48 protein-coding genes are annotated in these 52,993 nt (G+C 63.0%); 20 read left to right on the top strand and 28 right to left on the bottom strand.

The features are described from left to right. Positions 1-72 precede the first annotated feature (72 nt). The 5 genes from FJ938_RS24710 to FJ938_RS24690 form a co-directional block, all read right to left on the bottom strand. Positions 73-2,532, bottom strand: a complete 2,460-nt coding sequence (locus FJ938_RS24710) for an FAD-dependent oxidoreductase (protein ID WP_140698380.1) — start codon at positions 2,530-2,532, stop codon at positions 73-75. After that, positions 2,529-3,710 carry a pyridoxal phosphate-dependent aminotransferase gene (locus FJ938_RS24705; RefSeq protein WP_140698377.1) on the bottom strand — a complete coding sequence of 394 codons (1,182 nt, stop codon included), beginning with the start codon at positions 3,708-3,710 and terminating at the stop codon, positions 2,529-2,531. Before FJ938_RS24705 ends, FJ938_RS24710 begins: the two co-directional genes overlap by 4 nt. Beyond that, a complete protein-coding gene (locus FJ938_RS24700) occupies positions 3,703-4,608 on the bottom strand; it encodes a homocysteine S-methyltransferase family protein (RefSeq protein WP_140698374.1) in 906 nt (301 codons plus the stop codon). The genes FJ938_RS24705 and FJ938_RS24700 overlap by 8 nt, the downstream gene beginning before the upstream one ends. Beyond that, a complete protein-coding gene (locus FJ938_RS24695) occupies positions 4,605-7,058 on the bottom strand; it encodes an FAD-dependent oxidoreductase (RefSeq protein ID WP_140698371.1) in 2,454 nt (817 codons plus the stop codon). The genes FJ938_RS24700 and FJ938_RS24695 overlap by 4 nt, the downstream gene beginning before the upstream one ends. A gap of 96 nt (positions 7,059-7,154) precedes the next feature. Further along, positions 7,155-7,697: an XRE family transcriptional regulator gene (locus FJ938_RS24690; RefSeq protein ID WP_181169175.1), complete on the bottom strand. Its 543-nt coding sequence runs from the start codon at positions 7,695-7,697 to the stop codon at positions 7,155-7,157. Positions 7,698-7,925: 228 nt separating this feature from the next. Here FJ938_RS24690 and FJ938_RS24685 point away from each other — a divergent pair, with 228 nt between their 5' ends. Then, positions 7,926-8,630 carry a nitroreductase gene (locus FJ938_RS24685; RefSeq protein WP_181169174.1) on the top strand — a complete coding sequence of 235 codons (705 nt, stop codon included), beginning with the start codon at positions 7,926-7,928 and terminating at the stop codon, positions 8,628-8,630. A 10-nt stretch (positions 8,631-8,640) separates the two neighbouring features. On the opposite strand, the gene FJ938_RS24680 is transcribed toward FJ938_RS24685, so the two are convergent. From FJ938_RS24680 to FJ938_RS24660, 5 genes are all read right to left on the bottom strand, one after another. Continuing rightward, complete coding sequence (locus tag FJ938_RS24680) at positions 8,641-10,038, bottom strand: MFS transporter (protein ID WP_246673499.1); 1,398 nt, start codon at positions 10,036-10,038, stop codon at positions 8,641-8,643. A gap of 218 nt (positions 10,039-10,256) precedes the next feature. Next, positions 10,257-10,844, bottom strand: a complete 588-nt coding sequence (locus tag FJ938_RS24675) for a sarcosine oxidase subunit gamma (protein ID WP_140698362.1) — start codon at positions 10,842-10,844, stop codon at positions 10,257-10,259. Beyond that, positions 10,837-13,860 carry a sarcosine oxidase subunit alpha gene (locus tag FJ938_RS24670; RefSeq protein WP_140698359.1) on the bottom strand — a complete coding sequence of 1,008 codons (3,024 nt, stop codon included), beginning with the start codon at positions 13,858-13,860 and terminating at the stop codon, positions 10,837-10,839. The genes FJ938_RS24675 and FJ938_RS24670 overlap by 8 nt, the downstream gene beginning before the upstream one ends. After that, positions 13,857-14,153 (bottom strand): sarcosine oxidase subunit delta, encoded by a 297-nt coding sequence (locus FJ938_RS24665; protein WP_140612346.1) that lies wholly within the window; start codon positions 14,151-14,153, stop codon positions 13,857-13,859. The genes FJ938_RS24670 and FJ938_RS24665 overlap by 4 nt, the downstream gene beginning before the upstream one ends. 24 nt (positions 14,154-14,177) lie before the next feature. Next, complete coding sequence (locus tag FJ938_RS24660) at positions 14,178-15,437, bottom strand: sarcosine oxidase subunit beta (RefSeq protein ID WP_140698356.1); 1,260 nt, start codon at positions 15,435-15,437, stop codon at positions 14,178-14,180. Positions 15,438-15,650: 213 nt separating this feature from the next. Here FJ938_RS24660 and FJ938_RS24655 point away from each other — a divergent pair, with 213 nt between their 5' ends. The 8 genes from FJ938_RS24655 (at position 15,651) to FJ938_RS24620 (ending at position 25,794) form a co-directional block, all read left to right on the top strand. Then, complete coding sequence (locus FJ938_RS24655; RefSeq protein WP_140698353.1) at positions 15,651-18,215, top strand: mechanosensitive ion channel family protein; 2,565 nt, start codon at positions 15,651-15,653, stop codon at positions 18,213-18,215. 236 nt (positions 18,216-18,451) lie between these two features. Further along, positions 18,452-18,715: a hypothetical protein gene (locus tag FJ938_RS24650; RefSeq protein WP_027145877.1), complete on the top strand. Its 264-nt coding sequence runs from the start codon at positions 18,452-18,454 to the stop codon at positions 18,713-18,715. A 294-nt stretch (positions 18,716-19,009) separates the two neighbouring features. Continuing rightward, a complete protein-coding gene (locus FJ938_RS24645) occupies positions 19,010-21,571 on the top strand; it encodes an FAD-dependent oxidoreductase (RefSeq protein WP_140698350.1) in 2,562 nt (853 codons plus the stop codon). A 92-nt stretch (positions 21,572-21,663) separates the two neighbouring features. After that, positions 21,664-22,512 carry a DUF1194 domain-containing protein gene (locus tag FJ938_RS24640; protein WP_140698347.1) on the top strand — a complete coding sequence of 283 codons (849 nt, stop codon included), beginning with the start codon at positions 21,664-21,666 and terminating at the stop codon, positions 22,510-22,512. A gap of 202 nt (positions 22,513-22,714) precedes the next feature. After that, positions 22,715-23,056 (top strand): peptidase inhibitor family I36 protein, encoded by a 342-nt coding sequence (locus tag FJ938_RS24635; RefSeq protein ID WP_140698344.1) that lies wholly within the window; start codon positions 22,715-22,717, stop codon positions 23,054-23,056. A gap of 152 nt (positions 23,057-23,208) precedes the next feature. After that, positions 23,209-24,159, top strand: coding sequence for an ABC transporter substrate-binding protein (locus FJ938_RS24630; RefSeq protein ID WP_140698341.1), 951 nt, complete (start codon positions 23,209-23,211; stop codon positions 24,157-24,159). A 67-nt stretch (positions 24,160-24,226) separates the two neighbouring features. Further along, positions 24,227-25,000, top strand: coding sequence for an ABC transporter permease (locus FJ938_RS24625; RefSeq protein WP_140698392.1), 774 nt, complete (start codon positions 24,227-24,229; stop codon positions 24,998-25,000). Then, on the top strand, positions 24,997-25,794 hold the full coding sequence (locus FJ938_RS24620) for an ABC transporter ATP-binding protein (RefSeq protein WP_140698339.1): 798 nt from the start codon (positions 24,997-24,999) through the stop codon (positions 25,792-25,794). The genes FJ938_RS24625 and FJ938_RS24620 overlap by 4 nt, the downstream gene beginning before the upstream one ends. 15 nt (positions 25,795-25,809) lie before the next feature. On the opposite strand, the gene FJ938_RS24615 is transcribed toward FJ938_RS24620, so the two are convergent. From FJ938_RS24615 to FJ938_RS24605, 3 genes are all read right to left on the bottom strand, one after another. Beyond that, positions 25,810-26,811, bottom strand: a complete 1,002-nt coding sequence (locus tag FJ938_RS24615) for a GlxA family transcriptional regulator (protein WP_140612323.1) — start codon at positions 26,809-26,811, stop codon at positions 25,810-25,812. 268 nt (positions 26,812-27,079) lie between these two features. Further along, positions 27,080-27,214: a hypothetical protein gene (locus tag FJ938_RS30335; RefSeq protein WP_081295128.1), complete on the bottom strand. Its 135-nt coding sequence runs from the start codon at positions 27,212-27,214 to the stop codon at positions 27,080-27,082. Positions 27,215-27,573: 359 nt separating this feature from the next. Next, a complete protein-coding gene (locus FJ938_RS24605; RefSeq protein ID WP_140612321.1) occupies positions 27,574-27,759 on the bottom strand; it encodes a hypothetical protein in 186 nt (61 codons plus the stop codon). A 224-nt stretch (positions 27,760-27,983) separates the two neighbouring features. On the opposite strand from FJ938_RS24605, the gene FJ938_RS24600 reads away from it, so the two are divergent. Then, the gene (locus FJ938_RS24600) at positions 27,984-28,883 is read left to right on the top strand and encodes a LysR substrate-binding domain-containing protein (RefSeq protein ID WP_006335555.1); all 900 of its coding nucleotides are present in this window, start codon (positions 27,984-27,986) and stop codon (positions 28,881-28,883) included. Between the two features lie 11 nt (positions 28,884-28,894). Further along, positions 28,895-29,233: a hypothetical protein gene (locus tag FJ938_RS24595; RefSeq protein ID WP_140612319.1), complete on the top strand. Its 339-nt coding sequence runs from the start codon at positions 28,895-28,897 to the stop codon at positions 29,231-29,233. Here the strand turns inward: FJ938_RS24595 and FJ938_RS24590 are convergent. The 9 genes from FJ938_RS24590 to FJ938_RS24545 form a co-directional block, all read right to left on the bottom strand. Further along, complete coding sequence (locus tag FJ938_RS24590; protein WP_140612317.1) at positions 29,152-30,132, bottom strand: alpha/beta hydrolase; 981 nt, start codon at positions 30,130-30,132, stop codon at positions 29,152-29,154. The genes FJ938_RS24595 and FJ938_RS24590 overlap by 82 nt on opposite strands. 231 nt (positions 30,133-30,363) lie before the next feature. Beyond that, the gene (locus tag FJ938_RS24585; RefSeq protein ID WP_140612315.1) at positions 30,364-30,549 is read right to left on the bottom strand and encodes a hypothetical protein; all 186 of its coding nucleotides are present in this window, start codon (positions 30,547-30,549) and stop codon (positions 30,364-30,366) included. A gap of 257 nt (positions 30,550-30,806) precedes the next feature. Further along, complete coding sequence (locus tag FJ938_RS24580; protein ID WP_140612313.1) at positions 30,807-32,936, bottom strand: ASKHA domain-containing protein; 2,130 nt, start codon at positions 32,934-32,936, stop codon at positions 30,807-30,809. Then, a complete protein-coding gene (locus FJ938_RS24575; protein ID WP_140698337.1) occupies positions 32,887-33,861 on the bottom strand; it encodes a methyltetrahydrofolate cobalamin methyltransferase in 975 nt (324 codons plus the stop codon). Before FJ938_RS24575 ends, FJ938_RS24580 begins: the two co-directional genes overlap by 50 nt. 81 nt (positions 33,862-33,942) lie before the next feature. Next, a complete protein-coding gene (locus tag FJ938_RS24570; protein ID WP_140698334.1) occupies positions 33,943-35,034 on the bottom strand; it encodes a methylenetetrahydrofolate reductase in 1,092 nt (363 codons plus the stop codon). Then, positions 35,031-35,654: a methylenetetrahydrofolate reductase C-terminal domain-containing protein gene (locus FJ938_RS24565; RefSeq protein WP_140698331.1), complete on the bottom strand. Its 624-nt coding sequence runs from the start codon at positions 35,652-35,654 to the stop codon at positions 35,031-35,033. Before FJ938_RS24565 ends, FJ938_RS24570 begins: the two co-directional genes overlap by 4 nt. Continuing rightward, positions 35,647-35,949 (bottom strand): virulence factor, encoded by a 303-nt coding sequence (locus FJ938_RS24560; protein WP_137933169.1) that lies wholly within the window; start codon positions 35,947-35,949, stop codon positions 35,647-35,649. The genes FJ938_RS24565 and FJ938_RS24560 overlap by 8 nt, the downstream gene beginning before the upstream one ends. Before the next feature lie 202 nt (positions 35,950-36,151). Further along, entirely contained in the window at positions 36,152-36,925 is a 774-nt protein-coding gene (locus FJ938_RS24555) for a formyl transferase (RefSeq protein ID WP_140698328.1), read from the bottom strand. A gap of 225 nt (positions 36,926-37,150) precedes the next feature. After that, positions 37,151-37,780, bottom strand: coding sequence for a DUF1638 domain-containing protein (locus tag FJ938_RS24545; RefSeq protein WP_140698389.1), 630 nt, complete (start codon positions 37,778-37,780; stop codon positions 37,151-37,153). 67 nt (positions 37,781-37,847) lie between these two features. Between FJ938_RS24545 and FJ938_RS24540 the strand changes: the two genes are divergently transcribed. Further along, positions 37,848-37,988, top strand: coding sequence for an entericidin A/B family lipoprotein (locus tag FJ938_RS24540; RefSeq protein ID WP_140698325.1), 141 nt, complete (start codon positions 37,848-37,850; stop codon positions 37,986-37,988). An 87-nt stretch (positions 37,989-38,075) separates the two neighbouring features. Here FJ938_RS24540 and FJ938_RS24535 read toward each other — a convergent pair whose 3' ends face one another. Next, on the bottom strand, positions 38,076-38,774 hold the full coding sequence (locus tag FJ938_RS24535) for a B12-binding domain-containing protein (RefSeq protein ID WP_140698323.1): 699 nt from the start codon (positions 38,772-38,774) through the stop codon (positions 38,076-38,078). 305 nt (positions 38,775-39,079) lie between these two features. On the opposite strand from FJ938_RS24535, the gene FJ938_RS24530 reads away from it, so the two are divergent. The 5 genes from FJ938_RS24530 (at position 39,080) to FJ938_RS24510 (ending at position 45,217) form a co-directional block, all read left to right on the top strand. Further along, positions 39,080-40,654, top strand: a complete 1,575-nt coding sequence (locus FJ938_RS24530) for a trimethylamine methyltransferase family protein (RefSeq protein ID WP_140698320.1) — start codon at positions 39,080-39,082, stop codon at positions 40,652-40,654. Positions 40,655-40,751: 97 nt separating this feature from the next. Next, positions 40,752-41,429, top strand: coding sequence for a hypothetical protein (locus tag FJ938_RS24525; protein WP_181169173.1), 678 nt, complete (start codon positions 40,752-40,754; stop codon positions 41,427-41,429). A 192-nt stretch (positions 41,430-41,621) separates the two neighbouring features. Beyond that, positions 41,622-42,359: a dienelactone hydrolase family protein gene (locus FJ938_RS24520; RefSeq protein WP_140698318.1), complete on the top strand. Its 738-nt coding sequence runs from the start codon at positions 41,622-41,624 to the stop codon at positions 42,357-42,359. A gap of 174 nt (positions 42,360-42,533) precedes the next feature. After that, positions 42,534-43,094 (top strand): RNA polymerase sigma factor, encoded by a 561-nt coding sequence (locus FJ938_RS24515; protein ID WP_140698315.1) that lies wholly within the window; start codon positions 42,534-42,536, stop codon positions 43,092-43,094. A 2-nt stretch (positions 43,095-43,096) separates the two neighbouring features. Further along, on the top strand, positions 43,097-45,217 hold the full coding sequence (locus FJ938_RS24510; protein ID WP_140698312.1) for a VWA domain-containing protein: 2,121 nt from the start codon (positions 43,097-43,099) through the stop codon (positions 45,215-45,217). Between the two features lie 18 nt (positions 45,218-45,235). On the opposite strand, the gene FJ938_RS30120 is transcribed toward FJ938_RS24510, so the two are convergent. Further along, positions 45,236-45,568 carry a hypothetical protein gene (locus FJ938_RS30120; protein ID WP_140698310.1) on the bottom strand — a complete coding sequence of 111 codons (333 nt, stop codon included), beginning with the start codon at positions 45,566-45,568 and terminating at the stop codon, positions 45,236-45,238. Between FJ938_RS30120 and FJ938_RS30115 the strand changes: the two genes are divergently transcribed. After that, positions 45,552-45,698 (top strand): hypothetical protein, encoded by a 147-nt coding sequence (locus tag FJ938_RS30115; protein WP_140612287.1) that lies wholly within the window; start codon positions 45,552-45,554, stop codon positions 45,696-45,698. The genes FJ938_RS30120 and FJ938_RS30115 overlap by 17 nt on opposite strands. A gap of 11 nt (positions 45,699-45,709) precedes the next feature. On the opposite strand, the gene bmt is transcribed toward FJ938_RS30115, so the two are convergent. Beyond that, complete coding sequence (bmt, locus tag FJ938_RS24495) at positions 45,710-46,732, bottom strand: betaine--homocysteine S-methyltransferase (RefSeq protein ID WP_140698307.1); 1,023 nt, start codon at positions 46,730-46,732, stop codon at positions 45,710-45,712. A gap of 112 nt (positions 46,733-46,844) precedes the next feature. After that, positions 46,845-47,702 (bottom strand): helix-turn-helix transcriptional regulator, encoded by an 858-nt coding sequence (locus FJ938_RS24490; RefSeq protein ID WP_140612283.1) that lies wholly within the window; start codon positions 47,700-47,702, stop codon positions 46,845-46,847. 229 nt (positions 47,703-47,931) lie between these two features. Between FJ938_RS24490 and FJ938_RS24485 the strand changes: the two genes are divergently transcribed. Together FJ938_RS24485 and FJ938_RS24480 are read left to right on the top strand one after the other, a co-directional pair. Next, positions 47,932-48,942 (top strand): fatty acid desaturase, encoded by a 1,011-nt coding sequence (locus FJ938_RS24485; RefSeq protein WP_181169172.1) that lies wholly within the window; start codon positions 47,932-47,934, stop codon positions 48,940-48,942. A 92-nt stretch (positions 48,943-49,034) separates the two neighbouring features. After that, positions 49,035-49,862, top strand: a complete 828-nt coding sequence (locus FJ938_RS24480) for a PhnD/SsuA/transferrin family substrate-binding protein (protein WP_140698305.1) — start codon at positions 49,035-49,037, stop codon at positions 49,860-49,862. On the opposite strand, the gene FJ938_RS24475 is transcribed toward FJ938_RS24480, so the two are convergent. Together FJ938_RS24475 and FJ938_RS24470 are read right to left on the bottom strand one after the other, a co-directional pair. Further along, positions 49,827-51,182, bottom strand: coding sequence for a Xaa-Pro peptidase family protein (locus tag FJ938_RS24475; protein ID WP_140698302.1), 1,356 nt, complete (start codon positions 51,180-51,182; stop codon positions 49,827-49,829). The two genes, FJ938_RS24480 and FJ938_RS24475, sit on opposite strands and share 36 nt — an antisense overlap. Before the next feature lie 8 nt (positions 51,183-51,190). Further along, on the bottom strand, positions 51,191-52,993 hold a 1,803-nt coding region (locus FJ938_RS24470), incomplete at its 5' end, for an FAD-dependent oxidoreductase (RefSeq protein WP_140698299.1).

Here is a 52,993-nt window from a genome sequence, read left to right as displayed (position 1 = left end):
CCCCGCTTCGCAAAAGCCGCCCGAGCGGCATTTGCTGCGCGACCCTCCCCACAAGGGGGAGGGTAGAAGGAGCTACATCTTCACCCGCTCCGCCTTCGGATCATACATCGGCTTCAGCGACGCTTCCGCCGCAAAACGTTCGCCGGCGATCTCGATCTCGTAGCTCGAGGCCAGTACATCCGCCTCGCTCTCGCCATGGCACGGCACATAACCCAGCCCGATCGCACCGCCGAGATGGTGGCCGTAATTGCCCGATGTGACCGGGCCGACGATCTTGCCGTCGCGCAGGATCGCCTCGTTGTGGAAGAGCAGCGGTTGCGGGTCTTTCAGGCGGAACTGCACCAGCCGGCGGGCCAATCCGGCTTCCTTTTTCTTCAGCACCGCATCGCGGCCGATGAAGTCGCCCTTACCCGTCTTCACCGCGAAGCCGAGGCCTGCTTCCAGCACATTGTCCTCGTCGGTGATGTCGTGGCCGAAATGGCGGAAGGCCTTTTCGATGCGGCAGGAATCCAGCGTGTGAAGGCCGCAGAGTTTCAGCCCGACATCGGCACCAGCCTGCTCGATCGCCTCGAAGACATGAGCCGCCTGGTCGGTCGAGACATAGAGTTCCCAGCCGAGCTCGCCGACATAGGTGACGCGGTGGGCGCGGGCCAGACCCATGCCGATCTCGATCTCCTGGAAGGTGCCGAACGGGTGGGCTTCGTTGGAGAAGTCGTTGGGGCTGACCTTCTGGATCAGGTTTCGCGCATCCGGGCCCATGACGCAGAGCACGCTTTCAGCAGCGGTTACATCGGTAATGACGACGAACGCCTCGCCGATATGCCGGCGCAGCCAGGCCAGATCGCGCTGCAGCGTGGCGCCGGGGACGACGAGGAAGTAGGCCGTATCCGACAGGCGCGACACGGTAAGGTCGCTCTCGATCCCGCCACGCTGGTTGAGCATCTGCGTGTAGACGATCTTGCCCGGCACGACGTCCATGTCGTTCGCGCATAGTTTCTGCAGGAAGGCACAGGCGTCGCGGCCCTCGAGGCGGATCTTGCCGAACGAGGTCATGTCGAACAGGCCGACCTTGTTGCGGACCGCCAAATGCTCCTCGCGCTGGTTGTCGAACCAGTTCTGCCGCTTCCAGGAATAGCGGTATTCGCGCTCCTGTCCCTCCCGGGCGAACCAGTTGGCGCGCTCCCAGCCGGCGACCTCGCCGAACACGGCGCCACGTGCCTTAAGATGCTCATGCAAGGGCGAGCGGCGCACACCGCGCGACGTCGCCATCTGGCGGTAGGGGAAATGGTCGGCGTAGAGCAGGCCGAGCGTTTCCGAGACGCGTTCCTTGAGATAGCGGCGGTTCTTCTGGAATGGCTGGGTGCGGCGGATATCGACTTCCCACAGGTCGAAGGGCGCCTCGCCATCGTTGATCCACTGCGCCAGCGCCATGCCGGCGCCGCCGGAAGACACGATGCCGATCGAATTGTAGCCGGTCGCCATCCAGTAGCCCCGCAGTTCCGGCGCTTCGCCGAGATAGTAGCGGTCGTCGGGCGTGAAACTTTCGGGGCCGTTGAAGAAGGTGTGGATGCCGGCGGTGGCGAGCATCGGCATGCGGTTGACGCCCATTTCGAGGATGGGTTCGAAATGATCCATGTCCTCGGGCAGTTGGTCGAAGCAGAAATCCTCACGGATGCCGTCCATGCCCCACGGCTTGGCCACCGGTTCGAAGGCGCCGAGCATCATCTTGCCGGCATCTTCCTTATAGTAGGCGCACTCGTCCGGCACGCGCAGGACCGGCAAGCGGCTCAACCCGGGGATCGGCTCGGTGACGAGATAAAAGTGCTCGCAGGCATGCAGCGGGATGTTCACGCCATTCCGCGCGCCAAGCTCGCGCGCCCACATGCCGGCGCAGTTGATGACGATCTCGGCCTCGATCGTGCCCTGGTCTTCACCACGTTCCCAGGATACGCCGGCAACGCGGCCCGCCTTCGTGTGGACCTTGGTGACCTTCACGTTCTCGACGATGGTGGCGCCGCGCTGACGCGCGCCCTTGGCCAGCGCCATGGCGATGTTGGCGGGGTCGCACTGACCATCGAGCGGCAGATGCACGGCGCCGACGACGTCGGAGACATTGAGATGCGGATACATCTCCTTCACTTCGCTGGGCGAGATCTCGCGTACATCGACATCGAAGGCGCGGGCAAGCGAGGCCTGCCGGTAGATTTCGTGCTTGCGCTCCTCGGTCAGCGCCACGGTGATCGAGCCGACCTGGCGCATGCCGGTGCCGACCTCGGTCTCGGCTTCCAGCTTGACGTAGAGGTCAGCGGAATATTTCGCCAGCCGCGTCATGTTCTGCGAACCGCGCAACTGGCCGATCAGGCCGGCGGCGTGCCATGTCGTGCCCGATGTCAGCTGCTTGCGCTCGAGCAACACGATATCGGTCCAGCCGAGCTTGGCCAGGTGGTAGGCGACCGAACAGCCGGACACGCCACCGCCGATGATGACCGCGCGTGCCTTGGCGGGGATGGATTTGGGGGAAGAGATGTTCATGCGGCCTCGCGGCGATAGGTGGACGCAAAACGGCGCAGCCGCAGTGCCGCTTCCCTGAGCACGGGCTCCGGCTGGCACAGGCTGATGCGGATATGGCCGGCGGCGGCCTCGCCGAAGCTGGAACCCGGCATCACGCCGACATTCTCCTTGTCGAGCAGGGCGAAGGCGAATTTCTCATCGTCGGGTTCAACATCGGATATGTCGAGCATGACATACATGCCGCCCTCGGAACCGCGTACGGTCACATCGTTCATGCCGCGCAAGGCGTCGAGCAAGACGGTGCGCCGCGCCGCATAGCGCTCGGCGATGTCCTTCACGCCATAACGGTTTTCCAGTGCCTCGGCGCAGGCGATCGAGATGAAGGCCGGCAGGCCGTAGGTGGTCACCAGATTGAGGTTGGTGAGCAGCGCGATCATCGCTTCCGGACCGGTCAGCCAGCCCATGCGCCAGCCGGTCATGCCGTGGCTCTTGGACATGGAATTGATGACCAGCGTGCGTTCGGCCATGCCGGGCAGCGAGCGCGGCGAGACATGCTCGCCGCCGCCCAGCGTCCAGTAGACTTCGTCGGAGAGAAGCCAGAGGTCATGCTCCCTGCAGATTTCGGCCAGTTGTTCCAGCCGTTCGCGCGAATAGACCGCACCTGTCGGGTTGTTCGGCGTGTTGATCAAGATGGCGCGGGTGTTCGGCCGCAATGCCGCGCGGATCATGTCGGCACGCGGCTGGAAACCGTCCTCGGCCGGTGTTTCGACGACGGTGAAACTGGCACCGGCGGCGCTGAACGTGTTGGGATAGGTGGCGTAGTAGGGCGCCACCACGATAGCGTGGTCGCCCTGGTCGAGCGCTGCCTGCACGGCCGCGTAAAGTGCCGCCTGGCCACCGGGCGTGGCGATGACCTGATCCGGCGTTGTTTCAATGCCGGTGCATGCGGTGGAGGCCGCGGCCATCGCCTTGCGCAGGCGGGGCAGACCGGGCAGCGGCGTGTAGTGATGGTTGCTGCCGCGAACCGCCGCCACGCAGGCTTCGATCGTCTGTGAAGGCGTGTCGAAATCATGGTCGCCGACCGACAGCATGATGATGTCTTCGCCGGCTTCCTTGCGGGCCCAGGCGGCGAAATGAACCTCCCAACCATCCTTGCCCGAAGGCACGATGCCGGAAATGCGCGAGGATGGTCTAGGCATTTGCTACTCCCGAAATCTCGTACCCTGTCTCTTCCAACCGGTCGCGTAGCGCGGCGATGTGGCTCGGCCCGACTTCGCAGCAGCCGCCGACGATCTGGGCGCCGACTTCGACCCAGTCCATCGCCTGATCGGCATAGGCCTCCGGATCGAGGTCGTGACGCGCGTGCAGCACGTCGACGGTGCCGCCATGTTGCAATGCCTCGATCGAGGTGAAGCCATTGGCATAGGCGCCAACCGGGCCGCCAAGTTCGATCAGCTCAGGCAGGGCCGCCGCGATTGCCTCCGGGCGGCAACAGTTCAGCAGCCGAGCGGCCACCGGCAAACCACCGAGGGCGTTTGCCGCGGCGGCAATCGTCTCGCCGCTGCGCAACCGGGGCTCACCGTGGTCGGCAAGCGTCCACGATACCCATACCGGCTTGCCGCTTTCCGACGCCGCAGTGACGGCCGCGCGCGCTTCCTCGGCGGACGCCATGGTTTCGCAAAGGAACAGATCGACGCCATTCGCCTGCTCGGCGACGATACGGCGGTAGATGTCAAGCGTGTCCTGGTAGGAAATGGTCAGTGCCGGCGCGTAGCTGCCAAAAAGCGGCGACAGGCAACCGGCGATCGCCGTGTCGCCGGCCTCGTCGCGCGCCTGCCTGGCCAGGTCGATGCCGCGCTTCTGCAACGGTTTGAACAGGTCCTCCGCGCCTTCGCGCGCCAGACGTTCGGGCGTCGCCGAATAGGTGTTTATGGTAATGACGCGGGCACCGGCGCGGATGAACTCGGCATGCAGGCCGCGCACCAGATCGGGTTCGTCGATAAGAACCCTGGCCGACCACAGCGGCGTCGGCTCCGACTTGCTGCGCCGCACCAGTTCCTGGCCCATTCCGCCATCGGTGAGGATGACCCGCTTCATGCGCGCAGCCTCTCGTTCTTCGGATCCCACAAGGGCTCGTCCTTCTGCACGACAGCCTTGAACCGGTCGCCGAAGATTTCGATCTCGACAGAGGTGCCTGGCTCGGTCAGGTCGGCGCGCAGCATGCCGAGCGCTATGGACTTGTCGATGCGATGGCCCCAGCCGCCTGAGGTGGTTTCACCAACGATCTGGCCGCCATGCCAAAGCGTCGACATGTAGGGCGCGTCGCAATCACCGGGGTTTTCAACGACCAGCGTGACGAAGCGTTTCTTCACGCCTTGCTGTTTCTCGTTCTGCAGCGCCGTCTTGCCACGGAAGTCGGGCTTTTCCCATTTGACGAAGCGCTCCAGCCCACCCTGCAGGACCGAATAGTCGGTCGACAAATCCCCCTTCCAGGTGCGGTAGCCTTTTTCGAGCCGTAGCGAATCCAGCGCGTACATGCCGAACGGCTTAAGACCGTGTTTCTGGCCTGCGGCCCAGATGGCGTCAAAGACGGCAGCTGTGTCGTCGATCCTGGTGTGGATTTCCCAACCGAGCTCGCCGGCAAAGGAGACGCGCACGAGCCTCGCCCAGCGGCCGGCTATTGTCGTTTCCTGGTGCGTCAGCCAGGGCAAAGTGAGATCAGCGTCGCAGACATCGGCGAGGATTTTTCGCGAGTTGGGGCCGGCGAGGATCTGGGTCGAATACTCCTCGGTGCGGTCGGTCAGCGTGAAGGCCGCATCCGCTGGCATGCGCAACTTCAGCCATTCGAAATCGTGCCACTGCGCCACCGCCGCGGTGATCAGCGTCATCTGATCCTCGCCATGGCGCACGACGGACATTTCGGTGACGATGCGCCCCTTGTCGTCGGCGAAGTAGACGAGCCCGATACGACCAGGCTTCGGCACCAGGCCGGTGACCTGCAGGCTCAGCCATTCGGCGGCGCCCGGGCCCTCAAGATTGAAGCGCGAGAAGCCGGGCAGGTCGAGGATGCCGGCGGCGTCACGCACGGCCAGGCACTCTTCGCGCACGCGGTGCTGCCAGGGCCCGTCGCGGCGGAAGGTCAGGGTCGCTTCCTCGGAGATATCGTCGCCGTCCTGCGCGTACCAGGTGGCGCGTTCCCAGCCATTATAGGCGTCGAAGCGGCCGCCGAGCGCCTTGATGCGATCATGGATCGGCGACAGCTTGCGGTCGCGCCCTTCCGGCCAGGCATGGCGCGGGAACTGGATGGCGTATTCGTTGCCGTAGATTTCCATGCCCTTGGCGACGCAGTAGTCCGGTGCAGCAGCAAAAGAGGTGAAGCGGCGCGGATCGCACGACCACATGTCCCACTCCGTCTGGCCTTGCGTGACCCATTCGGCCAGCACCTTGCCGGCGCCGCCGCCTTGGGCAATGCCGAAGGTGAAGACGCAGGCCTCGAAGGCATTGGGCACGCCAGGCATCGGGCCGATCAGCGGATTGCCGTCCGGCGCATAGGGGATCGGCCCGTTGATGACCTTGGACAGGCCGGTGGTGCCGAGGATCGGCACGCGGGCGACGGCATCGGCCAGGTAGTGTTCCAGCCGGTCGAGATCGTCGGGGAAGAGCTGGAAGGAAAAGTCCTCCGGCATCGGATCGTTGTGGGTGGCCCAGTGCGCGCGGCAATTGCGCTCATAGGGGCCGAGATTCATGCCGCCCTTTTCCTGGCGCAAGTAGTATGAGGTGTCGACGTCGCGCAGCAGCGGCAGTTTTTTGCCTTGTTCCTTCGACCATGCCGCCAGTTCGGGGATTTCCTCGAACAGGATATATTGATGGCTCATCACCATCATCGGCACTTCGCGGCCGAACATCCTGCCGACTTCGGCGGCGCGGTAGCCGGCGGCATTGACGACGATCTCGCAACGGATATCGCCTTGCGGTGTGGTGACCACCCATTCGTCCTTCTCACGGCGCACGCCGATCACGGGGCAGAAGCGGATGATCCTGGCGCCCATGTCGCGCGCGCCCTTGGCCAGCGCCTGGGTCAACTGCGCCGGGTCGATATCGCCGTCGCTCGGGTCGTAGAGCGCGCCTTCAAGGTCGTGCGTCTCGATAAAGGGATAGCGGCGTTTGATCTCGTCGACGCCGACCACGTCGATGTCCATGCCCTGGTAACGGCCCATGCCCTTGGCGCGCTGGAATTCCTGCATGCGCTCGTTCGAGTGGGCGAGGCGCAGCGAACCGGTGACGTGATAGTTCATGGGATAGTCGACCGCCTCGGCAAGGCCCCGGTAAAGCTCGGTCGAATAGCGCTGCATGTTCATCAGCGACCAGGACGAGGAGAAGGTCGGAACATTGCCGGCGGCATGCCAGGTCGAGCCTGACGTCAGCTCGTTCTTTTCCAGAAGCACGCAGTCGGTCCAGCCTGCCTTGGCCAGATGATAGAGCGCCGAGGTGCCGACAACGCCACCTCCGATGATCACCACGCGCGCCGTGCTCGGCAAACCCGCCATGTTCTTCTCCCAAACTTCAAGCGCGCTGCGCTTCTGCTTTTGTTTTGATGCATGTCGTCGACCCAAAACCGCGCACGGTCTTGGGCGACATGCATTTCAGTAGACGGGTGGCGAAACCACCCAGATGACAACCGCCGGCTCGGTCCCGGGATTGCGCCAGCGATAAGGCTTGCCTTCGAAGCGGAAGGAATCGCCTTCGCCGAGCCGGTGCCAGATGCCCGCGATCTCGATATCGAACTGCCCGGAGGCGACGTATCCGGCCTCCTCGGTCGGTCGGCGGGCCTCGGTCTTCAGCTCCGCGCCCGGCGCGAAGACCGAACGCACCATCTCGAAACTGCCACCGAGATCGGGCGACAGAAGCTCTTCGACCAGGCCGGATTCGCTGGTGCCAAGCGTGCGGCGCTTGCCCGCGCGCACAATCACGCCGCGCTCGCTTTCCTGGGGTACGTCGTGACTGAAGAACAGGCTGATCGGAACGCCGAACAGCTCCGCGAAGGCCCTGAGGTCGCTGAGCGATGGCGTTGACAGACCACGCTCGACCTGACTGACCCAACCGACCGAACGGTCAAGTTTCAGGGCGATCCCTGCCAGCGTCAGCCCGCGCGCCCTGCGCAGCGCCCTGATATCGCTTGCCAGCACGCGTTCGTCAGGTCCCTGCAATGTTCGTGCGGTAGTGGAGGGCAAAACGCTCTCGTCATGAAAATTTCCATCCGAATTTCATGAGAAAGCAAGCTCATGAAAAAATCAAGTAGATTTTCACCGATGCTCAAGATTTGCTTGCAGGATTTTGACGGTTCATGCAAAGGCTCCGCTTCTTCGAGCGGCGAGTGGGGACGTCCGATCGACACAAAGGCTGAGGGACGGCCCATGCTGGAAAAGAAGGCTCGGATCGCGGGCGATGCCGAGATTGTCGACGAGGCGATCCTAACGCGCCGTTCGGTGCGTGCATTCCTGTCCGACATGGTCGACGACGAGACGATCCGCGCCATTCTTACGGTCGCGGCGCGCGCACCGTCGGGCACCAACATGCAGCCATGGCGCGTCTACGTCACCAAGGGCGAGACCAAGCAGCAGATATCGGATGCCATCCTGAATTCCGGCATCCGGGCCGAAAAGGCCGACTGGGACGAGTATCGCTACTATCCCACGCAGTTTTTCGAGCCATACCTGACCCGCCGCCGTGCCAATGGCTTCGGTCTCTATGGCGCGCTCGGCATCGGCCGACGCGAGGTCGACAGGATGCGCGCCCAGCATGACCGCAACTTCGTCTTCTTCGATGCGCCGGTCGGCATGATCTTCACCATCGATCGCCGCCTCAACCAGGGTTCGTGGATCGACTACGGCATGTTCCTGCAGAACATCATGGTCGCGGCGCGGGGCAGGGGCCTGCACACTTGCCCGCAGGCGGCCTTCGCGCCCTATCACCGGCAAATCCGGCCGGTGCTCAACATTCCCGACGAAGAGATCGTCGTTTGCGGCATGGCGCTCGGCTATGAAGACACGTCCAAGCCGGAAAACGCCTTCCGCACCGATCGCGTGCCGTTGGAAGAATGGGTGACGTTCAGCGAGTAAGGCTTGTGGCCTACTCGGTCATCTGCATGCCATGGCCGCTGACATGGGCACCGTCCTGTGGCGTCAGCTTGAGATAGGCGAGCAGCGCGCAGAGCGTGATGACGCCCTCGATCATAAAGAGAATCCGGAAATCGCTGGCGACCGCCGCGCCGCCGCCGGCGAGGAATGACAGCATGGCAGCAGCGAGACCGACGCTGATGGCGACCGCCAGCTGCCACAGGATGTAATAGAGCGCGCTGAAGCGGGCGAGCTGTTCGGGCGCGATGTCGGAATAGGCGAGGTTGCCGGTCGATGCCCACTGCACGGAGCGTAACACGCCGAAGACAAAGATGTAGGTCAGCGTGATCCACACCGGCGTCGTCGCCTGCTGCAAGGCAAAGCCCGCGACCATCGCGGCGACCACGGGCGTGTTGACGACCAGCACGCGGCGGAAGCCGAAGCGATTGAGAAGGCGCGGCATGAAGAACCGCATGACCACCGATCCGACCGCCGCGACGAAGGTCAGCGATCCCGCCTGCACCGCGCTCATGCCGAAGCCGAGCTGGAACATCAGTGGCAGCAGGAAGACGACGGAGCTGAGGCCGATCGTATCCAGACCGCCGCCAGTAAGGAATGAAATGCGGAAGGTGCGGATGCGCAGGAGCTTGAGATCGAGCAGAGGATTGCGCACGCGCAGGCAGTAGAACGAGGCGGCCGTCAGAATGACGACGGCCAGCACAAGCTCAACCGCGATCATGCTTCCGGCTACGTCCTTCGCCGCCAGCGAGTCCATGCCGAAGACCAGCAGGACCATGCCGCTGCCGACCAGCAGAAAACCCGGAAAATCGAAGGGCGTGCGCACCGGCTTGGTCATGGTGGGAAACAGCGAGGCGGCAAGCACGGCCGCCGTTAGCCCGAAGGGCACGTTGATGAAGAAGATCCAGCGCCAGGAAATGTAGGTGGTCAGCGCGCCGCCGACGAGCGGGCCGACCAGCGGTCCGGACTGGCCGGCCAGCGAGATGTACATGTTGATCTTCAGCGTCCGGCTGCGTGGAAAGGTCGACAGGATGACGACCTGGCCGAGCGTACCCATCAGCGCGCCACCGAAGCCCTGCAACGCGCGGGCGCCGACCAGCATCCAGATGTCGTTCGAGAGACCGCACAGGGCCGACGAGGCGGCGAACACCAGCAAGGCGAAGCAGTAGACATTGCGCAGGCCGAAGCGATCGGCGGCCCAGCCGCCGAGCGGCATCGAGATGATCAGGCTGGCGACATAGACAGTGATCAGCAGACCGAGCTGGCTAGGCGGACGGGCGAGGCTTTCGCCGATACCGGGCAGTGCCGTTACCACCACATTCTGATCGAGGCTGGTCATGAACACGCCGCAGGCGACCGTCAGCGGCAGCAGGAGCAAGGCTCTGGCCGACATATCAGCGCGATCCGTGGCGCCGGCGGATATTTCAGCAGTCATGGGGAGGTTCGAACCAAACGAATGCGCCGACTCTGAGACGGGATTTTCATGTCCCTTTGACCGGTTGGACGGCCACGTTTTGACATCATGGGCGCCCGTGGGAGGATTCTCTAGCGGCAGAGCCGGCTGGCCTTGAGGCCAGAAGCCGCGACTAAGCGGCGGTCCGGCCACATCATCTATTGCACTTCGTAGCCGACTTCCTCGCTGGCATGGCAAAGCGCCTTCCAGAACGAACGCGCGAAGGAGCGGAAGACATAGATGTCGAACTGATCGGCGCCAGTGCGCTGGATCTGGGCGAAGACATCGTGGTGGGCAGTCGAGCGGCCCGCGCCGATGGGAAAGGCCGGCAGTGCGAAATCGATGGCGAAGAACTTCGCCAGCACCCATTCGGCCTTCGGACCGGCAAGGCGAATCGCCGTGCGGCCATGCGACAGGTCCGTCACCGTGCCGATGTCCGGCGTCACCACCTTTGAAAAGGCCGCGGCCAGCCCTTCGGCCTCATCGACAACCGTGAACTTTCCCGGCGCGAAGCCGAATACCGATTTCACGCCGTTACTCAGACCGCCGCCGGCGCCATCAGGCAGCGCAAGCCCGGTGACGGCGTCGATGGCTGCCATCAGTCTCTTCTCCTCGCCCGGCCATGCGGCGAGCTGCACGATCGAGCCCGGGCTCGTTTCGGTCAGGAGGATCTCGACGCCATGTTCGAAATTGCCATGCGAGCCGACGTGAAACTCCGGCTCGAGGGGGGATTGGCGCTCAACCATGCATGCGGGTCCCTTCCGGATCGTAGAAATGGTTGGAGACGATCTCCACCGGCCCGAAGCGGTTGCGCAGGGGATCGGAGACGTGGGCACGCCTGCCGTGCCTGGCTTTGCCGTCCTTGACCAGCGCCAGCGCGATATGCTTGCCGAGCGCCGGCGAGTAGCAACAGGCGGTGATGTGGCCGATCGAGCCGTGCGGATTGGCTTCGTCGATCTCCTCAACAATGTGCGAACCGCCATTGAGCGGCCGGTTGTCGAGCGCGATCAGGCCGACCAGTTCCAGACGGTCGGACGCGACCAGGCCTTCGCGGTCCATCATCGCCGAGCCGATGAACGGCTTCTTCTTCGACAGCATCCAGTCGAGATGCAGGTCGCGCGCCGTGGTGCGGCCGTCGATCTCGGCGCCGGTGACATGGCCCTTCTCGATGCGCATCGTGCCCAGCGCCTCGAGCCCGTAGGTGACCAGCCCGAACGGCTTGCCGGCCTCGATCAGCGCCTCCCAGACCTGCGTGCCGTGGCCGGCGCCGCAATAGACCTCGAAGGCCATTTCACCGGAGAAAGATAGCCGGCAAATCATAACCGGCACGCCTGCTATCTCGCCGTGGACGATGCCCATGAAAGGCAAGGCGGCGTTATCGACCGATGTGCCGGTGACGCAGGCGGCCAGAATCTGCCGGGCCTTCGGCCCGCCGATCGCAGCGCCGGCCCATTCGTCGGTCACCGAGGTGACGTGGACCTTCAGTTCCGGCCAGATCACATCGAGGAAATACTCCAGATGCTGCATCACCTTACCGGCATTGGCCGTCGTGGTTGTCATCAGGAAATCCTGTTCGCCGAGCCGCCAGGTGGTGCCGTCGTCGAAGGCAAAACCATCCTCGCGCAGCATCAGCCCGTAGCGGGCCTTGCCGACGGCGAGCGTCGAGAACATGTTGGTGTAGACGCGGTCGAGGAACGCGGCGGCGTCGGGGCCCTGGACCGCGATCTTGCCCAGCGTCGAGACGTCGACGATGCCGGCGCTTTCGCGCGTCGCCCTGGCCTCGCGCACATAGGCCTGCTCGACCGTTTCGCCTGAAAGCCCGTAGATCATCGGCCGGTACCAGAGGCCGGCGGAATAGAGGGTTGCGCCATTTTCGACATGCCAGTCGTGCATCGGCGTCAGCCGTTCGGGCTTCAGGTCGCCAAAGCGCTCCGCCGCCAGCGAACCGATCGAGACCGGCGCGAAGGGCGGCCGGAAACGGGTCGTGCCGACTTCCGGGATCGGCTTGCCCAGCGCCTCGGCCATGATAGCGAGGCCGGGAACGTTGGAGCTCTTGCCTTGGTCGGTCGCCATGCCAAGCGTGGTGTAGCGCTTAAGATGCTCGACCGAGACAAAGCCTTCGCGATGCGCCAGCCGGACATCCTCCGCCGTCACGTCGTGCTGGAAGTCGACAAAGCTCTTGCCCCTGGCCCTGATCTCGAACACCGGCGCCGGATCGGGGTCGCCGGGTACGGCTTCGACAGAGGGCAAGGCCGCCGGAGTGCCGGTTCCACCGGCTGCCGCGAGGCCGGCGGCGCGGCCTTCGGCGATCGCCTCGACGGTGGAAAAACTGCCGGTGAAGGCGCCGGCTCCGGTCCACTGCTGTGTTGGCCACTGCTGTGTCGGCGATTGCTGCGTTGGCTTCGGCGGCAGGAAGGCTTGCCGCGCGGCATCCCATTCCGCTTTCGCACCGGCCTGGCTGGCCAGATGGATGGTCGGCGACCAGCCGCCCGACATCAGCAGGCAGTCGGCATGGATGCTGCGCGCATCGCCGGTGAGCGCGCCGGTAACCATGTCGAAGCGCTGAACCTTGATGCCTGACAGCGCCTTGCCGCCCTCGGTGGCGACGACGGCGTGGCCGGTAAAGATTTCGGCCTCGGCTTCCGTGGCGAGGCTGCGCATCTCAGCCGAAAGTTCGGGCCTGACGTCGACGACGGCAACGATCGCGGCCCCCGCTTTCTTCAGGGCGACGGCAGCGCGATAGGCGCTGTCATTGTTGGTGAACAGCGCGATCCGCTCGCCCGGCAGTACGCCGAATTCGTTGGCATAGCGTTGCGCCGCATGCGCCAGCATCACGCCCGGCCTGTCATTGCCCGGGAAAACCAATGGGCGCTCGAAGGCGCCGGTGGCCAGCACCACGGATTTGGCGCGGATCGCCCAATAGCGATGGCGCGGCTCGCCCTTGGCCGGCTGTTCCTTGTGGTCGCTGACCCGCTCGAGCGCGGCAAGCGTGTTGTTGTCGTAGTAGCCCCAGACCGTGGTGCGCGGCAGAAGCCGGACATTATCCCGGCCTTCAAGCTGGGCAACGGTGCGCCGCACCCAATCGGTTGCCGGCGCGCCGTCGATGGTTTCATCGGACCAGTTGGCCGAACCGCCGAAACGCGGCTCGAGATCGGCCAGGATGACGCGGGCGCCATTATCGGCGGCGGCTTTGGCGGCCATCAGGCCGGCGGGGCCGGAGCCGACCACCAGCACGTCGCAAAAAGCGTTCATACGCTCGTAGCGGGCCGGGTCCTTCGCCGATCCGGCGCTGCCGAGGCCGGCGGCGCGGCGAATGAAGTGCTCGCAGAACATCCAGAAACGCGTGCCCTTCAGCGGGCCGAACACCGGTCCCATGAAGGTCTTGTAGTAGAAGCCGGCCGACAGGATCTTGCCGCCGAGCTGGTTGACGGCATGGATGTCCCAGGCGAGCGACGGGAAGCGGTTCTGGCTGACGGCGACCAGCCCATCATGGATCTCGACCATGGTCGCCGGAATGTTTGGCTCGCGCACCTCACCCTTTAGCACCGTCACGAGCGCATTGGGCTCCTCGACACCGGCGGTGAGCAAGCCGCGCGGGCGGTGGTATTTGAACGAGCGCCCGAAAAGGGTAACGCCCTTGGCAAGCAGCGCGGACGCCAGCGTGTCGCCGGCATGGCCGGTATAGGCGACGCCGTCGAAGGTGAAGCGGATGGTCTTCAGCCGGTCGATGCGGCCGCCAGTGTCTGTGCGGCGCGGGCTCATGATTTGTCTTCCGCCTTGTGACGCGAGGCCGAACCATGGTCGCCGCGCGCGAAGGCGACGCTCGAAATCTCATGGGTCAGCGTGTTGCGCACGACCCGCAGATGGGCCCGGCAACCGCCGGAATGCTGCCAGATCTCGTTGTGGTCGCCAGCCGGGTTCAGCCGGTCATAGACATAGGCATTCCACGCCTCGAAATTCTGCGAGGCCGGGTCGGGACGCTCGCGGTTGCCGTCACCCTGATAGGTGAACTCGATGACGTCGCGCGGGCCGCAATAGGGACAGGTGATCAGCACGGTATATTCCTGATGAAGCCTTGCTTAATGAAGTCGAGGGTTGGCGCCCTGACCCTTGTCGTCGATCACCAGGCCGCGATGGAAGCGGTCGAGCGTGAAGGCGGCATTGAAGTCGTGCGGCTCGTCCTTGGCGATGGTCCAGGCAAAGCACCAGCCTGAGGCCGGCGTTGCCTTGAAGCCGCCATAGCACCAGCCGCAATTGAGGTACATGCCGGGCAAGGGGCCGGTGGTGATGATCGGCGAGCCGTCCATCGACATGTCGCAGACGCCGCCCCAGGAGCGCAGCATGCGCACGCGGGCGAGACCCGGAAACAGGGCCAGCATCTCGCTCATCACCTCATCGACGATGGGCAGGTTGCCGCGCTGGGCGTAGCTGTTGTAGCCATCGATGTCGCCGCCATAGACAAGGCCGCCCTTGTCGGACTGCGACATGTAGAAATGACCCATGCCGAAGGTCACGACGGTATCGATGAAGGGCTTCAGCGATTCGGTGACGAAGGCCTGCAGCACGTGGCTCTCGATCGGCATCGTCTCGACGCCGGCCAGCTGCATGACGCGTCCGGTGCTGCCGGCCACTGCGACCGCCACCTTCTTGGCCCTGATATCGCCACGCGATGTGGTGACGCCGGTTATGCGGTCGCCGTCGCGCAGGAAGCCGGTGACTTCGCAATTCTCGATGATGTCGACGCCGCGCCGGTCGGCGCCGCGCGCATAGCCCCAGGCCACGGCGTCGTGACGGGCGGTGCCGGCGCGCCGTTGCATCAGGCCGCCGACCACCGGAAACCGCGCCTCATTGGAGATATCGAGCGCCGGGATCAGGCGTTTGATCTCGGCCGGCGTCATCAGTTCGGCATCGACGCCGAGATGGCGCATGGCATTGCCGCGCCTCGCATAGTCGTCGAACTGGGCCGGCGTGTGGGCCAGGTTCAAGCATCCGCGTTGCGAGAACATGACATTGTAATTGAGTTCGTGCGACAGGTCCTCCCACAGCTTCATCGAGTGTTCGTAGAAGCGTGTGTTGGCCGGCAGCAGATAGTTCGAGCGCACGGCCGTCGTGTTGCGGCCGACATTGCCGGAGCCGAGCCAGCCCTTTTCCAGCACCGCGACATTGGTCATGCCGTGTTCCTTGGCAAGATAATAGGCGGTCGACAGGCCATGCCCACCGCCGCCGATGATGATGACATCATAGGAAGCTTTCGGGTCCGGCTTGCGCCAGGCCGGCTTCCAGTCCTTGTTTCCCTTGAGCGCATTCGCGAGCAGCGAAAAGGCCGAGTACTCTGCCATCATTGTCATCCGGTTCGGGCGATGCGGCAGACTATAGAGCAGGCCGCAAGCGCAAAGCCAATATTGCGCCATTGCCTTTCGACTGGCCGACTCAAGAATCGGCGATCGGGCGGAAACAGGCGGCGGATGCGACAGCTTGCTCCATGATATGGCCGTCTTTATCAAGGACGGGCTCTTCAAATGCCTTTGCCGCCCGTGAGTCGCCAAGAAATCATGCTTTTCCGCTTCTTCCGCCTGATTCTGGTCTGCGCGCTTGTCGCATCAGCGCCGCTCGGCGCCATCGCCCAGGTCGCAGGTCAGGCTCCCGCGACGCCAGGGGCCAGCCAGGCTCCCGTAGCGCCGGGTGGCAGCCCGGTTCCGGCGGCGCCCGCGGCCAGCCCGGCACCCCCGGGACTGATCGCCGATCAGCAGAAGATGATCAAGGACCTGACGGCAAAAACCGATGGTCTCGAGAAGAAGATTCAGCAGGACGGTGAGGAGGATTCAAGTCTCGTCGATATCCGCCTGCAGCTTGAGGAACTGTCCCGCGAGTCGCTGAACACCGCGCTTGCCTTCCGCACGCGCCTTGCCGAGATCAACGCCAGAGTTCAGCAACTCGGCCCGGCGCCCGCCGCGGGCCAGCCGCCCGAGCCCGATATCGTGAGCGCCGAACGCCAGGCGCTGACGTCCGAAAAGGCCGAGATCAACGCTGTCATTTCGCAAGCCCAGGCCCTGTCGATCCGCATCAGCGGGCTGATCGACCAGATCGGCAATATGCGCAGCGCGCTTTTCCGCAATCTTTTGACGAAGCGCTATGTGCTGTCGGACGCGCTGAGCCCGCAGGTCTTTTCGGACGCCCGCGACGAGTTCCGCAATTTCTACAAGGCGGTGTCTTCCTGGCTGAGCTTCGCCTTCAAGTTCAAGTTCCAGGCCATTCTTGCGGCGACCTTCGTCGCGCTCGGCCTGGCCCTGGTGCTGCTGGTCGGCGGCAGGCGCCTGTTCGGGCGCGTGTTCGAAGCTGACCCCACCAACGAGGATCCGTCCTATCTCAGCCGCCTCTCGGTTGCCTTCTGGTCGACCCTGCTGCCCACGCTGGCGGTCGGCGCCTTTCTTGGGTCGACGATCTTCTTCTTTAATTATTACAACGTGTTGCGCGGCGATATCGGACTCTTTCTGAATGCGCTGGCGAGCGTCATCGGCGTGGTGTTCTGCGTCAACCGGCTGACCAATGCGGCTCTGTCGCCGCGCCTGCCGAACTGGCGCCTCATTCCGGTCGAAACGGGGCCGGCACGCTGGCTGGTGCGCCTGGCCACGGCAATGGCCGTGGTCATCAGCTTCAACACCTTCCTGTCGATCGTGAACGACAAGATGGGCTCGCCACTGTCGCTGACTATTGCCCGCAGTTTCCTCGCAACCATTATCGTCGGCGTCATCCTGATCCTGATGGCGATGCTGCGGCCGTTCAAGGCGCGCGACGGAAGCTGGCGGCCGTGGCCGGCATGGCTGCGCTACCTGGCGCTGTCACTCGGCCTTTTCACCATCATCGCCGCCTTGCTCGGCTATATCGGCCTTGCGCTGTTCGTCTCGCTACAGGTCGTGGTCACCGGCACCGCGCTCATTACCGCTTATATCGGCTTCCTGTCGGCGCAGGCGATCGGTGAGGAGGGCGCTTTCGCCAACACCACTGTCGGGCGCTGGCTGTCGGTCAACTCCAGCTATGAAGACACCGCACTCGACCAGCTTGGCCTCGTGGTCAGCGTCGCCATCAATCTGATGATCGTGCTGGTGTTCCTGCCGCTGATCCTGCTGATGTGGGGGTTCCAGCTGGGCGATATCCAGGCCTGGGCCTACAGGCTGGCGACGGGGATCACCATCGGTTCGGTGACGATTTCGGTCACCGGCATCCTCTCCGGTGTCGTCGTCTTCATCATCGGCTATTTCCTGACGCGCTGGTTCCAGGGCTGGCTCGACGGTTCGGTGATGGCGCGCGGCAAGGTCGATACCGGGGTGCGCAACTCGATCCGGCTGGCGGTCGGCTATGCCGGCGTGGCGCTGGCGGCACTCGTCGGCATCTCGGCTGCCGGCATCGACCTCTCCAGCCTGGCGCTGGTCGCCGGCGCTCTATCGCTCGGTATCGGCTTTGGCTTGCAGAATGTGGTGTCCAACTTCGTTTCCGGCCTGATCCTGCTGGCCGAGCGGCCGTTCAAGGTCGGCGATTGGATCGTCGCCGGTGAGATCAGCGGCACGGTCAAGAAGATCAGCGTCCGCGCCACCGAGATCGAAACATTCCAGCGGCAGTCGGTGATTCTGCCCAATTCAAACCTGATCAACAACGCCGTCGGCAACTGGACGCACCGCAACAAACTCGGCCGCATCGACATCAAGATCGGTGTCGCCTATGGCAGCGACGTCAAGCAGGTCCATGCCGTCCTGCTCGAGATCGCGCGCAGCCATCCGCTGGTGCTGAAGAACCCCGAACCTTTCGTGCTGTTTTCCAATTTCGGCGCGGCCGCGCTCGAATTCGAAATCAGGGTTTTCCTGGCCGATGTGATGAATGGCAACATTGTGCAGAACGACGTCCGCTTCGCCGTGCTCGAGAAATTCGACGACCAGCATATCGAAATCCCTTCGACGCCGCGAGCCGTCGTCGAGACCAAGCACGCGAAGGCTTGGCCGACTGACGACGACAAGATCGAAGCCGATTTCATAGAGCAGGAACAGGCGAAGACAGAGGCCGCGGCCGAGGCGAAACGAGCCGCCAAATCAGGACGCAAGGCGCGCAAGCCCGATCCCGACTAGATATCGGAGCCGGTCAGCTCTTCGCGATCGGAACGGGGAGTGCCGTGTGCAGATCGGTCTTGAAATCAACAGGGCCGGCGTGCGCCTGCGGCCTGCACTGGAGAAGCCAAAGCCAATTGCGGCATGAATGCGGCATTCAGTTGCGGTTCAGCTTCCATCTCATATAAGCTCCCATGCAACGGGCGAAAATGCCTTGCGAAATGCAACAGGGGCGGTGGGAACACCGATATTGCACCATGTGGAAGTCTCTCGTCGCTGCCGTCGCCTTGCTCGCCGTGAGCGGCTCGGCCCATGCCGCCAGCGCGGTCAACAAGGACGCCGAGACCCGCACGCTGGTCGTGACGGAGGGTGGCAGTAAGACCGAACTTGCGCTGGCTGGAGGGGAAACCGTTGAGTTCTGCCAGAATGGCTGCTTCGTCACTTTGCCCAATGGCGATCTTGAAGCCCTGACCGGTTCGGAAACCGTCGAAATCTCAGGCGGCGTTGCCCGCATAAAGTAATCTCTGCGGCATGGTTGGAAAGGCCGGGCATTGCTCGGCCTTTTTATTGTTTCGGTAGCGGGTTAACAATGACGCCGGACATATGACCTCGGCGGCCGCCTACAACCGGGCGTTTCACTATTTTTCGACCGGTGCGCAATCGCCCCGGCATGATCAAGGTCGAAGTCGACGCGCTGCCCGCTCCTGAGATAGGACTTAGTCGCTTGGCTTTTTCCGAATGTCGCAAACAGGCTTCATCAGCCCCATCGCTCGGCCCTATAGTCCGCGCGCTTTATCACACTGGAGTCGCGGGCAATGGCAGAGTTTCCGAAAAAGGCGAAGGTCGTCATCATTGGCCTCGGCGGTATTGTCGGCGCATCGATCGCTCATCATTTGATTGAGCGCGGCTGGGACGATATTGTCGGCATCGACAAGTCGGGCATCCCGACCGATATCGGCTCGACGGCGCACGCCTCCGACTTCTGCTACACGACCAGCCACGACTTCCTGTCCTGCTGGACGACGCTCTATTCCATCGATTTCTACGAGAAGATGGGTCACTACGCCCGCATCGGCGGTCTCGAGGTTGCCCGCGTTGGCGACGACAGCCGCATGGACGAGATCAAGCGCAAGATCGCCTCTGCGAAAGCGTTTGGAACACGCGCGCGACTGATCGAGCCGGGCGAGATCAAGGAAAAATTCCCGCTCATCGAAGAAAAGATGGTGCAGGGCGGCCTGTGGGATCCGGATGCCGGCCTCGTCATTCCGCGCTCGCAGACTGTCGCCGGCAAGCTCGTCGACCAGGCGGAAGCCTCGGGCAAGCTCAAGTCCTTTGCCAACACGCCAGCCAAGTCGCTGGTGGTCAAGGATGGCCGCATCAGCGCCGTCGTCACCGATCGGGGCACGATCGAAGCCGGCTATGTCATCGTCTGCGCCGGCATCTGGGGGCGGCTGATCGCCGAGATGGTGGGCGAGGACCTGCCGGTCATGCCGATCGACCATCCGCTGACTTTCTTCGGACCCTACAATGAGTTCGCCGGCACCGGCAAGGAGATCGGCTGGCCGCTGCTGCGCGACCAGGGCAACTCGGCCTATATGCGCGACACGGGCGATCCCAAGACCGCCGAGGGCGGGCAGATCGAATGGGGCTATTACGAAGAGACCAATCCGCGCCTTTGCCATCCGCGTGACCTGCTGGAGAAGGATCAGGCGCGTTTGTCGCCCTCGCAGCGCGACCTCGACATGGAGCAGATCCTGGCGCCGCTCGAACGCGCCATGGAACTGACGCCGATCCTGGGCGAACTCGGCTACAATGAAAGCCATTCCTTCAACGGCCTGCTGCAGGTGACGGCCGATGGCGGTCCGTCCATGGGCGAGAGCCAGAAGGTGAGGGGCCTGTGGTATGCCGTCGCCATCTGGGTCAAGGACGGCCCCGGCATGGGCAAGCTGATCGCCGACTGGATGACGGACGGCCGTACCGTGATCGACCACCACGCCATCGATTATGCCCGCTTTTATCCGCACCAGATGAAGGAGCAGTTCATCTGGGATCGCTGCACCGAGACGGCGATGAAGGTCTACAATCCGGCGGTGCATCCTCGCGAGCCGTTCTCCAAGGGCCGCAACATCAAGCGCTCGCCGTTCTGGGAGCGCGAGAAGGAGCTCGGCGGTTACTTCATGGAACTGGGCGGCTGGGAGCGCGCGCATGGCTATGCCGCCAACGAGCATCTCCTGGAGAAATACGGCAACCGCGTGCCGGTGCGCGAGAACGAATGGGACAACCGGCACTTCTGGCGCGTTTCCAATGCCGAGCACCTGGCGATGAGCGAGGATTGCGGCATCGTCAACCTGTCGCACTTCTCGATGTATGACGTCGAAGGACCTGACCACGTCGCGTTGTTGGAGTGGCTCTGCGCGGCCAAGATCGGCGGCGACAACAATATCGGCAAGGGCATCTACACCCATTTCCTCGACGAGGAAGGCATGGTGCGCGCCGACTTCACCGTCATCCGCATGGCCGACCGCTGCCGCGTCATCGACGGCGCCGACGCCGGCCCACGCGACTTCCAGTACATGCGCCGAACGGCGCAGGACAAAGGTTTTGACGTCACCATCACCGATGTGACGGAAAAATACGTCACGATCGGCATATGGGGGCCGAACGCCCGCACGACCTTGCAGAAGGTGGTCGAAAATCCCGAAGGGCTGTCGCTGGAGAATTTCCCGTTCGCCGCGATCAAGCCGATCCGGATCGGCGGCAAGGACGTCACCGCGTTCCGTATCTCCTATGTTGGCGAGCAGGGCTGGGAACTGCATATGCGCTACGAGGACGGCCTAGCCGTCTGGGACACGCTGCGCTCGACCGGCGTCATGCCATTCGGCGTCGAGACTTACGCCAACACGCGCCGCATGGAAAAGAGCCTGCGCCTGCAGAACGCCGACCTGCTGACCGAATACAATCTGCTGGAAGCCGATCTCGCGCGTCCGAAGGTCAAGGAGAACGATTTCTGCGGCAAGGCCAAGCATCTGGAATATCGCGCCCGCGAGCACCAGCCGGCGATGCTGTGCACGCTTGTCATGACCGACAACAAGGACGGCAAGGGTGTTGCCCGCTACCCCGTCGGCATCATGCCTGTGATGGATCCGGCAACCGGCGAGACGCTCGTCGACGAACTCGGCCGCCGCTCCTTCACGACGTCGGTCGCCTATGGCCCGACCATTGGCAAGAACATCGCGCTCGCCTACCTGCCCTGGGCCTATGCCCAAGAGGGCCGCAAGCTCGAGGTGGAGTATTTCGGCGAGACCTATCCGGTCGAAGTGGCCAGCGTCGGCTACAAGCCGCTCTACGACCCGGAGAACCTCAAGCCGCGCAGCTGATCGCGGACGGAGCAACGGACTGATCGCAAAAGCCTGGCATAGAGCCGGGCTTTTGTCTTTTTAACCGGGCCGTTTTCGCTTACCCTCAAGGAATGTCTGCTTTCCCGAGCGCAAGACATTTCCTTTCGAGCTGCGCTGCGCTGGCGTTGATTCTCTGGCTGGCGCCCGGGACCCGCGCGGACGAGCCGGTCGATGTCGAACTGGTGCTGGCGGTCGACGTTTCGCTGTCGATGTCGGCGGACGAACTCGAGATCCAGCGCCATGGCTACGCGGCGGCGCTGACGCATGACAATGTGCTGCGGGCCATTGCCAATGGCACCTACGGCAAGATCGCGGTCACCTATGTCGAGTGGGCCGGCACAACATGGCAGCGCGTCATCGTGCCGTGGACGGTGATCGCCAACCGCGCTGACGCGGAGCGCGTGGTGGCGCAATTGTCGGCCCAGCCGCCCGACAGCGCGCGGCGCACCTCGATCTCCGGCGCGTTGGAATTCGGCAGCGACCTTCTCGCCGAAAGCGGCTACGAAGGGACCAGGCGCGTCATCGACGTTTCCGGTGACGGACCCAACAACCAGGGCGCGCCAGTCAATCTCACCCGGGACGCGGTGGTCAGACAGGGCATCGTTATCAACGGCCTGCCGCTGATGACCCGAGGCGGCTTCACCAGCGCCTATGACGTCAACGATCTCGACCGCTACTACAGCGATTGCGTCATCGGCGGCCCCGGAGCCTTCATGATCCCGGTCAACGACTGGACGCAATTTCCCGAAGCTATCCGCCGCAAGCTGGTGCTCGAGCTCGCCGGTTCGGCGTCACCGCAATGGGCGGCGGAAGCAGCCGATCACCCGCCAGTGGTGCTGGCGCAGGACAAGCCCGCCGTCGACTGTCAGATCGGCGAGAAAATGTGGCGCAACCGCAACTGGAGGCTCGACAACCGCTAGAGCCAGAATGATTTCAGGTCGAATCGATCTGAAATCTGAATCTGCCTTTAGATCAAAGAGATAGAGCACAATGTCGTCCGAAAACCGCTTCACAGTTTTCGGCATCATACTCTAAGCTTGCCTCGCCGCCCGAAGCGGTGGCAGAGTGCCAGGTCATGCTATTCAGGCTAGGGGCGTCGCGGCCAAACCGAGGAAACATGAGATGAAACGCCTTGTCATCCTGACTGCCGTCGCGTCGGTCCTTTTTGCCGACGGCGCCAGCGCCCAATATGACGACCAGCCTGCCTGCGTCATGTTCGAGCACGTGAATTTTCGCGGACGGTCGATCGAGATGGGCCCCGACGATTCCGTGAATTTTCGCGGCGGCCAGTTCTGGAACGACCGTGTATCGTCGGTGTTCGTTCGCCGGGGCTGCACGCTGGTTGCCTATGAGGATACGAATATGAGCGGCGAATCGATCGAGATCAGGCACCGGGTTCGCGAGCTCGGAGGCGATTGGAACGACCGAATCTCGTCCGCAGAGTGCTACTGTGATGGCTACTGATACCGGGTTTCGGGCGGCCGGCTGGTGGCCGGCCGCCGATCTGGTTGCAGGACACTGCCTGGGTCTCCGTGCGCCTCACCATCCTGTTGATTGACAAGCCGATTGACGTCTGTGAGACAATTCCCTTCAGATAAAACAAAAGGGGAACTGACATGACCAGGATCGCCGTTCTTGCCGCAACTCTGACACTTGCCGCCGGCTTGTCGGCGCCGGCCATGGCCGCCACGTCGCTGACCATAGGGATCAGCGGCTGGACCGGCTTCGCACCGCTGACGCTTGCCAAGCAGGCAGGTCTCTTCGAAAAGCACGGTCTCGACGTGACCTTGAAGAAGGTGCCGCAGGCCAGCCGTCCGCTCGCCATCGCCAGCGGCGACCTGCAATGCGCCGCCACCACGGTCGAGACCTGGCTGGTGTGGAACGCCAGCGGGGTGACCACCAAGCAGATCTTCCAGCTCGACAAATCCTATGGCGCCGACGGCATCGTCGTACGCAACGACATCAAGACCGTCGCCGATCTCAAGGGCAAGACCGTCGCGTCCTCGGCGCCGGGCACGTCGCCCTATTTCCTGCTCGCCTGGGTGCTGAACAAGAATGGCATGTCGACCAAGGACGTGACGGTCGTCAATCTGGAGCCGGACGCGGCGGCCCAAGCCTTCCTTGCCGGCCAGAACGACGCGGCGGTCACCTATGAGCCGTTCATCTCGGCCGTGCGCGACAAGGCCGACCAGGGCCATATCCTGGCGACCACGCTCGACTATCCGATGGTTCTCGATACGGTCGGCTGCACGCCCGAATTCCTCAAGGCCAATCCCGATGCCGCCAAGGCGCTCGCCGACAGCTATTTCGATGCGCTCGACCTGATCAAGAAGGATCCGCAGAGATCCTACGAGATCATGGGCGCCGACGTGAAGCAGTCGGCCAAGGAATTCGAGGATTCGGCAAAATACCTGAAATGGGCGGACAAGGCGGAGAACAAGCAGTTCTTCACCAAGGAATTCCCGGACTTTTCCAAGACCGCAGGCGCGCTTTTGCTGCAGATGGGACTGATCAAGGAAGCGCCCGACGTCACTACGCTTGCAGACATCAGCGCGGTGGCGAACTGACGGATCAACCCTGGGCATCACGCGGTGGCGCCGGGCGCCGTCGCTTTCCCTCCGACAAAGGATGAAGATGCGCCCCTTGCATCCGGTCTCGCCGGGCATTCGAACCGTGCTCGGCATTTCCTTCTTCGTGCTGTTCGTGGTCTTCTGGGCCTGGATCACACTTGGCGGCCACGTCAACCGCATCTTCCTCGCCGACCCGCTGTCGATGCTCAGGGACGGATGGCGCCTGCTGGTCGAGGACCGTTTCTGGCTCGACATATTGATCACCATCTGGCGGGTTTTCGGCGGCTTCGTGCTGGCCTCGGTCGTCGCCGTGCCGCTCGGCATCGCCATGGGCGCCTGGAAGCCGGTGGAAGCATTCCTGGAGCCCTTCGTCTCTTTTGCCCGCTACCTGCCGGCCTCGGCCTTCATTCCATTGCTCATCCTCTGGGCCGGCATTGGCGAACTGGAGAAGCTGCTGGTCATCTTCGTCGGCTCGGTGTTCCAGATCATCCTGATCATCGCCGTCAAGGTCGGGTCGACGCGGCGCGATCTGGTCGAGGCCGCCTATACGCTGGGCTCGACCAACAACAGCATCGTCAAGCGGGTGATCATGCCGGCCAATGGGCCTGAAATCGCCGAGACGCTGCGGCTTGTGCTCGGCTGGGCGTGGACCTATGTCATCGTCGCCGAACTGATCGGCTCGTCCTCTGGCATCGGCTACATGATCATCAACAGCCAGTCGCGGCTGGCGACCGGACAGATCATTTTCGGCATCATCGTCATCGGTCTGATCGGCCTGTTGTCCGATTTCGCCTTCAAGGCGTTCAACCGCTGGCTCTTTCCGTGGAGCCTGGCGTGAGCAAACTTCTCATCGAGGGAGTCTCGCGTACCTTTGCCGGCGTGCGCGGCGGACAGCCGGTCAAGGCATTGATGCCGATCGACCTGGCGGTCGCCGCCAATGACTTCATCACCATTCTGGGGCCGTCAGGCTGCGGAAAGTCGACGCTGCTCAGAATCGTCGCCGGCCTGGAGGCGCCGAGCGAAGGCCGCGTGCTGCTCGACGGCAAGGCGGTGACGCGCCCGGGACCGGACCGCGGCATGGTCTTCCAGTCCTACACGCTGTTCCCATGGCTGACGGTCGCTGAAAACATCGCCTTCGGCCTGCGCGAACGCGGCATGGCTGAAAAGGAGCGGGACGGGGTCGTCGCGTCCTATGTCGATCTCGTCGGGCTGAAGGGGTTCGAAAACCATTGGCCAAAGCAGCTTTCGGGTGGCATGCAGCAGCGCACGGCGATTGCCCGCGCGCTGGCCAACGATCCCGAGATCCTGTTGCTGGATGAGCCGTTCGGCGCCCTCGACAACCAGACGCGCGGGCTGATGCAGGAGCTTCTGCTCGGCATCTGGGAGCGGCGCAAGAAGACGGTGCTGTTCGTCACCCACGACATCGAGGAGGCGATCTTCATGGCCTCGCGCGTGACCGTGATGACGGCGCGGCCCGGCCGCATCAAATCGGACGTCGCCATCGACCTGCCGCATCCGCGCCATTACACGCTGAAGACCAGCCCGGAATTCTCGGCGTTGAAGGCGCGGCTGACCGAGGACATACGCGCCGAGGCGATGCGGACAGCACAGGTGAAACCAGCCGAGGCTTGATCCGGTAGTTTCGGATCAGGCCGCCAGCAACTGCTTGCGGTCGACGCGCTCCTGCTGCGGCGAACGGGCATAGAGCTCGCGGTAGCATTTGGAGAAATGCGAGGCCGAGACGAAGCCGCAGGCGACCGCCACCTCGACCACCGGCATCGAGGACTGGATCAAGAGATGCCTGGCGCGGTCGAGCCGGATTTCCAGATAGTAGCGGGCAGGCGAGCGTCCCATCTCAGTGCGGAAAAGGCGCTCGATCTGGCGGCGCGACAGGTCGACATGATCGGCGATCTCGATCAGCGACAGCGGCTCGGAGAGGTTCGCCTCCATCAGTTCGATGATGGTCAGCACTTTCGAGTTCTGTACGCCAAGACGCGCGCGCAGCGGCAGGCGCTGGCGGTCGGTCGGGCTGCGCACGCGGTCGGTCAGCACCTGCTCGCAGACGCGGTTGACGAGGCTCTCGTCGAAATCGTCGCCGATCAGCTTCAGCATCATGTCGAGCGCAGCGGTGCCGCCGGCGCAGGTATAGATGTTCTGGTCGATCTCGAAGAGGTCGGCAAAGACATTGGCCTTGGGAAACGCTTCGGAAAATCCCGGCAGGTTCTCCCAATGGATGGCGCAGCGCTTGTTGGACAGCAGGCCGGCGGAGGCCAGGATATGCGCGCCGGTGCACAGGCCGCCGACGGCAACGCCGCGATTATACTCTTCGCGCAGCCAGGCGAAGGCCGATTTGTTCTGGTAGCGCTCGACATTAATGCCGCTGCAGACGATGGCCATGTTGGGACGATCCGGCCCCGCCATCTTCTTGCGTTCCTCCTCCAGCGAGGTGTTGACCGCGCATTCCACACCGTTCGAAGCGCGCACCGGCTTGCCGTCGATGCTGGCGAGGCGCCAGCGATAGGCCTCGTAGCCGAGCATGCGGTTGGCGGAGCGCAACGGATCGAGCGCGGTCGCAAAAGCGATCATGGTGAAATCGGGAATAAGGAAGAATACAAACGATCGCTTGATCGGATGCTTAACGGCGTTCACGGGAACCTCACGCAGCCATGACGCGAACAGGATGTCGCGAATAGCATAGCGACATCAGGAAATCCCATGCTTGTCAATTGGCTACACCGCTTGGACAAGATTAAATTTGCGACATGGGTCGCAAATGGGCAATTCACAGGCGGGAACCCATGATGCGATCCGGGACGAGCGCGGGCGCAACGCGGCACAACAGAAACGCCGCCTTGGCTTGAGCCAGGCGGCGTTACAGTCGTGAAGCCAGCAGCAGGGAGCGCTGTCTCAAAAAAATTTAGGCGACGAAGCCGAGGCGCGCCGCAGCCATGGCGCCGGTCTGGCCAGGCATGGTGTTGGCGAGGCGCTGGCGCTCAAGAGCGGTGGTCAGGTTCATTTCGCGGCGTGCAAAGAGGCGGGAAAAAAGCTTCATGATCATCTCCAATCGGTTGCTCAGACGGGTCGCCTTCGCTTGATGGAGTGGGGCAGCTCGTTTGCTGACGGTGATATAGGCTTGTGTGAGCTGAAACTAAATCGCAAAAGCGAAGCGCTTGATATGAAAAGCGACAACATGCGACAAGGCGGGGCGGGAGTGTCCAGAATTCGCGATTGTTTACAGTGGCTTAGTTCGGAAAACGAGATGCTATGCGGCTTGTTCATATGCGCCATGCAGCGGCGGCATGGCTCCTGAATTCGTTTGAATACAAATAAAACGACAAGAAACGTCCAATAAAACGAGAAGGCCTGCCGGGCGGAATGCACGGCAGGCCTTCAGCACAGGGTACACACGATCTACTTTGCTCCAGCCCAGGATCCGATGCCGTTGCGCATGCCGGTCTTGGCGTCGGCAGCTTCAGGCCAGCCAATATCCTTCTGCAGTTCGATCGGCAGTGAGCGGATGGCGCGTTCGGTCTGGTAGCGGGCGCGGGCCGCGCTGAATTCGGTCGCGATGCGGCCGAGGGAGGACAGGATAGACATTTCATTTCTCCTTATGCGCCAGGCGGCGATGCCCAGGCAGCGGCTGGTTACGTCAGGTCTGTTTCAGCTTCATTTCATATCGATTGCAGGTCTGTGTCGGAGTCGTTTCATGGCTGCTTATGGCAGCATCCTCAATCGATGCAGTTGACTATGCTCCTGATCTGATGTTCAATCAAACGAAATGGAATGATGCTTTGTATCAGAAAAATTGAAGGCCGATCGCCATGAACGCCCCACTCAATCATCCGCTGCCGCTGCTCGATCTTGACGTTTTGCGCACTTTCGTGGCGATTGCCGAGACCGGCAGCTTCACCACTGCCGCCAATGCCGTCTTTCGCACGCCGTCGGCGGTGTCGATGCAGATCAAGAAGCTGGAGGATATTCTTGGCCGCTCGGTGTTCGCCCGCGATGCCCGCTCGGTGACCCTGACGACGGATGGCGAAATGCTGCTCGGCTATGCCCGGCGGTTGCTGTCGATCAACCGCGAGGTGGTCTCGAAGTTCATCATTCCCGACATTGTCGGCGTGGTCCGGCTCGGCTCGCCGGATGATTATGGCGAGCGCGTGCTGCCGCATGTGCTGAAGCGTTTCGCGCAATCGCATCCCTCGATCGCCGTCGACGTCACCATCGACCAGAGCAGCAATCTGCGCCGGCGCATGGACGACCGCGCGCTCGACATCACGCTTCTGACGAACTCCTACAAGACCAGCGCGCTCGGTGCCGAGGTGCTCCTGACCGAGCCGATCGTGTGGGCCGGCGCCAAGGGTGGCTGCGCGCATCTGCGCGAACCGCTGCCGGTGTCGCTGTGGGAAGAAGGCTGCGCCTGGCGCGCCGGTGCGCTCGATGCGCTGGGACGCGAGGGCCGCAACTACCGCATAGCGTATATGAGCGCCCATACGGCCGGCCAGCGTGCCGCCATCATGTCCGATCTCGCCGTAGCGCCGCTGCCGAAGTCGTTCCTTGGCAACGATATGGTCGAGCTCTGCCCGAAGGACGGCATGCCCGACATCGGCACCTATAATCTGGCCATGGTGGTGGCACCGGACGCCAGCGCACCGGTCAAGGCCGTCGCCGACCACATCCGCGCGACCTTCGAAGTGTTCCGGGAAACCGGAAAATTCTGACAGGTGTCGCGATGAACCGAGCTTCGGTGCTCGGCGATCTCGTCAGGTTCGCAAAACCGGTTGATCATCTGGCTGAGACAATCGGCGTGCTGGGCTGGTCCGACACCCCGGTGGTGATGCTGACTGCTTATCAGATCGTGAGCGTCCTACAACGGGCCCGAGCGGGAGCTCTTACCGCTGCCGATGTGGAAGCATGGGCTGACCTGATCGAATGCAGGGAAGACATCGAGTATCAGCCGGAACATCATGAAGAAATATTGCAGGCGATCTACATGCTCGCCAATCCGGTCTTGAATGGATCGCTTGATGAAGCCTTGACCGACCAGCTGATCGCCTCGCTTTTGCCCTGATCCGCGGGTTTTTCGCTGCTCAGAAACGCGGCCATGCGTTGGCGGGCCCGCCGCGATTCCGGCATGTCGATCAATGGCCAGACGTGGAACATGCCTTCCTCGTAGATGACATCGACCTCGACGCCCGCGGCTCGCGCCTTCTTGGCGAAGATCAAATTGTCGGGACTGAGCATGTCGCGCGAACCGGTCAAAAGGAGTGTCTTCGGCAGCACGGAGAGATCGCCGTAGAGCGGGCTGATATGCCAGTCAGTGCGGTCGATCCCGGCACTGTACATCCGGATCGCCTCCAGGCCGCCGGCGATGCCGAGCCAGGGATCCTTGCCCTCGGCCTCGAACACTTCGGGATTGGCGAGCGACATGTCGAGACCAGGCGAGATCAGCACATGGCGCGACGGCAGAGCCAATCGTTCCTCGGCGGCCATCATGGTCAGCACCACGGCCATGTTGCCGCCGGCTGAATCGCCCATGAAGATAATGTCGTCCGGCTCCGTTTCGTCGAGCATGCGGCGATAGACATCGCCGACCATGCCGAACATGGCGTGGAAGTCATGCTCGGGAGCGATGGGGTAGATGGGCACGGTGACGGCATAGCCGAGCCGGTCGGCCATGTCGGCAATCAGATGCCAATGGTAGGGCGTGATTTCAAAGACATAGGCGCCGCCGTGCAGGTAGAGAATCCGTTTGCGCTCGCCGGCCCTGGGGGCGATCTCGTAGACCGGGAATCCGTCGACCATGTGCGCCTCTATGTTGAAACGCTGGTGCAACGAGGCTGGCGGTCGATGATCCTCCGTCTTGCGCGCGGCAGCAATCCAGCGCCGCAGGTTTTCAGGGCTGGAAAACGCCTTCTTGCGGCTGTACCTGAGCACGAAGGAAACGAAATGGCTTTTCAAACTTGGCATGCGCATACACGAGCTTCGGCTGCAGCCGACTAAGAGAATTCCCCCTCTCTTGCGAAGATCGTGCGTTGGCCAAAAATGTCAAGATTTACGCCGTGTCCACACGGCGGTGTGATCCATGCCGCAGTCAGCGGCACGGCAAAAGTGCGGCGCGCAGCCGGTTGCTGGTCACCGCCGGGAGCATGCGAGGTCTCCGGCGCCTGACGAGCAATTTGCACTTGTCGGCGAAATTCATCAGCGCGTGGTGCCCAGGAGCAGCGAAGCGAGTGCCGCCTGTGGGTCGCTCGGCGGCGAGGCCGGCCAGCCGATGTCCTTTTGGACATGCGCCGGCAGGGCATTCAGCGCGCGGATCGCCTTGTTCCTGGCATGGGCCTGCCTGATGGTCACACCGAAGCGGTTGAGGTTTTCGAACATCGACATTTCTATCTCCTTGAGAACTGAGGCGGCCGTGGTCGTGGAGATCTCCGGCCGCCGTTTCGACGTCCGCTAAATGCGTTGAATATGTATCGGATGGATTTCGCGAAAACAGCGTTTCGGTTTCCGGATCGACTCGATCCGGAAACATTTGCATGCAAATGAATTTTGCCCAGGTAATTGAGGCAGGCAGATGAGGGGCGGCGCCAGGATTGTCAGAAAAATGCGGCGTCAGATGACACGCGGCATTCTTCTTTGCATGACTACTCGCGGCCCCGCCGCGCCGCGTGGCCTTCGCGTGAGCGCCGGCGCGGGGTGGCATCGCCTGCCACACCGTCCTCGCTCACCGTCTTGCGTGGCGGCAGTTTCACCGCCGCCGACAGTTTCGGGAACGGATCGACCTTGTTCGGCAGTGCCATGGCATAGACGAAATGCTCCTGGAATTTTGGTTCCAGCGCGGTCTCGATCTTTTCGATCTGGCTCACCGTCTCCTCGATCTCACGGCGATAGCCGCGATTGAGCAGCGCCATCCGCGCACCGGCGCCGGCGGCGTTGCCGACGGCCGAGACCTTGTCCAGGTCGCAATCGGGGATCAGGCCCAGCACCATGGCGTATTTCGGATCGATGAACGAGCCGAAGGCGCCGGCGAAGTGGATGCGGTCGACATGCTCGGTGTGCTGCTTTTCCATCAGCAGCTTGGTGCCGGCATAGAGCGCCGCCTTGGCGAGCTGGATGGCGCGCACGTCGGTCTGGGTGATGGTGATCTTCGGCTCGCCTTCCTTCAGCACATAGGAGAAAGTGCGGCCGTTGGCGACGACACGCGGCGAGCGCGCGGCGAGCGAGCCGTCGACGACGCCATCTTCCGAAATGATACCGGCGAGATACATTTCCGCCACGATCTCGATGATGCCGGAGCCGCAGATGCCGGTGACGCCGGTCGCCTGCACGCTGTCGAGGAAGCCCGGTTCGTCGGACCACAGTTCCGAGCCGATGACGCGATATTTCGGCTCCAGCGTTTCGGGATCGATGCGCACGCGCTCGATGGCGCCGGGGGCCGCACGCTGGCCGCCGGAGATTTCGGCGCCCTCGAAGGCCGGGCCGGTCGGGGAAGAGGCCGCCACGACCCGCGCACGGTTGCCGAGCACGATCTCGGCGTTGGTGCCGACGTCGACGATCAGCATCATCTCGTCCTGGCGATGCGGACCTTCCGACAGCGTGACGGCAGCCGCGTCGGCACCGACATGGCCAGCGATACAAGGCAGCATGTAGAGCCGCGCGCCCTGGTTGAGCTTGAGGCCGATGTCGGATGCCTTGATGCGCACGGCGCCCGAGACGGCAAGCGCGAAGGGGGCGCCGCCGAGTTCGGTCGGATCGATGCCGAGGAACAAATGATGCATGATCGGATTGCCGACGAAGACGGAATCCAGGATGTCGTTGCGCTGGACGTTGCCTTCCGCGCAGACCTTGTCAACGAGGCTGGAGATCGCCTCGCGCACCGCGACCGTCATGCCTTCGCGGCCGTCCGGGTTCATCATCACATAGGAGACGCGGCTCATCAGATCCTCGCCGAAGCGGATCTGCGGGTTCGACGTGCCCGACGAAGCGGCGACGCGACCCGATAGCAGCGACACCAGATGCATGGCGATGGTGGTCGAGCCGATGTCGCACGCGAGCCCATAGGCCTCGTTCTTGAGGCCGGGCCACAGCGCGATGACACGCGCGATGTCGCTGTCGGCATCCTTGTGGATGGCGGCGGTGGCGGTCCAGTTGCCCTTGCGCAATATGCCCTGCACCTGCGGCAGCAAATAGAAGTCGAATTCGAGGTTCTTGAGACCCCAGTCCTTCATCAGCGCGATCTTGAGCCGGTCGAGATCGCCGAGCGGCTTGTGCATGTCGGGCTCTTCGATCTCGACATAGCACATGCGGATCGCCGTATCGCGGGCGATCACCCTGGTGTCGGCATCCTTGCGGATGGTCTGCGCGTTGATGACGGTATCCTGCGGCACGTCGATGACGAGGTCGCCGAGGATTTGTGCCGAGCAGGAGAGGCGGCGCCGTTCAGGCAGGCCGCGCACGCGCTCATAGCGCTCTTCCTTGGGGCCCTTGGCCGAAATGTGGTCGTTGGAGGAGACGATCTTGTGCTTGGCGAAATTGCCTTCCTGCACCTCGACCTGGCAGCGCCCACAGGTGGCGCGTCCGCCGCACACGCTCTCGACATAGACGCCAAGCTGGCGCGCTGCATCGAGCACCGGCGTGCCGACAGGAAACCGCCCGCGCTTGCCGGACGGCATGAACAGCACGAGCGGATCGGTAATGTTTGCAGGTGAATTCACGATTGCGCGCTTATCCCCTTGCCATGCGGGCTTCACGGCCGCCACGGCGGCGGCCGCCATTGCTGCCGCCTTCGCCCGGCGCGTTGACAGCGGTCGGAGCGGCAACGGCCTGGCCGCCTTCGGACGGCTTGTAGTCCTTGTAGGTCCTGATCCAGTTGGTGCAGTTCTCGTCGGTGCCGTTGAGCACATTGGCGCCGCGCACGGCTTCCATTTCCTGCGGCCGCACCGGGTTCATGATCGCCGAGGTCATGCCGGCGCCGATCACCATCGGGATGAAGGCGGCGTTGATGCCGTGACGATGCGGCAAGCCGAAGGAGATGTTGGACAGGCCGCAGGTGGTGTTGACCTTGAGCTCTTCACGCAGACGGCGCAGCAGGGCAAACACCTGGCGGCCGGCATCGCCCAGCGCGCCGATCGGCATGACCAGCGGATCGACGACGACATCGTGCGCCGGAATGCCGAAATCGGCGCAGCGCTGCACGATCTTCTTGGCGACGGCGAAGCGCACGTCCGGATCCATCGAAATGCCGGTCTCGTCATTGGAGATGGCGACGACCGGAACATTGTACTTCTTGACCAGCGGCAGGATGGCTTCGAGCTTCTCTTCCTCGCCGGTGACGGAGTTGACCAGCGGGCGGCCCTTGGCGACCTTTAGCGCGGCCTCGATCGCGGCGGTCACCGACGAGTCGATCGACAGCGGCAGGTCAACCAATCCCTGAACGATCTCCAGTGTCTTCACCAACAGTGCCGGCTCGGTCGCGTTCGGGTCGACGGCGGTGACGCCGGCATTGACGTCGAGCATGGTGGCGCCGCAGGCTGCCTGTTCCAGCGCGTCCTTGATGACGGTCTCGAAATTGCCGGCCACCATCTCGGCGGCGAGCTTTTTGCGGCCGGTCGGGTTGATGCGCTCGCCAATCACGCAGAAGGGCTGGTCGAAGCCGATGATGATTTCTCGTGTCGCCGAGGCAACGATGGTCCGGGTCATGAAATCTCTCCGTCGTGATATAAAGAGTTCTTTATATCGTTATCTGATTTTGATCAAGCGAATGGTCGCTCTCCGCGCGGATCAATGCGCGGTCTTCACCATGTCCACCTGGGTTTCGGTAATGTCCTCATGCAAGATGCGGTCGAGCCGGTCGGCGACCATCTGATCGTCGCGACGAATCTCACGCTTCCATGGCTGGCGGCCCTTGAGCACGCCCGATTCATCGACGATCTCGGCGACATATTCCTCCTGGCGGTAGGCCATCACATGGACACCCGAGACGCCTGATATTTCCTTCACCTCGTTGATGATGTCGATGCAGAGCTGCTTGCCTTCCTTCTTCTGGTCCTGGGCGCCCTCGAGCCGCTTGATGACGGTATCCGGAATGTGGATGCCCGGCACATTGGAGCGGATCCATTTGGCCGTCTTGGCCGAGGCGAGCGGGCCGACGCCGCACAGGATGAACACCTTCTCGGTGTGGCCGAGATCGCGCGCCTTCTGCATGAACGTCTTGAACATCGGCACGTCGAAGCAATACTGCGTCTGCACGAACTGCGCGCCGGCGGCGATCTTCTTGCCGAGATGGATCGGGCGGAAGTCGAAGGGCGGCGCGAACGGGTTGACGGCCGCGCCGAGGAAGATCTGCGGCGGCGTCGTAAGCTTGCGGCCGGACAGGAACTTGCCGTTGTCGCGCATGATGCGGACGGTTTCGAGCAGCGACATGGAATCGAGGTCGAACACCGGCTTGGCCCCGGGCTGGTCGCCAGCCTGCACGCCGTCGCCGGTCAGGCACAGCATGTTGGCGACACCCATGGCGGCGCCGCCCAGGACGTCGCCCTGGATGGCGATGCGATTCTTGTCGCGGCAGGCGATCTGCATGATCGGGGCATAGCCCATGCGGGTCAGAAGCGCGCAGATGCCGACCGAGGACATGTGGCAGTTGGCGCCCGAGGCATCGACGGCGTTGATGGCGTCGACCCAGCCATCGAAGATCCTGGCCCTGTTGTAGACGTCCTCGGGATCGGCGCTGTCCGGCGGATTGAGTTCGGTCGTCACCGCAAATTCGCCGCGCCGCAGCACACGCTCCAGGCGGCCGCGTGAAGAGTGGCCGGGCAGGGGATCGAGCGGCAGGTGAATGCCGGCCGGGTTCTCGTCGCGCTGACGGGCGCTCATGCGGCGGCTCCGGTCTTTGGCGCGGCGGCGGCTTCACGGGCTGCCGCCGCCTGCGCGGTGACACGTAGCCAGGCCGAAGTTTCGCGCAACGACTGATCGACCGGCTTCTGTACGGTCAGGATCTTGTCGTTGTTGACCATGTTCTGCGAACCTTCCCAGGCCTTGACCCAGACGCAGGGCATATCGGGCTCGACCTCGCAATTGCCATTGGCGCGCACGCCGCCGCATGGGCCGTTGCGCAATTGCTTGGGGCAGTTCATCGGGCACGACATGCCGGTCGACGACAGGATGCATTGGCCGCACATGCGACAGTCGAACATGAAGCCCTTGACGCGCTTCTCGACGAACTTCACCGGGGCTTCGACGCGGCCGTAGCCGATGCCTTTCCATAAGGGATGCAGCAGCAGGAAGGTGTCTGCGAAGCGGGCATAGAACCATTCGAGCAATCGCGAGTGCCGAATAGACCACAATCTCACCGCAAAGGAACGCTGTACGCGCCGCTGCGGCGACACGTCGGCCGGCTTGTAGTCGGATTTCGGCGCTGCCTTCTTGACCAATGTGGCCTGGGTAACCGGCTGGACAACCCTTTGGCCATCTTTGACAGGAGTCGTGTCAGACATTTTCTTTGCCACCCGCCTTGACCAGAGCGACCAGCCGCTCGCGGTCATATTTCGCATCAAGCTCGTGAAAGGCCTTTTCGACCTCGGCTTCGAGATCGTCGCCGACCGGGACCGGATCGGCCTTGCGCCATTCGGCGAGATAGTCGTCGGTGCCGCCGGCGCCGGTGCGCATGGCGCACATGTCGATCGCCTCGGTGAAACGCAGCGGCAGTTCGCGCTTGGCGTTCTGCCGGCCCTTCTTGACGATGACCTGGGCAGGGATGTCGCGCCAGTAGACGACGATAAGATCGGCCATGAATTCTCGCTCCTCGAACTTTGGAGCATTGCCGCAAGCCTCGTTGGCCCGCTTGTTATGGGACGACGCGCGCGCATTCAAAAGCGACGCATTTGGATGTCGTAAAATGAAAGGTGCGTTTATTCGTTTCCGGCGTGTGCCGGCGGCGGGCTGGGCGTGCCGGAAAGCTGCGTCGCGTCATGCTGGTCCGGACGAGGAAGAGCTACCAGATTCCGGTTCTGAGGCCCGTCCAGAGATAGAACCAGATGGTCGGATGATACCATTGCCGTGACGGCAAGCCCGGATCGATGGTGGCGAGCCTTCCAGCCAGGACATCGCGGACCGCCGCCACGCAGATGTCGCGCGAAAAGGCGGCCTGTCGCAGGGCATAGTTTGAGATGTTGTCGCCGCGTTCGGGTTTGCCGCGCGCCTGCCGCAGCGCGCCGCCGGTGTCGACGCCGGCATCGACCAACAGCACGGTGGTGCCGAAATTTTGCGCATCACCCGATGCCAGCGCCCAGTAGCCGCCGTTCATGCCACGGTATTTGGGGGTGATGCCGGCGTGGTAGTTGATAACGGGACAAGTGATCTTCGACAGCGTGGCGCGCGTCAGCATCCGGCAGCCGGCGAGAAACACGACGCCCGGCCGGAGGGTGGCTATGGCATCCAGGCATTCGGGTGCGTTGGCGGAGGGGACGTGTATGATCGACTGCCCCGGTTTCGGTTCGGGCTGCATGTTCTGCTCGGCGATCATCCTGTCGGCATGACCGGCAAAGAAGCGCTTTCCCAGGCGCGTCAGCACCATCGTGCCCAACTGGCCGATGACGGGGACCCAACCCTGGCGCCGGGCGCGCCTGACCAGCAATTGCTTTTTGGACTCAGGCGCTTCGAGGATGACGTTGACGGGACCCAAACTGTCGGCGATGGCGTTGATGACCGCCCAGATATGCGGCCCGCCTTCGGTGACGACGACGATGTTCGACTTCTGGGGTTCCATGGTTCGCGACGCACCGCTGGACAAGACGCGGCCGGCTCCGGCCTTGGCACGTGCTATGCTAGGGCGTCCGGGTTAATCCTTGGTGATCAGGCGCCCCGAGCATCGTCAGCGCTTGAACCCGGTCTCCGATGCGTCGCCGGCGAGAGACAGGTTGGGATTCGTCTGCAGGACAAGCTTTGCCGATGTGCTGGCTGCATTGCGGGCCGGGGAGGGGCGGCCTAGTTGTCAGCTCTGTGCCGCGGCACTTGCCAGCCCCGCTGTCAAATCTCCGAAGCCGGTCGCGCGGCGCTCATAGGCGAGGCCAAGCATGGCGGCGGCCTTCTCGGCGACCTTGTCGAGTTCCGGATCGTCGGTCTGGGCGAGGTAGATCAGCTTCTCGTAGTTGCCGAAATAGTCCTTGATCAGCTCCGGGTGCTTGTCGAGGCCGAGCGGCTTCATGAAGAAGGCATCGAACTGACGGCAGAGGAAGTCCGTCATGTAGAAGGACATCATGTCGTCGTCTGCGACCTTCGCGTAGGCTTCCATGCCTTGATAGAAGGCGAAGCAGTGCGGTCCAGCCATGCGCTCGACGCCATGTTTCTCCAGGACGCGGTCAAGCAGGCCGCCAGTGCCGCAATCGGCATAGCCGACGAAGATGTGCTCATAACCCTCTGCCTTGGCCTTCTTGATCGCCTTGTCCATGGCCGGTGCGATGCGGTCGGGATAGAAATGGAACTCCGCCGGCAAACATGTCAATTCGAGGTGATCCAGCCCGAGCTGTTCCTTGACGGTCAACACCTCGCGGGCAATCATCCCGCAGGCGATGATGAGCACCTTGTCCGCTTGATTCGGTTTGGTTTTCTGTGTCTTGGCCATGATGGAACCAGTCGAGCCGGCCTTTGTTGCCACGGGGCTAATTTATCCATTGAGGGAGACGCCGTCCATGAAACTGCTACGCGTAGCGGCTATTGCCGTTCTTGCCTGTGCCCTGGCCCTTACGGCTTGCGCGAACACCGTCCGCGGCGTCGGCAAGGACGTCAAATCGACGGCCAGGGCGGTCAAGGACACCGTCACCAAGCCCTGATCCGCGCGGCCTTCCCCATCATCTGGGAACAAAAAAGCCGCGCTGCAAGGCGCGGCTTTTTATTGGCTCATTGCAGCGCCGTCAGGCTCAGGCTGAAGCGCGGACGTTGTGCTTGCGCTTCATGTAGTCCTTGGCGGTCTCGACCGCCACCGCCGCATCGCGGCAATAAGCGTCGGCGCCGACAGCCTTGCCGAACTCCTCGTTGAGCGGCGCGCCGCCAACCAGCACGACATAGTCGTCGCGGATGCCCTTTTCCTTCATGGTGTCGATGACGACCTTCATATAGGGCATGGTGGTGGTGAGCAGCGCCGACATGCCGATGATGTCGGGCTGATGCTGCTCGATTGCATCCAGATACTTCTCGACCGCGTTGTTGATGCCGAGATCGATGACGTCGAAGCCGGCGCCTTCCATCATCATGCCGACGAGGTTCTTGCCGATATCGTGGATATCGCCCTTGACGGTGCCGATCACCATCTTGCCCTGCTTGGGCGCGCCGGTGGCGGCGAGCAGCGGGCGCAGGATGAACATGCCGGCCTTCATCGCATTGGCGGACAAAAGCACCTCGGGAACAAACAGAATGCCGTCGCGAAAATCTTCGCCGACAATGCGCATGCCTTCGACAAGCGCTTCGGTCAGCACCTTATAAGGCGCCCAGCCGCGCTCGAGCAGGATGCGCGTGCCTTCCTCGATCTCTTCTTTGAGCCCGTCATAGAGATCGTCGTGCATCTGCTGCACAAGCTCGTCGTCGGAAAGGTCGGAAAGGATGATCTCGTCGTCAGACATTTTAACCCAGCTCCTCACGGCATCGCGACTGTGTCGCAAGGCACAAAATATTGGCGTTCATACCTAACCCGCAACGGGCAGGTATCCATAGCTGATTTGCGACTTCCCGCAAAAGGAAAGCGACTGGAAAATCTATTGGTTTTCTTGTCGATTTTGCGACAGGCGTTGGCGCGGACTGGCCGTTTCGAATAGGGTGCATGGCTACGATCCGGCGAAAGCCGCGCCATGCGGCCCCAACGGTTACGGACCAGCCATAGGCAGGCCAGGTCATATTCAGGCCAGGCCATATTCAGGGAAGAGCGATCATGAGCGAACACGCGGCAGTCGACCAGGAAGCGTCAAACGCCCGGCGTGGGCGCGGTGCCAGCGGCGGAGCAGCGGCCAGGCGCGCGGCGCGCTCCGGCGGCGGGCCCGGCACCCAACTCACCTATATCAAACGCAAGATCAACGTCTATGAGGTGCTCAACGAGGAAGGGCTGGCCCTGATCGAGAAGAACACCGATACGGTGCTCGAGGAAATCGGCATCATCTTCCGCGACGACGCCGAAGCGCTGCAGCTCTGGAAAGAGGCTGGCGCCGACGTCAAGGGCGAGCGCGTCCATTTCCCGAAAGGTCTCTGCCGCTCGCTGCTGAAGACCGCGCCATCCATCTATACCCAGCATGCCCGCAATGCCGAGCGCTCGGTGCAGATCGGCGGCAATGCCACGGTGTTCGCGCCGGTCTATGGCCCGCCCTTCGTGCGCGACCTCGATGGTGTCAGGCGCTACGCGACGATCGAGGATTTCCAGAATTTCGTGAAGCTCGCCTATATGGCGCCGTCGATCCACCATTCGGGCGGCACGGTGTGCGAACCGGTCGACGTGCCGGTGAACAAGCGCCACCTCGACATGGTCTACGCGCATATCAAATATTCCGACAAGCCGTTCATGGGCTCGGTGACGGCGCCGGAGCGCGCCGAGGACACCGTGGCGATGGCCAAGCTCGTCTTCGGCGACGACTTTGTCGAGAACAACACGGTCCTGACCAGCCTCATCAACGCCAACTCGCCGATGGTGTTCGACGAGACCATGCTGGGCGCGCTGAAGGTCTATTCGCGCCACAACCAGGCCTGCATCGTCACGCCGTTCATCCTGGCCGGCGCAATGAGCCCGGTGACGGTCGCCGGCACGCTGACGCAGGTTCTGGCCGAGGTGCTGGCGGGCGCCTCGTTCACGCAGCTGATCCGGCCGGGCGCGCCGGTGCTGTTCGGCACCTTCGCCTCGTCGATCTCGATGCAATCGGGCGCGCCGACCTTCGGCACGCCGGAGCCGTCATTGGTGTCTTACGGCGCGGCGCAACTCGCCCGCCGGCTCGGCCTGCCGTTCCGCACCGGCGGCTCGCTGTGCGCCTCGAAAGTCCCGGATGCACAGGCGGCCTATGAAAGCGCCAACACGCTGAACTCGACCATCCTTGCCGGTACCAACTTCGTCCTGCATTCGGCCGGCTGGCTCGAGGGCGGGCTGGCCTCCTGCTACGAAAAATTCATGATGGACATCGACCAGCTCGGCATGCAGCAGAAATTCTGCGAAGGCGTCGATCTGTCCGAAAACGGCCAGGCCATGGACGCCATCCGCCAGGTCGGCCCGGGCAGCCATTATCTCGGTTGCGACCACACCCAGGCCAATTTCCAGACGGCGTTCTACCGGTCCAACATCGCCGACAACAATTCCTATGAGCAGTGGCTGGCCGAGGGCGAGAAGACCGCACCGCAGCGTGCCAACGATCTCGCCCGCCGTTGGCTGGAAAGCTACGAGGCGCCGCAACTCGACCCGAGCATCGACGAAGCGCTGAAGGACTTCATCGCCAGGAAGAAGGGGTCGATGCCCGACGCCTTCACTTGAAAGGAGCCCGAGTCAGGCGGGGCTAAAGTCGCCAATATCATCCACAAGGAAGTCTGGCGGAGCGCTTTTTCCGATCCGGACAAGAAGGGATGAGTCTGTGCGCGGCATGATCGAGGAGATCGCGGCCGCGCTTGGCGCCCACGGGCTCATCCTGCGCGGCGGCTTTGTCTTTCCCGATGATGAGGATGTTCCTCCTAGCGCCTCGGGCGCTGGCGCAAGGTCCGTCCTGCTCGTAGGGCAGGCGGGCGCGGCACCCTGGCCGCATTTCCTGCGCTGGCGGGAAAGGCAGACGCAGGTCATCGCCAATCCTCTCGATGCGTGGTCACGCGACGTGATCGGCGCGGTCGCGGAGAAGTTTGGTGCCCGCGCCGTCTCGCCCTCCGACCGTCCCTATCTGCCATTCCAGCAATGGGCGATGCGGGCAGAGGGGCTAAAACCGTCGCCGCTCGGTATTCTCATGCATCCACGATACGGGCTTTGGCATGCCTATCGCGGCGCGTTGCTGTTCGAGGACGAGATCGCGCTTCCGGAGCAGGCCGCGGCGATCCATCTTTGCGACGCCTGTGTCGACAAACCCTGCCTGAAATCCTGTCCGGTCGGCGCCTATTCGATCGAGGGGTTCGCCTACCAAACCTGCCTGGCGCATGTGCGGGGAGCAGATGGGGAGCCCTGCCGGAGCGGCGGTTGCCTTGACCGAAATGCCTGTCCTCATGGCACGTCCTACCGCTATCCGCCGGAGGTCCAGGCCTTTCATATGGCGAGCTTCATGCGCTAGCGGCACGCCGCCGGCGGCAAAGATGCCGGCGAATGCACGAAAAGAACTTGCCACATACACCCCCGTGGCTCCTTTGCGGGGAATATGCATCGTGGCCGGTCGATACGCTTTTGTGAACGCCGCCCGTCAGCCTGGCCTTGCCCTTCCAACCGGCGCCGATATGTATGTGCCACGATCACAAGGGACCCGGCCATGGCAAAACGCAATATCGAGATAAAGACCGGCGATGGTGTCGCAAGAGCAGGGCTGTTCCGCTCGTCCGCCGCTTCACCGACCAAGGCCGGGATCATTCTCTATCAGGACGCTTTCGGTCCGCGACCGGCGCTCGACGATATGGCCGAGCGGCTGGCGGACGAGGGCTATGCGGTGCTGGTTCCCGACCTTTTTTATCGCAACGCGCCCTATGGTCCGTTCGACGCCAAGACCGCCTTCGCTGACGAGAAGACCAAGGCAGCGCTGATGGCGCTGGTCACCGGCACGACGCAGGAGATGACCATCAGCGACAGCGCCGCGTTTCTGGACGCTCTTGCCGCCGAAGGTGCCACCGGCCCGCTCGGCACCGTCGGCTATTGCATGGGCGGTGCGCGGGCGCTTAACGCGGCCGCGGCCTATCCGGACCGCATCAAGGCCGCCGCCAGCTTCCACGGCGGCAATCTGGCCAGCGATGCCGCCGACAGCCCACACCGCAAGGCGGCCGCCTTCAAGGCGCGTGTCTATGTCGGCATGGCGGGTGTCGACCGGAGTTTTCCGCCCGAACAGTCGACGCGGCTGGAGGAGGCACTGCGGACTGCCGAAGTCGACCACACGATCGAGAACTATGTCGGCATGGCGCATGGCTGGTGTGTGCCGGACCATAGCGTCTATGACGAAACTGGCGCCGAGCGGCATTGGAGGCGGTTGACGGCGCTGTTTGCGGAGACGCTGGTGTAGAGCTTTCTGCCGGGGAAGGCGCTCGGCGAGGCCGAGAAAACCTTCGAGATCTCGCTCCGCCCCTCATGGGCCCTTCGGGCACCTCCCGTTCACGGGGAGGGGAAGAACGACCTCACAAAAAATCTTTCCACGATCCCAAGGATTAGCCATTAGCCTTCGTCCAACAGGCAAATGATGGCGATGATGCTGGATGAGAGCGAAGCCTCCGACGCCGAACTGATCAGGCGGGCGAAGGGCGGAGACCGGGGGGCCTTCGGCAAATTGCTGGAGCGTCACTACGACTTCGTCTATCGCGCCGCTTATCGCTGGTACGGCAGGAAGGCCGATGCCGAGGATATCGCCCAGGAAGTCTGTGTCCGGCTCGGCCGGGCGATCCGCGACTATCGCGGCGACGGCGCCTTCACCACCTGGCTCTACACCATGACGATGAACGCGGCGCGCGACATGATACGCAAGACCGCGCGCGAAACGGTGAAGACCGAAGCCTACGGTGTTCATGCGCTGATTTCCGGCGAGGCCTCGGCCGAACCGGAAGACCCGTCCGAGGCCCTGTGGGTGGCGGTGCGGCGGCTTCCGGACAAGCAGCGCGATGCCGTGCTGCTTGTCTATGGCGAGGGCTTGAGCCACGCGGCCGCCGCCGAGGCGATGGCGATCTCGGAGACGACGGTTTCCTGGCACATCCATGAAGCGAAGAAACGGCTGAAAACGCTGATGCGCTCGGCCGGGGAAGTGTGACCATGGTCGACGACAACGAACTCAGAAAGCTGCGCGACACAGCAGTACCGGCGCCGGGCGAGAGCGCGAAGGCACGCGCCTTCGAGGCCGCCATGCGCGCATACGAACAGGAAAATATTTCGACAGCCACCCAAGGATCGATTGGCGGTCTTCGTCTCACAGAGCGAGCACAAAAGCTCTGGAGCGAAATCATGCAAAAGAAACTCATCGCCACGCCGGCCCTTGCCGGGCTCGTCGCCCTGCCGATCGCCGGATACGCCGCCTTCCATCTGCTGAGGGAGCCGTCGCCGTTTAGCGGCGACCAGAAGGTCACCGAGACGCTTGCCGACAAGCCGGCGTCAGTGAAGCCGCTGGCCAAGCAGGCGCCGAGAGATCAGCCGATCAACGAGCCGCTCGCGGCCACGGTGCCGACGACGGACAAGAAAGCCGGCGCGGATGTCGAAAGCCGCGATGCCGCCGATGTGCTTGTGGCGCCGCCCCCACCGCCGAAGCCCGAATCCACCGCTGCCGGATCGGCACAGCAGAGCGCTCAGGAGCGTGGCGTTCTGGCAGAGCCCGCGCCGGCACCGCTTCCGCTGGCCAACACCACTAGCGCGCCCAGCGCCTCGCAGGCTGCCCGAATGCGGGCAGGCGAGTCCAAACTGATGGTGCAGCCGCCGGCCATCCCAGCCGACCAGATTGCGCCGCAAGAGGAAAACCGCAATCGCATCGAGGACTTCAAGACCAACCCCGTTCACGCCACGGCGGAGGAGCCGGTCTCGACCTTCTCGATCGACGTCGACACCGCCTCCTATTCCTTCGTGCGACGTTCGCTGAAGGAAGGGTCCTTGCCGCAGGCCGATACGGTTCGTGTCGAGGAGATGATCAACTACTTCCCCTATGACTGGAGGGGGCCGGACTCGGCGTCGACGCCGTTCAATTCGACCGTCAGCGTCATGCCGACGCCGTGGAATGATCACACCAAGCTGATGCACGTCGCCATCAAGGGATTCGATATCAAGCCGACCGAGCAGCCGAAGGCCAATCTGGTGTTCCTGATCGACGTCTCGGGCTCGATGGACGAACCCGACAAATTGCCGCTTCTGCAGTCGGCCTTCCGGCTGCTGGTCAACAAGCTCAAGCCGGACGACACCGTATCGATCGTCACCTATGCCGGTGATGCGGGCACCGTCCTGGAGCCGACCAAGGCGTCCGAAAAGGACAAGATACTCAATGCCATCGACAAGCTGACGCCCGGTGGCAGCACGGCCGGCGAGGCGGGCATCAAGGAGGCCTACAGGCTGGCGCAAAAATCCTTCGTCAAGGACGGCGTCAACCGGGTGATGCTGGCCACCGATGGCGACTTCAATGTTGGCCAGAGCGATGACGACGACCTGAAGCGCCTGATCGAACAGGAACGCAAGACCGGCGTCTTCCTGTCGGTGTTCGGCTTCGGCCACGACAATCTGAACGACCGGATGATGCAGACCATCGCGCAGAACGGCAACGGCACCGCCGCCTATATCGACACACTGGCCGAGGCGGAAAAAGTGTTGGTCGAGGATGCCTCCTCGACGCTGTTCCCTATCGCCAAGGACGTGAAGATCCAGGTCGAGTTCAATCCGAGCAAGGTCTCGGAATACCGCCTGATCGGCTACGAGACCCGGGCGCTCAACCGTGAGGATTTCAACAACGACCACGTCGATGCCGGCGATATCGGCTCGGGCCATTCGGTCACCGCGATCTATGAGATTACGCCCAAGGGCAGCGGTGGCGAGCAGATCGATCCGCTGCGTTACGGTCAGGCCACGGTCAACAATGGCGGTGTCGCCAACGCGGACGAATATGCCTTCGTCAAGATCCGCTACAAGCTGCCGAACGAGGACGTCTCGAAGCTGATCACCACGCCGGTGACCTCGGCCAACGAGGTGTCGTCGTTCGACCAGGCGGGCACCGACCAGCGCTTCTCGGTCGCGGTCGCGGCCTTCGGCCAGAAGTTGCGCGACGAGGATGCGACCGCGAAGTTCGGTTACGACAAGATCATGGAGATCGCCACTGCCGCCCGGGGGCCCGACCCGTTTGGGTACAGGTCCGAGTTCCTCTCGCTTGTGCGCCTTGCCTCGGCGCTGGGCGGTAACCGGTAGTGGCAATACGGCCGGTTTTCAGATGATGGGGTCGTTCCGATAGCGGAAACCGGCCCACGAGCGGGTAAGGCAGGCCGGCGAGGGGATATTCCCTTGCCGGCCTTTTTTCGCGGAATGGTCCAGTTCGTTAAATTGCGCGGCATTTCCGGTACCGGATCGCAACCCCCTGCTTGCTAAACCCGTCATGTCCACGGGCTTGAGGGAGCCGGAATTGCAGATCAGAACGTTCGTCAGTTCGATACCACCGGCACGGGACGCTTTGGCGGTTTCATCAACCCCGTCGGCCGAATCCAGACGCATCAGCGATGATGTCGCGCAGGCGCGCCACACCGCCATGTCGGCACTGACCAATGATCGTTTTCGCGCCATGCTGGAACAGATCACGGACCCCGCCACGTCGGGTGCGCTGATGACGATGCGCGGCGATAGTGTCGTCGACTTCAAGTCGGCGCAGTCAAGCTACGCCGACTACAGCGAATAAACCGAGAGATATCAGGTCCGGCTGCGACGCCGCTCGCGGCGGGCTTCGCTGGTCTCGGCGGTGTTCTCCGTCGCCACCTTGTTGCGCATCGGGCCGATACGCTCGACGATCTTCTCAACCGTCGGGCGATCCGCCTTGGTATGGGCATCGAGCGCCTTGCGCATGGCGGCAAGATGCTGGAACGAGGTGCCGCAGCAGCCACCGACAATCTTTGCCCCGGCGTCGACGGCGAGGCGCACATAGTCGGCCATCAGTTCGGGCGTGCCGGAATAGTGGATTTCGGTGCCGCGGAATTCGGGAATGCCGCAATTGCCCTTGACGATGACGGTCGCCTCCGGCTTCGCATCGGTCATGTCGAGCAGCGACGCCAGGATATCGGAGGCGCCGACACCGCAATTGGCTCCGACGCCGAGCGGGGCCTCGGAAAGGCCATCGACGACGCCGTGTATGTCTTTCGGCAGCAGGCCCATCATGGTGCGCCCGGCAGTGTCGAAGGAGCCGGTATAGGTGTAGGGCAGACCGACGCGGATGGCGGCTTGCGCCGCGGCGCGAATCTCGTCGGGCGCCGACATGGTCTCGATCCAGGCGACTTCGGCGCCACCTTCCTTGAGACCTTCGATCTGCTCGGCGAAGGCATCGACCGCCTCGTCATAGGTCATGGCGCCAAGCGGCACCAGCAGTTCACCCGTCGGGCCGACGGAGCCCGCAACAATCACCCTGCGGTCGGCCTGGTCGGCGACAGCGCGGGCGATTTCGGCGGCGCGCTTGTTCAGCGCATGCACGCGGTCCTGCGCGTGGTGCAGCTTCAGCCGGTGGCGGGTGCCGCCAAAGGAATTGGTGAGGATGATGTCGGCGCCGGCATCGACGAAATTCTGGTGCAGGCTGGTAATGGTGTCGGGCGCCGTCTCGTTCAGCAGTTCCGGCGCCTCGCCGGCCTCCAGTCCCATGGCGAACAAATTGGTGCCCGTGGCGCCATCGGCCAAGAGCACGCCCTTTTCAGCCAGAAGTGCGTCGATCGGGTTGGTGGTCGTCATCGGATTGGCTTTCGTGTTCTGAATTCGAATAAGGATATAAAGAAGTCTTTATGTCTAGTCAATGAAATAGCAACCGGACCATCGCTCAGGCGGTTGCCATTCCTCACGCCGCTTAGACAGAGCCTGATGCGAACGGCATGCCGGCCAGATTGCGCGCGAAGGCAGCGGCCTCATGCGGGTTGACGTCGGCGGCACGGATCAGATTGTCGAAATGCCGGGTCAGTGCCTGCACCGGCTGAGTGGCGTTCAGCACCACATACATGTCGCCGACATAGATGGCGGCGCGATAGGGGCCGAAGATGGTCAGCGGGATCGAATAGCGCATGCGGCCGTCATAAAGAAACAGGCGAAAGGTCGGGTAGAGGTCGTCGAGCAGTGTCGCCATATGGGTAAGCTGCTGCTGACGGTCGGCCGCGGGGAAACGGTCCCACACGCCGAGGCCGCGTGCGAAGATCTCCAGCGTGTGACGCGGCATGCAGACTTCCATGTCGGTTTCCGGGCGCCGATTGTATTCGATGCGGTATCGGGTCTCGCTGGCCTGTGCCAGACGGCTCCTGTTGGTGATGTTGGCCTCGTAATCGACGAGCGCGTGGGTTCGCAGGAGATCGGGAATGCCGGCCGGCACATAGCGGATCTTGGTGCCCGCGGCTTCAGCGAACCATTTGGCGAGCAGCGTGCGGTCGAAACCGTCCGGCGCTTCCTCGATCTCCAGGCTTTCGCGGATTTCACCGGTGACGCCTTCGTCCTGGCTGAGGCCAAGCAGCCAGTCCAGCGATACCTTGAATTCGGCGGCTATGTTGAGCAGCGTTTCGGCCCTCGGCAGGCGTGTCGAGGCGCCCGACATCAACTGCGACAGAGCCGACCGATCGATGCCGACGGCTGTCGCGAATGCCGACTGGTTCAGGTCCGAGCGTGTCAGGAGCAGCTTCAGGCGCTCCCGAAAAATCGTCGACAAGTCGCGTTTGTCCATCCTATCGCTCCTTGCTTCGGGAGGAAAAATTTGCGCCGAAAGAGCCCTATGGGGACTTTAGGCGTAAACGAATCCCTAAGACTGTTTACAATGTACAACATATGCGGCCAAAAATGCGCAGACGCAACATTTTGTACACTTTGTCGCGTTGAGTGGAATCATCTCTCCTGACACAATGCTGTCAGGAACCAGTTGGGGTTCCGGCGGCTGAGGGACAGTGGTCGATAGCATGGCAGGCAAGAGCATCAAGCGACGCAGTACACCGGCCATCGAATGGCCTACGGTGGTCCTCGCTTTCTTCTGTTACGGAACATGGCTTGCCACCGGCTTCCTGCTCTGGCCCTCCTATCCCATCCTGGCGCTCGTCATGCTCGGTTTCACCTTGGCGTTGCAGTCGTCGATCATGCACGAAGTGCTGCATGGCCATCCGACGCGCAGCGCGTTGATCAATGAAGCTTTCGTCTTCCTGCCGATCGGTCTGGTCTGGCCGTTCCGCCGCTTCAAGACGCTTCATTTGCGCCACCATGCCGATGAGCGGCTGACCGATCCGCTCGACGATCCGGAAAGCTACTATCAGGCGCTGTGGCAGCATGACGAACTGCCCCCGACGATGAAATTCCTGCTCAAGATCAACAATACGATGGCCGGCCGCTTTTTCCTCGGCCCCTGGCTGTCCTGTATCGGCTTCTTCATCGACGACGCCAAGCATGCAATGGCCGGCGACAAGGTGATCCGCAAAGCCTGGCTGTTGCATGCCATCGGTCTCGCCGTCGTGGTGCCGATCGTGCAGTTCGGCTTCGGCATTCCGCTGTGGCTTTATATTTTTGCGCCGGTCTGGCTCGGCCAGTCGCTGATCGCGATCCGCACCTTTGCCGAGCATCAATGGTCCGAGCACCCGGAAGGCCGCACCGTGATCGTCGAGCGCTCGCCGCTGTCATTCCTGTTCCTCAACAACAACCTGCACTTCGTGCATCACAAGAGCCCCACCGTTGCTTGGTATCGGCTGCCGAAACTGTTTCGCGACCGCCGCGACGACTGGCTGCGGATGAACAACGGCTATGCCTATCCGAACTACTTCGCGCTGATCAAATCCTATGCCTTCAAGGCCAAGGAACCGATCGTGCATCCGGTTCTGCGGCGCGCGCCTGAGCACGGCCGGGCCTTCAAGCCGCGTATCCGCGCGCGCAACATCAATGGGCTCGGCACCGCGCCGGTGCCCGCCGAGCCGCCCAAGGAATAGTTCCTGGACAGCCCGGGATCCGTGTCGCCCAATTCTGATTGGGCGCCGTGTTTCTGCGATCCTTTCTCCAGGCATGGTGATTGAGTGCCGGCATGAGCGAATTTGTTGCTGCTTTGCCTATGTATGACTGGCCAGAAGCACTCGGCGAGGTCGATGCCCAATGGGCTCAGTTGCGTGATGCCTTCCGGCAAAAAGGGATCGATGCGCCGAAAACCATCGTGCGGCGAAATGGCGATTTGCCGCCGGCTCCGGGCGGCATACGCGATGCCCTGGGAGCTTTGATCGCGCCAGATCCGGCGACATTGCCGGCGGACGAACTCGATTTCCACGAAATATGGCTGCACCCGGCGCTGCTGTTCGCGCAGGCCTGCTGGGGGCCAATGGAGCTTGGGCTGTCGAGCCATGTGCAGGTGGTCGGCCAGCCGAGCTACGACGCCTATGAGGGCGGGCAGGGTGAGCTTTATTCGAGCGCGCTGGTGATGCGGGCAGGCGAGGGACCGGAGGTGCGGTCACCCGCGGACGGTATGGCCTTGCTGCCGCTCGATGTCATCCGGGGCAAGCGCTTCACCTTCAACAGCCTGGATTCCATGTCGGGCATCATCGCGCTGACGCGCGATCTGCAGGCGGCTGGCGAAAGTCTCGATATCTTTTCATCGCGCAGCGAAAGCGGTGGCCATCGCGGCTCGATCGTTGCTGTCGCCGAGGGCAGGGCGGATCTCGCCGCGATTGATTGTGAAAGCTGGGGGCTGGCGCAGCGTTTCGAGCCGGCTGCGCACAAGGTCGTGACCGTCGGCTGGACGGCACGACGCAAAGGTCTGCCCTTCATCACCGCCAGGACGACGCCGGAAACGACAGTCCGGGCCATGCGCGACGCTCTTGCCGAACTAGCCGAGCAGCCTCTGATCCAACGGGTAGGTTGAAAGCTGCTGGTTGCCGCTTTCAGTGATCAGGATCTGCTCCTCGATCTTGACGCCCTCGCGCCCGCCGAGCCGGCCGATATAGCTTTCCACGCACAAAACCATGCCGGGTTCGAGCACACCGTCCGGCGTGTCTGGCGTCCAGTCGCCGGCATGGGGCAGGGTCGGGTATTCGTCGGCGAGGCCAACGCCGTGGTAGAGCACGCCGTAGCGGGTCGGGAAACAGTCGCCCGGCGGCACCGCCGAGCGTTCAACGAGGTCGCGGAATGAGATGCCAGGCTGCATCAGTTCGGTGTTGTGCCCGATCTGGTCGGCGGCGATCCGGAACAGATCGTGCTGTTCATCAGTCGGCTTTGTATCGCCGCACAGCCATGTGCGCGACAGGTCGGCGCAGAAGCCATAGGGGCCGATCAGGTCGGTGTCGAAGGCGACAAGATCGCCGTCTTCGATAATGCGCGACGAGCACTCCTGGAACCACGGATTGGTGCGCGGACCCGACGCCAGCAGCCGTGTCTCGATCCATTCGCCGCCGCGCGCGATGTTGCCGCGATGCAGTTCCGCCCACAATTCGTTTTCGGAAATGCCGGGCTTCAGTGCCTGTTCCATCTCACTCATCGCCGCCTCGCAGGCGACGATAGCCCGGCGCATGGCAAGAACCTCATCCGGTGATTTGATCAGCCGGGCATTCTCCATCACCGCTTCGCCATTGCCGATGGAAACACCAAGGCGTGCGAGTTCCTCGACGCCTTCCGGGTCGATGTGATCAACCGCGATACGGCTGTTACCGCCGCCATGTTCCCTGACCAGGTCAGCGATGCCGGCGGCCCAGCGGCGGACCTTCTGCTCGGTCAGGTCGCCGCTGTAGAGATACATCCATGACACCGCCGGCCGTACCTCGTCGACGACGCCGGAACGGTCGGACAGGTGTTCGCAGGAAAAATAGTCGAACAGCACCACGGGACCATCGGTGGCGACGAAACAATGCCGCGTCGGGTTGTGCGCCACCCAGAGCTGCATGTTGGTCGAATCGGTCGCGTAGCGGATGTTGACGGGGTCGTAGAGCAGCGCACCGGCATAACCGCGACGCTTCAGCTCGGCGCGGATGCGCTCGAGCCGGTATTGGCGCATCGCCGGCAGATCGGGGGCGGCAATGCCTGCCGCCGCCCATTCCGCATCAGCCTGGGCACCATAGCCCAGCACATGCTGGTTCAGCCCCGCTGCTTTCTCGCGCGAGGCGTCGCGCAACGCCTCGATCGAGCCGGGGTCGAACGGCATGATCTTGCGGTGGCGGCCGAAGCTTCCCTTTGGCGCCGCGCTGTCCATGGCTGAACTCAGGTCCGCATCTTCTCGCCGCTCGGGTCGAACGGCGCCTCGACATTGATGCGGGCTGGACGGCGATGGCCGAGGATTTCGATCTCGAACAGCCCGGCGCTTTCGTCCTCGGCCAAGGCCGCCGGCACGTAGCCCTGCGCCATGGACTTCTGGACGTAATGTGCGTAGCCACCCGACGTCACCCAGCCGACCACGCGCCAGTCGCCGTCGACGATGCCGCGCACGGCGGACGCGCCTTCGGCAGCCTTGGAGCCGCGTACTTCCTTGCCTGAGGTGTCGAAGCGCGGCGCGCCATAGCCATGCGGCTTTTCCACCGTGCCATAATCCTTGCTGACCTTCGCCCAGATCGGCTCGTCGCCCATCACGTCGGCGTCGGCAGCGTCGACGATGAAGGAGACGCGGCGCAGCTTTGGCCCTTCGGCCTGTTCCTTGGCGGCCGCTTCGCGGCCGATGAAGTCGTTCTTTTCGAGCTTGATGAAGCGGTCCATCGAGCCTTCGAACGGTCCGTAGATCGGGCGCAATTCGCGGAACCAGGTGGGGAAGTTCTTTTCCAGGCGCATCGACAGCAAAGCGCGCATGCCGAAATCGACCAGGCCGAACTCTTCACCGGCGTCCTTAATCGCCTTGTAGACAAGGCGCTGGTAGGCCGGCGCCATCCAGATTTCATAGCCGAGGTCGCCGGTGTAGGTGATGCGGTTGACCATGCAGGGCGCGCCGCCGACCGCCATCTCACGGAAGTCCATGAAGCGGAAGGCCTTGGTCGAGATGTCGACATCGACCAGCTTCTGCAGCAGGTCACGCGATTTCGGTCCGGCGATCGAAAGGCCGACGAGCGTCTGGTCGAAGCGGTGAATACGGACAGAGCCATCCTTGGGCAGGTGCTTCTCGAACCAGCGCATGTGGTATTTCTGCGCGGCCGACGAGCCCCAGATCATGAAGCGGTCCTCGGCCGCCTTGGCGATGGTGAAATCGCCGATCAGCTTGCCGAACTCGTTGATCATCGGCGTCAGCACGATGCGGCCGGTCTTCGGCATGCGGTTGGTCATCAGCCGGTTGAGGAAGTCTTCCGCACCCGGTCCCGACACTTCGTATTTGGCGAAGTTGGCGATTTCGGTGACGCCGACGCGCTCGCGCGTGGCCCGCACTTCCTCGCCGATCGGGCCAAAATCGTTCGAGCGGTGGAAGGAGACGATGTCCTTGGGCTCCTTGCCCTTGGGTGCGAACCAGAGCGGGGTTTCCAGCCCCCACGAGTCGCCCATGACCGCGTTGTTGGCGAGCATGGTGTCGTAGAGCGGCGTCGTCTGCGCCGGGCGCGCCGCCGGCAGTTCCTCGTTGGGGAAGCGGATGGAGAAGCGGCGCGAATAGTTTTCGCGCACCTTGGCGTTGGTGTAGCGCAGGCCGGCCCATTCGCCGAAACGCGCGACATCCATGCCCCAGACGTCGAAGCCGGGATCGCCATGGACCATCCAGTTCGACAGAGCGAGGCCAACGCCGCCGCCCTGGCTGAAGCCGGCCATGACGGCGCAGGCGCACCAGAAATTGGTCAGGCCCTGCACCGGGCCGACCAGCGGGTTGCCATCGAGCGCGAAGGTGAAGGGGCCGTTGATGATCTGCTTGATGCCGGCCTTCTCGATACCGGGGAAATGCTTGAAGCCGATTTCCAGCGACGGCGCGATGCGGTCGAGGTCCGGCGGCAGCAGTTCGTGGCCGAAATCCCACGGCGTGTTGACCGGCGACCACGGCTTGCAGGCCTTTTCATAGGTGCCGAGCAGGATGCCGTTCCGCTCCTGGCGGGTGTAGAT

It is taken from the genome of Mesorhizobium sp. B2-4-14 (genome assembly GCF_006442155.1).
Taxonomy (GTDB): domain Bacteria; phylum Pseudomonadota; class Alphaproteobacteria; order Rhizobiales; family Rhizobiaceae; genus Mesorhizobium.
This window is presented reverse-complemented; position numbering and strand designations above follow the sequence as displayed.

Bases quoted from the DNA above. Each gene is read 5' to 3' on its own strand.
- FJ938_RS24680 (WP_246673499.1), bottom strand. From the start codon at position 10,038: ATGTCGGCCAGAGCCTTGCTCCTGCTGCCGCTGACGGTCGCCTGCGGC.
- FJ938_RS24570 (WP_140698334.1), bottom strand. From the start codon at position 35,034: ATGAGCGCCCGTCAGCGCGACGAGAACCCGGCCGGCATTCACCTGCCG.
- FJ938_RS24660 (WP_140698356.1), bottom strand. From the start codon at position 15,437: ATGGCAGAGTACTCGGCCTTTTCGCTGCTCGCGAATGCGCTCAAGGGA.
- FJ938_RS24485 (WP_181169172.1), top strand. From the start codon at position 47,932: ATGGCAGGCAAGAGCATCAAGCGACGCAGTACACCGGCCATCGAATGG.
- FJ938_RS30335 (WP_081295128.1), bottom strand. From the start codon at position 27,214: ATGAAGCTTTTTTCCCGCCTCTTTGCACGCCGCGAAATGAACCTGACC.
- FJ938_RS24705 (WP_140698377.1), bottom strand. From the start codon at position 3,710: ATGCCTAGACCATCCTCGCGCATTTCCGGCATCGTGCCTTCGGGCAAG.
- FJ938_RS24480 (WP_140698305.1), top strand. From the start codon at position 49,035: ATGAGCGAATTTGTTGCTGCTTTGCCTATGTATGACTGGCCAGAAGCA.
- bmt (WP_140698307.1), bottom strand. From the start codon at position 46,732: ATGACGACCACCAACCCGATCGACGCACTTCTGGCTGAAAAGGGCGTG.
- FJ938_RS24700 (WP_140698374.1), bottom strand. From the start codon at position 4,608: ATGAAGCGGGTCATCCTCACCGATGGCGGAATGGGCCAGGAACTGGTG.
- FJ938_RS24595 (WP_140612319.1), top strand. From the start codon at position 28,895: ATGAACCGAGCTTCGGTGCTCGGCGATCTCGTCAGGTTCGCAAAACCG.
- FJ938_RS24635 (WP_140698344.1), top strand. From the start codon at position 22,715: ATGAAACGCCTTGTCATCCTGACTGCCGTCGCGTCGGTCCTTTTTGCC.
- FJ938_RS24575 (WP_140698337.1), bottom strand. From the start codon at position 33,861: ATGACCCGGACCATCGTTGCCTCGGCGACACGAGAAATCATCATCGGC.
- FJ938_RS24710 (WP_140698380.1), bottom strand. From the start codon at position 2,532: ATGAACATCTCTTCCCCCAAATCCATCCCCGCCAAGGCACGCGCGGTC.
- FJ938_RS24530 (WP_140698320.1), top strand. From the start codon at position 39,080: ATGAGCGAACACGCGGCAGTCGACCAGGAAGCGTCAAACGCCCGGCGT.
- FJ938_RS24685 (WP_181169174.1), top strand. From the start codon at position 7,926: ATGCTGGAAAAGAAGGCTCGGATCGCGGGCGATGCCGAGATTGTCGAC.
- FJ938_RS24490 (WP_140612283.1), bottom strand. From the start codon at position 47,702: ATGGACAAACGCGACTTGTCGACGATTTTTCGGGAGCGCCTGAAGCTG.
- FJ938_RS24475 (WP_140698302.1), bottom strand. From the start codon at position 51,182: ATGGACAGCGCGGCGCCAAAGGGAAGCTTCGGCCGCCACCGCAAGATC.
- FJ938_RS24670 (WP_140698359.1), bottom strand. From the start codon at position 13,860: ATGAGCCCGCGCCGCACAGACACTGGCGGCCGCATCGACCGGCTGAAG.
- FJ938_RS24640 (WP_140698347.1), top strand. From the start codon at position 21,664: ATGTCTGCTTTCCCGAGCGCAAGACATTTCCTTTCGAGCTGCGCTGCG.
- FJ938_RS24695 (WP_140698371.1), bottom strand. From the start codon at position 7,058: ATGGCGGGTTTGCCGAGCACGGCGCGCGTGGTGATCATCGGAGGTGGC.
- FJ938_RS24585 (WP_140612315.1), bottom strand. From the start codon at position 30,549: ATGTCGATGTTCGAAAACCTCAACCGCTTCGGTGTGACCATCAGGCAG.
- FJ938_RS24630 (WP_140698341.1), top strand. From the start codon at position 23,209: ATGACCAGGATCGCCGTTCTTGCCGCAACTCTGACACTTGCCGCCGGC.
- FJ938_RS24655 (WP_140698353.1), top strand. From the start codon at position 15,651: ATGCTTTTCCGCTTCTTCCGCCTGATTCTGGTCTGCGCGCTTGTCGCA.
- FJ938_RS24555 (WP_140698328.1), bottom strand. From the start codon at position 36,925: ATGGAACCCCAGAAGTCGAACATCGTCGTCGTCACCGAAGGCGGGCCG.
- FJ938_RS24535 (WP_140698323.1), bottom strand. From the start codon at position 38,774: ATGTCTGACGACGAGATCATCCTTTCCGACCTTTCCGACGACGAGCTT.
- FJ938_RS24520 (WP_140698318.1), top strand. From the start codon at position 41,622: ATGGCAAAACGCAATATCGAGATAAAGACCGGCGATGGTGTCGCAAGA.
- FJ938_RS24605 (WP_140612321.1), bottom strand. From the start codon at position 27,759: ATGTCTATCCTGTCCTCCCTCGGCCGCATCGCGACCGAATTCAGCGCG.
- FJ938_RS24675 (WP_140698362.1), bottom strand. From the start codon at position 10,844: ATGGTTGAGCGCCAATCCCCCCTCGAGCCGGAGTTTCACGTCGGCTCG.
- FJ938_RS24510 (WP_140698312.1), top strand. From the start codon at position 43,097: ATGGTCGACGACAACGAACTCAGAAAGCTGCGCGACACAGCAGTACCG.
- FJ938_RS24560 (WP_137933169.1), bottom strand. From the start codon at position 35,949: ATGGCCGATCTTATCGTCGTCTACTGGCGCGACATCCCTGCCCAGGTC.
- FJ938_RS24645 (WP_140698350.1), top strand. From the start codon at position 19,010: ATGGCAGAGTTTCCGAAAAAGGCGAAGGTCGTCATCATTGGCCTCGGC.
- FJ938_RS24580 (WP_140612313.1), bottom strand. From the start codon at position 32,936: ATGGCGGCCGCCGCCGTGGCGGCCGTGAAGCCCGCATGGCAAGGGGAT.
- FJ938_RS24590 (WP_140612317.1), bottom strand. From the start codon at position 30,132: ATGCCAAGTTTGAAAAGCCATTTCGTTTCCTTCGTGCTCAGGTACAGC.
- FJ938_RS24625 (WP_140698392.1), top strand. From the start codon at position 24,227: ATGCGCCCCTTGCATCCGGTCTCGCCGGGCATTCGAACCGTGCTCGGC.
- FJ938_RS24600 (WP_006335555.1), top strand. From the start codon at position 27,984: ATGAACGCCCCACTCAATCATCCGCTGCCGCTGCTCGATCTTGACGTT.
- FJ938_RS30115 (WP_140612287.1), top strand. From the start codon at position 45,552: ATGTCGGCACTGACCAATGATCGTTTTCGCGCCATGCTGGAACAGATC.
- FJ938_RS24545 (WP_140698389.1), bottom strand. From the start codon at position 37,780: ATGGCCAAGACACAGAAAACCAAACCGAATCAAGCGGACAAGGTGCTC.
- FJ938_RS24650 (WP_027145877.1), top strand. From the start codon at position 18,452: ATGTGGAAGTCTCTCGTCGCTGCCGTCGCCTTGCTCGCCGTGAGCGGC.
- FJ938_RS24540 (WP_140698325.1), top strand. From the start codon at position 37,848: ATGAAACTGCTACGCGTAGCGGCTATTGCCGTTCTTGCCTGTGCCCTG.
- FJ938_RS24515 (WP_140698315.1), top strand. From the start codon at position 42,534: ATGGCGATGATGCTGGATGAGAGCGAAGCCTCCGACGCCGAACTGATC.
- FJ938_RS24565 (WP_140698331.1), bottom strand. From the start codon at position 35,654: ATGTCTGACACGACTCCTGTCAAAGATGGCCAAAGGGTTGTCCAGCCG.